At 67.4% G+C, this 57671-nt stretch carries 50 protein-coding genes and 2 tRNA genes (1 of these 52 running past the window's edge); 36 read left to right on the top strand and 16 right to left on the bottom strand.

From position 1 onward, the window contains the following. The 5 genes in view from A5752_RS06980 to A5752_RS06960 are tightly spaced (each overlapping or abutting the next) and all read left to right on the top strand, a layout consistent with a single transcriptional unit that may run on beyond the window. A protein-coding gene (locus A5752_RS06980) for an MCE family protein (protein WP_067083617.1) crosses the window boundary here: on the top strand, positions 1-522 show its 3' portion. Its footprint begins 504 nt before the window's first position; the window shows 522 of its 1026 coding nt (coding positions 505-1026); the start codon falls outside the window, past its left edge; its stop codon occupies positions 520-522. Then, positions 522-1625 (top strand): MCE family protein, encoded by a 1104-nt coding sequence (locus A5752_RS06975; protein ID WP_064414703.1) that lies wholly within the window; start codon positions 522-524, stop codon positions 1623-1625. Before A5752_RS06980 ends, A5752_RS06975 begins: the two co-directional genes overlap by 1 nt. Next, positions 1609-3105 carry an MCE family protein gene (locus A5752_RS06970; protein WP_067083615.1) on the top strand — a complete coding sequence of 499 codons (1497 nt, stop codon included), beginning with the start codon at positions 1609-1611 and terminating at the stop codon, positions 3103-3105. Before A5752_RS06975 ends, A5752_RS06970 begins: the two co-directional genes overlap by 17 nt. Next, a complete protein-coding gene (locus A5752_RS06965; RefSeq protein ID WP_067083614.1) occupies positions 3102-4436 on the top strand; it encodes an MCE family protein in 1335 nt (444 codons plus the stop codon). Before A5752_RS06970 ends, A5752_RS06965 begins: the two co-directional genes overlap by 4 nt. Further along, positions 4436-6118 carry an MCE family protein gene (locus tag A5752_RS06960; RefSeq protein ID WP_067083612.1) on the top strand — a complete coding sequence of 561 codons (1683 nt, stop codon included), beginning with the start codon at positions 4436-4438 and terminating at the stop codon, positions 6116-6118. Before A5752_RS06965 ends, A5752_RS06960 begins: the two co-directional genes overlap by 1 nt. A 46-nt stretch (positions 6119-6164) precedes the next feature. On the opposite strand, the gene A5752_RS06955 is transcribed toward A5752_RS06960, so the two are convergent. Beyond that, positions 6165-6689, bottom strand: a complete 525-nt coding sequence (locus A5752_RS06955; protein WP_231967455.1) for an Rv2253/PknI dimerization domain-containing protein — start codon at positions 6687-6689, stop codon at positions 6165-6167. Between the two features lie 93 nt (positions 6690-6782). Between A5752_RS06955 and A5752_RS06950 the strand changes: the two genes are divergently transcribed. After that, a complete protein-coding gene (locus tag A5752_RS06950; protein WP_064414715.1) occupies positions 6783-7190 on the top strand; it encodes a hypothetical protein in 408 nt (135 codons plus the stop codon). A 90-nt stretch (positions 7191-7280) separates the two neighbouring features. Here A5752_RS06950 and A5752_RS06945 read toward each other — a convergent pair whose 3' ends face one another. Then, positions 7281-8561 (bottom strand): cytochrome P450, encoded by a 1281-nt coding sequence (locus A5752_RS06945; protein ID WP_067083608.1) that lies wholly within the window; start codon positions 8559-8561, stop codon positions 7281-7283. 184 nt (positions 8562-8745) lie between these two features. Here A5752_RS06945 and A5752_RS06940 point away from each other — a divergent pair, with 184 nt between their 5' ends. Further along, positions 8746-9354, top strand: coding sequence for a TetR/AcrR family transcriptional regulator (locus A5752_RS06940; protein WP_067083606.1), 609 nt, complete (start codon positions 8746-8748; stop codon positions 9352-9354). Between the two features lie 9 nt (positions 9355-9363). On the opposite strand, the gene A5752_RS06935 is transcribed toward A5752_RS06940, so the two are convergent. The 3 genes from A5752_RS06935 to A5752_RS06925 are packed head-to-tail and all read right to left on the bottom strand — an operon-like array spanning position 9364 to position 11447. Continuing rightward, positions 9364-9810 (bottom strand): Rv2576c family protein, encoded by a 447-nt coding sequence (locus tag A5752_RS06935; protein ID WP_067083604.1) that lies wholly within the window; start codon positions 9808-9810, stop codon positions 9364-9366. A 52-nt stretch (positions 9811-9862) separates the two neighbouring features. Further along, a complete protein-coding gene (locus A5752_RS06930; RefSeq protein ID WP_067083603.1) occupies positions 9863-11008 on the bottom strand; it encodes a thiolase family protein in 1146 nt (381 codons plus the stop codon). A gap of 16 nt (positions 11009-11024) precedes the next feature. Beyond that, the gene (locus tag A5752_RS06925; RefSeq protein ID WP_067083601.1) at positions 11025-11447 is read right to left on the bottom strand and encodes a Zn-ribbon domain-containing OB-fold protein; all 423 of its coding nucleotides are present in this window, start codon (positions 11445-11447) and stop codon (positions 11025-11027) included. Between the two features lie 84 nt (positions 11448-11531). Here A5752_RS06925 and A5752_RS06920 point away from each other — a divergent pair, with 84 nt between their 5' ends. The 4 genes from A5752_RS06920 to A5752_RS06905 are packed head-to-tail and all read left to right on the top strand — an operon-like array spanning position 11532 to position 14305. After that, positions 11532-11951 (top strand): nuclear transport factor 2 family protein, encoded by a 420-nt coding sequence (locus A5752_RS06920; protein ID WP_067083599.1) that lies wholly within the window; start codon positions 11532-11534, stop codon positions 11949-11951. Beyond that, positions 11948-12754 (top strand): SDR family NAD(P)-dependent oxidoreductase, encoded by an 807-nt coding sequence (locus A5752_RS06915; RefSeq protein ID WP_082963776.1) that lies wholly within the window; start codon positions 11948-11950, stop codon positions 12752-12754. The genes A5752_RS06920 and A5752_RS06915 overlap by 4 nt, the downstream gene beginning before the upstream one ends. Before the next feature lies 1 nt (position 12755). After that, positions 12756-13778: a zinc-binding dehydrogenase gene (locus A5752_RS06910; RefSeq protein WP_197500560.1), complete on the top strand. Its 1023-nt coding sequence runs from the start codon at positions 12756-12758 to the stop codon at positions 13776-13778. Beyond that, entirely contained in the window at positions 13775-14305 is a 531-nt protein-coding gene (locus A5752_RS06905; RefSeq protein ID WP_067083597.1) for a VOC family protein, read from the top strand. Before A5752_RS06910 ends, A5752_RS06905 begins: the two co-directional genes overlap by 4 nt. Before the next feature lie 83 nt (positions 14306-14388). Here A5752_RS06905 and A5752_RS06900 read toward each other — a convergent pair whose 3' ends face one another. Then, a complete protein-coding gene (locus A5752_RS06900; RefSeq protein ID WP_067083596.1) occupies positions 14389-15105 on the bottom strand; it encodes an enoyl-CoA hydratase/isomerase family protein in 717 nt (238 codons plus the stop codon). A gap of 90 nt (positions 15106-15195) precedes the next feature. Here A5752_RS06900 and A5752_RS06895 point away from each other — a divergent pair, with 90 nt between their 5' ends. From A5752_RS06895 to A5752_RS06870, 6 genes are all read left to right on the top strand, one after another. After that, positions 15196-16776 (top strand): AMP-binding protein, encoded by a 1581-nt coding sequence (locus tag A5752_RS06895; protein ID WP_067083594.1) that lies wholly within the window; start codon positions 15196-15198, stop codon positions 16774-16776. Positions 16777-16866: 90 nt separating this feature from the next. Continuing rightward, positions 16867-18057, top strand: coding sequence for an amidohydrolase family protein (locus A5752_RS06890; protein ID WP_067083592.1), 1191 nt, complete (start codon positions 16867-16869; stop codon positions 18055-18057). Next, positions 18054-19520, top strand: a complete 1467-nt coding sequence (locus A5752_RS06885; protein WP_082963775.1) for a FadD3 family acyl-CoA ligase — start codon at positions 18054-18056, stop codon at positions 19518-19520. The genes A5752_RS06890 and A5752_RS06885 overlap by 4 nt, the downstream gene beginning before the upstream one ends. 138 nt (positions 19521-19658) lie before the next feature. Continuing rightward, positions 19659-20531 carry an Rv1363c family protein gene (locus tag A5752_RS06880; RefSeq protein WP_067083589.1) on the top strand — a complete coding sequence of 291 codons (873 nt, stop codon included), beginning with the start codon at positions 19659-19661 and terminating at the stop codon, positions 20529-20531. Next, positions 20528-21181 (top strand): Rv1363c family protein, encoded by a 654-nt coding sequence (locus A5752_RS06875; protein WP_067083588.1) that lies wholly within the window; start codon positions 20528-20530, stop codon positions 21179-21181. The genes A5752_RS06880 and A5752_RS06875 overlap by 4 nt, the downstream gene beginning before the upstream one ends. Then, positions 21181-21876, top strand: a complete 696-nt coding sequence (locus A5752_RS06870; protein ID WP_067083586.1) for a 2-C-methyl-D-erythritol 4-phosphate cytidylyltransferase — start codon at positions 21181-21183, stop codon at positions 21874-21876. Before A5752_RS06875 ends, A5752_RS06870 begins: the two co-directional genes overlap by 1 nt. Here the strand turns inward: A5752_RS06870 and A5752_RS06865 are convergent. Then, on the bottom strand, positions 21857-22585 hold the full coding sequence (locus A5752_RS06865) for an IspD/TarI family cytidylyltransferase (protein WP_231983342.1): 729 nt from the start codon (positions 22583-22585) through the stop codon (positions 21857-21859). The genes A5752_RS06870 and A5752_RS06865 overlap by 20 nt on opposite strands. A 70-nt stretch (positions 22586-22655) precedes the next feature. Between A5752_RS06865 and A5752_RS06860 the strand changes: the two genes are divergently transcribed. Continuing rightward, entirely contained in the window at positions 22656-23852 is a 1197-nt protein-coding gene (locus A5752_RS06860) for a low temperature requirement protein A (RefSeq protein ID WP_067083626.1), read from the top strand. A gap of 46 nt (positions 23853-23898) precedes the next feature. After that, complete coding sequence (locus A5752_RS06855) at positions 23899-24318, top strand: ChaB family protein (RefSeq protein WP_067083583.1); 420 nt, start codon at positions 23899-23901, stop codon at positions 24316-24318. A gap of 6 nt (positions 24319-24324) precedes the next feature. Here the strand turns inward: A5752_RS06855 and A5752_RS06850 are convergent, their stop codons facing one another. Continuing rightward, a complete protein-coding gene (locus A5752_RS06850) occupies positions 24325-25599 on the bottom strand; it encodes an MFS transporter (RefSeq protein WP_067083581.1) in 1275 nt (424 codons plus the stop codon). 323 nt (positions 25600-25922) lie between these two features. Here A5752_RS06850 and A5752_RS06845 point away from each other — a divergent pair, with 323 nt between their 5' ends. Next, positions 25923-26633: a MerR family transcriptional regulator gene (locus tag A5752_RS06845; RefSeq protein WP_067083579.1), complete on the top strand. Its 711-nt coding sequence runs from the start codon at positions 25923-25925 to the stop codon at positions 26631-26633. On the opposite strand, the gene A5752_RS06840 is transcribed toward A5752_RS06845, so the two are convergent. Next, positions 26623-27831, bottom strand: a complete 1209-nt coding sequence (locus A5752_RS06840; protein ID WP_067083577.1) for an ABC transporter substrate-binding protein — start codon at positions 27829-27831, stop codon at positions 26623-26625. The genes A5752_RS06845 and A5752_RS06840 overlap by 11 nt on opposite strands. A gap of 165 nt (positions 27832-27996) precedes the next feature. Between A5752_RS06840 and A5752_RS06835 the strand changes: the two genes are divergently transcribed. From A5752_RS06835 to A5752_RS06820, 4 genes are all read left to right on the top strand, one after another. Then, complete coding sequence (locus A5752_RS06835; protein WP_197500558.1) at positions 27997-28716, top strand: DUF1906 domain-containing protein; 720 nt, start codon at positions 27997-27999, stop codon at positions 28714-28716. Positions 28717-29230: 514 nt separating this feature from the next. After that, the gene (locus A5752_RS06830; protein ID WP_067083575.1) at positions 29231-38452 is read left to right on the top strand and encodes a type I polyketide synthase; all 9222 of its coding nucleotides are present in this window, start codon (positions 29231-29233) and stop codon (positions 38450-38452) included. 15 nt (positions 38453-38467) lie between these two features. Beyond that, on the top strand, positions 38468-38860 hold the full coding sequence (acpS, locus tag A5752_RS06825) for a holo-ACP synthase AcpS (RefSeq protein WP_067083573.1): 393 nt from the start codon (positions 38468-38470) through the stop codon (positions 38858-38860). 122 nt (positions 38861-38982) lie between these two features. Continuing rightward, complete coding sequence (locus A5752_RS06820) at positions 38983-40338, top strand: dipeptidase (protein ID WP_067083571.1); 1356 nt, start codon at positions 38983-38985, stop codon at positions 40336-40338. Here the strand turns inward: A5752_RS06820 and bcp are convergent. Then, positions 40315-40788, bottom strand: a complete 474-nt coding sequence (gene bcp / locus A5752_RS06815) for a thioredoxin-dependent thiol peroxidase (RefSeq protein WP_067083569.1) — start codon at positions 40786-40788, stop codon at positions 40315-40317. The two genes, A5752_RS06820 and bcp, sit on opposite strands and share 24 nt — an antisense overlap. 110 nt (positions 40789-40898) lie before the next feature. Between bcp and A5752_RS06810 the strand changes: the two genes are divergently transcribed. Beyond that, positions 40899-41126: a DUF3618 domain-containing protein gene (locus A5752_RS06810; RefSeq protein WP_067083622.1), complete on the top strand. Its 228-nt coding sequence runs from the start codon at positions 40899-40901 to the stop codon at positions 41124-41126. A 507-nt stretch (positions 41127-41633) separates the two neighbouring features. On the opposite strand, the gene A5752_RS06805 is transcribed toward A5752_RS06810, so the two are convergent. Next, positions 41634-41709: transfer RNA gene (locus A5752_RS06805), tRNA-Lys, on the bottom strand. Between the two features lie 155 nt (positions 41710-41864). Here A5752_RS06805 and A5752_RS06800 point away from each other — a divergent pair. Then, on the top strand, positions 41865-43082 hold the full coding sequence (locus A5752_RS06800) for a L,D-transpeptidase (RefSeq protein WP_067083567.1): 1218 nt from the start codon (positions 41865-41867) through the stop codon (positions 43080-43082). A gap of 67 nt (positions 43083-43149) precedes the next feature. Here the strand turns inward: A5752_RS06800 and A5752_RS06795 are convergent. Together A5752_RS06795 and orn are read right to left on the bottom strand one after the other, a co-directional pair. Further along, positions 43150-43222 (bottom strand) — tRNA-His (locus A5752_RS06795). A 41-nt stretch (positions 43223-43263) separates the two neighbouring features. Then, positions 43264-43911: an oligoribonuclease gene (gene orn, locus A5752_RS06790; protein WP_067083566.1), complete on the bottom strand. Its 648-nt coding sequence runs from the start codon at positions 43909-43911 to the stop codon at positions 43264-43266. A gap of 82 nt (positions 43912-43993) precedes the next feature. On the opposite strand from orn, the gene A5752_RS06785 reads away from it, so the two are divergent. Further along, on the top strand, positions 43994-45601 hold the full coding sequence (locus A5752_RS06785; RefSeq protein WP_067083564.1) for a helicase HerA-like domain-containing protein: 1608 nt from the start codon (positions 43994-43996) through the stop codon (positions 45599-45601). 81 nt (positions 45602-45682) lie between these two features. Here the strand turns inward: A5752_RS06785 and cmrA are convergent, their stop codons facing one another. After that, the gene (gene cmrA / locus A5752_RS06780) at positions 45683-46489 is read right to left on the bottom strand and encodes a mycolate reductase (protein ID WP_067083563.1); all 807 of its coding nucleotides are present in this window, start codon (positions 46487-46489) and stop codon (positions 45683-45685) included. Between the two features lie 26 nt (positions 46490-46515). On the opposite strand from cmrA, the gene A5752_RS06775 reads away from it, so the two are divergent. After that, on the top strand, positions 46516-47826 hold the full coding sequence (locus A5752_RS06775) for an MFS transporter (RefSeq protein ID WP_067083561.1): 1311 nt from the start codon (positions 46516-46518) through the stop codon (positions 47824-47826). Here A5752_RS06775 and A5752_RS06770 read toward each other — a convergent pair. Beyond that, positions 47823-48611: an MmpS family transport accessory protein gene (locus tag A5752_RS06770; protein ID WP_082963773.1), complete on the bottom strand. Its 789-nt coding sequence runs from the start codon at positions 48609-48611 to the stop codon at positions 47823-47825. The genes A5752_RS06775 and A5752_RS06770 overlap by 4 nt on opposite strands. A gap of 125 nt (positions 48612-48736) precedes the next feature. On the opposite strand from A5752_RS06770, the gene A5752_RS06765 reads away from it, so the two are divergent. The 3 genes from A5752_RS06765 (at position 48737) to A5752_RS27695 (ending at position 51067) form a co-directional block, all read left to right on the top strand. Then, entirely contained in the window at positions 48737-50578 is a 1842-nt protein-coding gene (locus A5752_RS06765) for an alpha/beta hydrolase family protein (protein ID WP_067083620.1), read from the top strand. A 90-nt stretch (positions 50579-50668) separates the two neighbouring features. Next, the gene (locus A5752_RS06760) at positions 50669-50878 is read left to right on the top strand and encodes a hypothetical protein (protein WP_067083558.1); all 210 of its coding nucleotides are present in this window, start codon (positions 50669-50671) and stop codon (positions 50876-50878) included. A 33-nt stretch (positions 50879-50911) separates the two neighbouring features. Beyond that, entirely contained in the window at positions 50912-51067 is a 156-nt protein-coding gene (locus A5752_RS27695; RefSeq protein ID WP_090274377.1) for a hypothetical protein, read from the top strand. An 18-nt stretch (positions 51068-51085) separates the two neighbouring features. Here the strand turns inward: A5752_RS27695 and A5752_RS06755 are convergent, their stop codons facing one another. Then, a complete protein-coding gene (locus A5752_RS06755) occupies positions 51086-51700 on the bottom strand; it encodes an SACE_7040 family transcriptional regulator (RefSeq protein WP_067083556.1) in 615 nt (204 codons plus the stop codon). Positions 51701-51789: 89 nt separating this feature from the next. Between A5752_RS06755 and A5752_RS06750 the strand changes: the two genes are divergently transcribed. The 5 genes from A5752_RS06750 to A5752_RS06730 all read left to right on the top strand — a co-directional run. Beyond that, positions 51790-53340 (top strand): carboxyl transferase domain-containing protein, encoded by a 1551-nt coding sequence (locus A5752_RS06750; RefSeq protein ID WP_067083554.1) that lies wholly within the window; start codon positions 51790-51792, stop codon positions 53338-53340. A 4-nt stretch (positions 53341-53344) separates the two neighbouring features. Next, positions 53345-55336: an acetyl-CoA carboxylase biotin carboxylase subunit gene (locus A5752_RS06745; RefSeq protein ID WP_067083552.1), complete on the top strand. Its 1992-nt coding sequence runs from the start codon at positions 53345-53347 to the stop codon at positions 55334-55336. Further along, entirely contained in the window at positions 55333-56496 is a 1164-nt protein-coding gene (locus tag A5752_RS06740) for an acyl-CoA dehydrogenase family protein (RefSeq protein ID WP_067083550.1), read from the top strand. Before A5752_RS06745 ends, A5752_RS06740 begins: the two co-directional genes overlap by 4 nt. Then, positions 56493-57005, top strand: coding sequence for a MaoC family dehydratase (locus A5752_RS06735; RefSeq protein ID WP_067083548.1), 513 nt, complete (start codon positions 56493-56495; stop codon positions 57003-57005). Before A5752_RS06740 ends, A5752_RS06735 begins: the two co-directional genes overlap by 4 nt. Then, positions 57005-57671 (top strand): HpcH/HpaI aldolase/citrate lyase family protein (locus A5752_RS06730; protein WP_067083546.1); only part of this gene is annotated, 667 nt, incomplete at its 3' end. The genes A5752_RS06735 and A5752_RS06730, both read left to right, overlap by 1 nt.

The raw sequence follows: 57671 nt of genomic DNA, 5'->3' as shown, positions 1-57671 counted from the left end.
GGCCAGGGCGGTACCCTGGAATCACTGCTTTCGAAGTCGTCGTCGTTCACCAATTCTCTGGCGGACAACAATCAGATCGTCGAGCAGTTGATCGACAGCCTGCGCGACACGCTCGACACCCTGTCCAAGGACGGTGACGAATTCACCGGCGCGATCGACAGGCTCAGCCAACTCATCGAGGGACTGTCCGCCGACCGTGACCCGATCGGCACCGCGATCGAATCCCTGGACAACGGAACCACCTCGCTCGCAGACCTTCTCAGCCGCGGGCGGGCACCGTTGAACAACACGGTCGACCAGTTGGCCCGGTTGGCCCCGTTCGTCAACAACGACCTGGATCGCCTCGACGCGACGATCCAGCGCCTGCCCGAGATCTACCGCAAGCTCGCGCGCGTCGGCTCGTACGGGGCGTTCTTCCCGTACTACATCTGCGGTGTCACGTTCCGGGCGAGCGACCTGGAGGGCCGCACCGTGGTGTTCCCGTGGATCCGCCAAGAAACGGGAAGGTGCGTGGACGAGTAATGCTCAAGTACCGCGGTGCGCAGCTGATGAGGGCGGGTTTCATCGGCGTTGTCCTCATCGTCCTCGTCATCACGATCGGCCTGCAGCCGGAACGGCTCATCTCCTGGGCGACCTCGCTGCGCTACGAGGCGCTGTTCACCGAGGCGGGCGGGATCACGACCGGTAACGACGTCACGGTGTCCGGTATCAAGGTGGGTTCGGTCTCGTCGGTGGAGTTGGTGAACGGCGATGCGCTGGTCGGCTTCACCATCGACGGGAAGTACGCGCTCGGTTCCGACACCACCGCCCACATCCGCACCGGGACGTTGCTCGGTGAGCGCGTGCTGGCGCTGGAGTCCGACGGAAGCGGCAACCTGGACCGCACCAAGCCGATCCCCACATCGCGAACGTCGTCGCCGTATTCGTTGACCGACGCGGTCAGCGAGCTGACCGCCAACACCGCCGACACGAACACCCAGACTCTCAACCAGTCGTTGGACACCCTTGCGGCCACCCTGGATCAGGTTGCGCCGCAATTGGGTCCGACGTTCGACGGCCTGTCACGGGTGTCCAAGTCGTTGAACAACCGCAACGAAAGCCTGGCCGAACTCCTTCGGACCGCCGGCGACGTCACCGGGATCTTCGCCGAGCGCAGTCGGCAGGTCAACGAGCTGATCCTCAACTCCAACGATCTGCTCGCCGTGCTCAACGAGCGCCGCTACGCGATCACCAGCCTGCTGCGCGCCACCTCGGCGGTGTCGCAGGAGCTGACCGGCATCGTGGCCGACAACGAGGCGGAACTCGCGCCGGCGCTGAAGGACTTGAACACGGTCATAGCGATGCTGGAGAAGAACCGAGACAACCTCGCCAAGATGTTGCCCGGCGCGGCCAAGTACTACCTCACGCAGGGCGAGATCGTCGCCAACGGCGCCTACTACAACGCGCTCGTGCCCAACCTGATCTTCGGTCAGATTCTGCAGCCGTTCCTCGATTACGCATTCGGGTTCCGGCGCGGCATGAATGCAGGCCAACCGCCGGACCAGGCCGGCCCGCGGGCCGAATTGCCGTTCCCGTTCAACGGAATTCCGCAGCCAGGAGATCTTCCCGATGATGGCAACCCGTAAGCGCCTGGTGGTCAGCACAGCGATCCTGCTGGCCATCGGTCTGATCGCCGGCGCGGCCTTCCTGGTGCGCCAGGTGTTCTTCGGGCCGACCACGATCACCGCGTACTTTCCGACCGCGACCGCCATCTACCCCGGCGACGAGGTGCGGGTGTCCGGTGTCCAGGTCGGCACCATCGAGTCGATCACACCCGAGGGCACCCAAACCAAGATGACCCTCAAAGTCGATCGTGGCGTGCCGGTTCCGGCCGACGCCAAGGCCGTGATCGTTGCGCAGAATCTGGTGGCGGCACGTTACGTGCAACTCACTCCGGCGTACCGCAACGGCGACGGGCCGACGATGAAGAACGGGGCGGTCATCCCCAGTGACCGGACCGCGGTGCCCGTGGAGTGGGACGAGGTCAAGACCCAGTTGATGCGGCTTTCCGATGAATTGGGACCGCAGACCGGTGTGTCGGATACCTCGGTGTCGCGGTTCATCGACAGCGCGGCGAACGCGATGGGCGGCAACGGCGACAAGCTGCGCCAGACGCTGGCCCAACTATCTGGTGTGGCAAGGACTTTCGCCGAAGGCAGCGGGAACATCGTCGACATCATCAAGAATCTGCAGACCTTCGTCTCAGCGCTGCGCGACAGCAAGCAGCAGATCGTGATGTTCGAGAACCGGTTGGCGACGCTTTCCAGCGTCCTCGACAACAGTAGGTCCGACCTGGATGCGGCGCTGTCGAATCTCTCGACGGCGATCGGAGAGGTGCAGCGCTTCGTCGTCGGCACCCGGGACCAGACATCCGAGCAGATTCAGCGACTCGGCAGCCTCACTCAGATCCTGGTCGACCACAAGTTGGCGTTCGAGAATGTCCTGCACATCACACCGAACGCGATCGCGAACTTCCAGAACATCTTCTATCCCAACGGCGGATCGGTCACCGGTGCATTCGCGTTGGTCAACTTCAACAACCCGGTGCAGATGATCTGCGGCATGGTCGGGGCAGTCGCGAACGTCACCGCACCCGAGACCGCGAAGCTGTGCGCGCAATACCTCGGCCCGGCGCTGCGACTGCTCAACGTCAACAACGTTCCATTGCCGATCAATGCCTACCTGCGGCCCGCGGTCACCCCGGACCGGCAGATCATCACCGATCCGAAACTCGCGCCAGGGGGCGCCGGCCCGGGTGACCCGCCAGAACCGCCCCCCACAGTGTCGGCCTACACCGGTGTGGGCGATGTACCGCCGCCTCCCGGCTGGAACCAACCGCCCGGCCCGCCGGGGTTGTACACCGGCGGTGGGCCCGATGCGCCCGCGATCCCGTCCCCCGCGCTTTTCCCCGGCGCGCCGATACCCGGGCCGCCCAACGTGTTGAGCAACCTGCCCGCGCAACCGGAACCGCCGAAGTCCGTGGAGGGCATGCTGCTTCCGCCGTCACCCGCGCCGGTCGCGCCGAACACACCCCTGTTGCCTGCAGAAGGGGCGCCGCCACGATGATCCGCCGAACCGTGAAGAGATGGTCGGTCGCCGGGTCCGCCCTGGCGCTACTGGTGACCGGCTGCTCGTTCCAAGGTGTGAATTCACTGCCGCTGCCCGGCGCGGTCGGCCGCGGCCCGGACGCCGCTACCTACCATGTCCAGGTAGCGAATGTCGCGACGCTGGAGGCGAACTCGCCGGTGCTGATCGACGACGTCGTCGTCGGCAGCGTCCGCAAAATGACGGTCGACAACTGGCATGCCGACGTCGAGATCTCGGTCAAACCCGACGTGACGGTGCCGGCCAACGCGGTCGCCACCGTCGGGCAGACAAGTCTGCTCGGCTCGATGCACCTGGCCCTCAATCCGCCGCTGGGCGAAAAGCCGGAGGGCCGGCTCGCAGCCGGTGCCACGATCCCGCTGAGCGACTCGTCGACCTATCCGTCGACCGAGCGGACACTGTCGTCGCTGGCCACCGTGGTAAACGGCGGCGGGCTCGGTCAGATCGGCGACGTCATCCACAATTTCAACACCGCGTTGAACGGGCGAGAACCGCAGATCCGCGAATTGTTGACCCGGCTCGACAATTTCGTCGGCGTGCTCGACAGTCAGCGTGACAACATCATCGCCTCGATCCAGCAACTCAACCGTGTCGCAGGCACATTCGCGGGTCAGCGGGACAAGATCGACCGCGCACTGAAAGAGATTCCGCCCGCGCTCGACGTGCTGATCAAGGAACGGCCGAACCTGACCGCCGCGCTGGAGAAGCTCGGCCAGTTCGGGGACACCGCGGCCGGCCTGGTCAACGATGCCGGCGACGACCTGGTCAAGGATCTGGAGAACCTCGGGCCCGCGCTCGGCGCGCTTGCCGACATCGGACCCGACCTGAATCTCGCACTGCTGTGGGCGACCGCGTTCCCGTACGGTCCGACCTTCGCCGATCGGATCACCCGCGGGGATTACATCAACCTCTATGCGAGCTTCGATCTCACGTACCCCCGGCTCAAGCGGACGCTTCTGCTCGGCACCCGGTGGGGCGACGAGAACGCGAGATTGATACCGGCCCCCGGGGACCCGTACTACCTCAATTACTCCTACAGCCCGATGTCGCTCGGGGTTGCCCCGCCGCCGACCGGGCCGCCTGCCGAAGGCACGCCCGCGCCCGCGGCGCCGCCTCCGGTGGCGCAACCGCTGTTGCCGGTGGCGCCGCCACCGCCGGCAGCGCCGTGGCTGTCGCAGGCGACCACCACATCGGAGGTCTTCGCGGGTCCGTACGGGGCTGAAGCCCCGACGCCACCGGTCCCAGCGGCGCCGCCCGTGCAACCCCAACCGACCCCGGGAGGGGGTGGCTGATGCTGACGCGCTTCGTACGAAACCAGTTGATCATCTTCACGATCGCGTCGATCGTGGGTGTGACGGTGATGCTGTTCGTCTACATGCAGGTGCCGACCTTGCTCGGCGTCGGCCGGTTGACGGTGAAGATGGAACTGCCCGCCGCGGGTGGCCTCTATCGCTTCGGCAACGTCACGTACCGCGGTGTGCAGATCGGCAAGGTCACCGACGTGGCCCTGACCGAAAACGGGGCCGAGGCCACGCTGTCGCTCGACACATCGCCGAAGGTTCCCGCAGATTTACAGGCCGAAGTGCGCAGTGTCTCCGCCGTCGGCGAGCAATACGTCGACCTGCGGCCGCGTACCGACTCCGGGCCTTACTTGCAGAACGGGTCGCGAATTCCTGTCGCGGACACCATCATTCCGCAAGAGATCGGCCCGGTACTGGAGGGACTCAACCGACTGATCGGAAGCATCCCGTCGGACCGGATCGCCGACCTGCTCGACGAGTCGTTCAAGGCGTTCAACGGGGCCGGCCCCGATTTCCAATCCCTGGTCGACTCTGCGGCCAAGATCAGCGCCGAGGCCAACACCGTCTCCGACCAGACCCGCGGGCTCATCGATGACAGCGGGCCGCTACTGGAATCGCAGGCCGAGACCACCGAGCAGATCCGCACCTGGGCGAAAAGCCTTGCGGGAGTGACCGGTCAGCTTCGGCAGAACGATCCGCAGATCCGGACGCTGCTTCAGCAGGGGCCCGGCTTCGCGCAGGAGGTTTCGACGCTGCTGAACCAGATCAAGCCGACGCTGCCGATCCTGCTGGCGAATCTCACCACGGTGGGCCAGACTCTGCTCACCTACAATCCGTCGCTGGAGCAATTGCTGGTCATCTTCCCGGGCATCATCGCCGCACAGCAGTCGTTCGGGCTTCCGCAGAACAACCCCACCGGCCTCCCGATGGGCGACTTCGCGCTCACCATCAGCGACCCAACGCCCTGCACCGTCGGGTTCCTGCCTCCGTCGAGTTGGCGCTCGCCGGAGGACACCACGTCCATCGACACCCCAGACGGGCTCTACTGCAAGTTGCCGCAGGATTCGCCGATCGCGGTGCGTGGTGCGCGCAACTACCCGTGCATGGAGCATCCGGGTAAACGGGCGCCGACCGTCGAATTGTGCAACGACCCCAAGGGCTATCAGCCGTTGGCCTTGCGTCAGCACACCCTCGGTGCGTACCCGATCGACCCGAATTTGATATCCCAGGGGATCCCGCCCGACGACCGGGTGGACTTCTCCGAGCGGCTTTACGCACCGGTGGAGGGCACTCCGCTGCCTCCCGGTGCGGCCCCCGCGGGAACGCCACCGGGTATGCCGCCGCCACCGCTGCCGGTGGCCGGCGGGACCCCACATGGCTCGGCGTCGGCACCCGCTGCTGCGCCGGCACCGATCCAGGATCCGGTGGCACCGCCTCCGCCGCCCGGCAACTCGATCAACGGCACACCGATCCCGGCGCCGCCTGCAGCGGGTGGGGCGACCCCCGTTGCGCCAAGTGCGCACAGCGGCAACGCTTCCGGGGGACCGTCGGTGGCCGTCGCCCACTACGATCCGGAGACGGGTCAGTACATGACACCCGATGGCTTGCTGCCGCGGCAGACGAATCTTGCCAGCAACGAGCCGAAGTCGTGGAAGGACCTGATGCCGACCTGACCGGGGGAGCGCCCCGGTCGGGAAGCTCCGTGAAGGTGGGTGGACGTCAGATTTTCTGGACCTTGACAGGCATCTCGATCACGAGGGGCTGATTGGCGCCGCACGCACCGCTCGGGCTCTTGGTCTGATCGCGGCCCATCAGGAAGGTGGCGTTATGGTTGACCCGCTGATTGATGGTGGGGTCCCAGCCCACCAGAATGAATTTCTGGTGACCAGGTGCGAAGCTGCCGTCGGGGCACGGCAACCAGTTGGGGATATCGTGGTCGACGTACCAGAGGTCGTCGAGCCGGATCGGAGCGGTCCAGCCGAGATCACTCTGCACGGTGCCGCTGCATTCGATCGGGCTGATACAACTCGTGCTGATCGTCCAGGTCTGCTCGACCGTCTGCTGCTTGATGAAGACGTCGGCGCCACCAGGTCGCATACCGCGTTTCGCCCATTGCCCGTCCGACATCACCCGAAAGGTGCCGTTGAGCGCGACTTGATAGTCGTCGGCGAAATCGTCGGCGTGCGCCGCTGTCGCGGTGCTCAGACTTCCGGCCACAGCGATTGCGACCGCTCCGGCGGCCACGCCAAATCCACGCATGAATGCAGCTTATCGCGGTCGGTAGCCGCCCTCTCCGAAAGGGAGAATTTCCTTGTGCGCGTATGGAACAATGTGCCCGTGCGTTCCCTCGCCGCAGTGTTTGCTGCCCTGGCTACCCCCGCGTTGATGCTCACGGCGCCGACCGCCGAGGCGCAGCCGCCGTTGCCGCCGCTGCCGCCGCCGGGCGCCGAATGCAACAGCCCCAACTGCACACCGGGTATCCAGCCGGGCGTCGTGCTGGGGTCCTACTGCAACAACACGACGTACTACGCGTTCGGCGTGACGTCGTGGGGCCGGCTGGTGTTCTGCGGTTCTCCGCGCCGCTACGAGCCGCGCTGGTTCCGCTCGCCGGAGATGCACGGCGTCAAGCTCGAGAACGATCTGTGCCCGTCGATGGACGGCGAGGTCGCTCAGGCACCGGACGGTCTCTTCCTCACCTGCGTCTCCAAGGACGGGCGCAGCTACTGGGAGCGCGGGGATCTGTAGAGTCTCGCGCCGACTGCCCGAGACTGCACACGGAACGCCGAAACTGCGGATCGTGTGATCGCTCCGCAGTTTCGGCGACCGTGGTGACGCTCAGCCGATCGGCTTGAACTCGATGTTGATCTCGGTGAGCCCGCGCAGGATGAATGTCGGCTCATAGACGTACCGGCGGTCGTCGATCGATCCGTGCTTCTCCTCGTCGACCGTGATGTCGCCCAACCGGTCGAGGAGTCGTTCGATCGAGACGCGGCCCTCCACACGCGCCAGCGGTGCACCAGGGCAGGAATGGATACCGCGGCTGAACGCGATGTGCTCGCGGACGTTCTTGCGGTCCAACTGGAACTCGTGGGGATTGTCGAACCGCTCGGGATCGCGGTTGGCCGCCCCGGGGCTGACCATCACAGTCGTGCCCGCCGGCACCGGGGTGTCGCCGAGTGTTGTTGTCTTGCGGGCCATCCGGAACACGCTCTTGACCGGGCTGTCCATCCGCAGGCACTCCTCGATGAACACCGGGATCAGGCTTCGGTCGTCGCGCAACTGCTGCTGGATGTCGGGCCGGTCGGACAGCACCCGCATCGCGGCGCCGAGCAGTTTCGCCGTCGTCTCCTGACCGGCGGCGAACAGGAATGTCGCGGTGCGCACCACGTCGACGACCTCGGGGGTGGAGCCGTCCGGATACTTCGCGGTGGCGAGCGAGGTGAGGACATCGTCGCGAGGGTTCTCGCGGCGCTCCTCGATGTAGTGCGCGAACTTCTCGTCGGCCCACTCGAGCGGGTTGGTGGCGATCACCTCGTGGTCGAGGCTGCCGATGTTCGTACCGGGCCGCTCGGCGCCGAACGCCTCGCGGAAGTCGTCGTGGTCTTCCTCGGGTACGCCAAGCAGATCGGCAACGACCAACAGCGAGAAGGGCTTTGCGTACGCGGCGAGGAATTCACACGTGCCGTCGGCGATGAACTCGTCGATATGGCGGTCGGCCAACCGCCACATGAAGTCCTCATTTTCCTTGAGGCGCTTGGGCGTCAGCAGTCGGGCCAGGATCGAGCGCGCGTCGGTGTGCTGCGGCGGATCCATCGTGACCATGTGCTCGAACATCGGAATCTCGGTCCGATGCTTTTCGAGTTGTTCGCAGATGTCGTCGCCCTCGGGCGTGAACGGCATCGGGGTGAACGGGCCCATGACCGCCACGCAGGACGAGAAGTTCTCGCTGTCCTTGTAGACGCTGTTGGCCGCCTCCCATCCGGTGACCGCGAGCACGCCGTTGTTGATCGGACAACAGACCGGGTCCTTCGACCGGATGTGGTCGTAGTAGGGGTGCGGGTCGGGAACCAGGGAGGGATCGGTGAAGTAGTCAACCGAATCGAAATCAGTGGTCATGGTTTTCAGCCCTTCAGGGTCGACGCTGGCCCGCGTGATGGTGAGCGGACGGCGCCGCTCGCTTGCATCTTTGACTTAATATGCTGAGCACTTGCTTAGCATGGGGTTAAGGTCGTGGTCAAGATCGGTAAGCGGGTCCCCACTACGATCGGCGTGTCGGAAGGGCGGGAAGAGAAGTGATCGGATGACGCAGGTTTCCGGGTCGGCACGACGGATAGGGGCGCCGGACGCGAAAAACCGCGGTGTGCTGCTCGACGCCGCCGAGCAGTTGCTGCTGGAAGAGGGCTACGCCGCCGTCACTTCGCGGCGGGTCGCCGAGAAGGCGGGCCTCAAACCGCAACTCGTGCACTACTACTTCCGCACCATGGAGGACTTGTTTCTCGCGGTGTTCCGCCGCATGGCCGAGTTGGGCCTCAAAGCGCTCACCGAGGCGCTCGCGTCGCCTCAGCCGCTGTGGGCGCTGTGGCGGTTCAGCACCCAGCCCGAGGCCACCCGGCTCACGATGGAGTTCATGGGCCTGGCCAATCACCGCAAGGCGTTACGGGCCGAGATCATCTACTACGCCGAACGGTTCCGCGAAGAGCAGAACAAGGCCATCGCGTCGGTCCTCGAACGCTATGGGGCCGACGCCGAGGAGGTTCCGCCGGTGGTGTGGACGGTCTTCGCGACGAGCGTGTCGCAGGCGCTGGTGGTCGAACGGGCGCTCGGCATGACCACCGGGCATGCGGAGACATTCGCCTTCTGCGAGAAGTGGATCCGTCGCCTGGAGGGCGAACCGCTCACGGCCGGCTGAGAACGGCGCTCACCAGTTCCGGATCGAGCAGAGCGCGCCCTTGGGGCCCTGGTGGGTGGCGACCACCACGCCGTCCACCGCGAGCACGCAGTGGATGTTCGGCTTCGCCTCGCCGGTCCCGCTGGTCGCCGCGACCATCGCCCACCGGTCGGGATCGGCGAGCTGGACGTCCAAGTTCCACTGCTGGTCCGGTCCGATCTGGGCCTCGGCCTTCGGGCTGAACTCGTACGGGTTGTGGCTGTAGGCGGCCCAGTTCGGGGGATCGACGTCGCGGTAGTAGATGTCGACGTAGAACGGCTGCTCGGAGAACACCGAGTACTTGACGTTGTGCAGCACCGGCGGCGGCGGATCCTGCGCCACCGCCGGCGCGCTGACCGACAGCACGCCGCCGGCGGTCACCACGGTTGCCGCCACGAGGGCCGGCAAAGCGATACGGACCGAGCGACCGGAGATCATTTCCGGATCTTAGAACGTCGTCCGCGACCCAGGTCGCGAATCGCCAACCGCATCAGACCGCGAGGATCGTCGCCGACGCGGTGCCGGGCGCGCCATACACCTGCGCCAGGCCGACTTTGGGCTCACCGGGGACCTGACGGTCGCCCGCCTCACCGCGCAGCTGCCGGACGAGTTCGTGCACCTGCCGCAGTCCCGAAGCCCCGATCGGCTCACCGTTGGCGATCAGCCCGCCGTCGGTGTTGATCGGCATCGACCCGTGGATCTCGGTGGCGCCGTCGGCGAGCAGCTTCTCCTGCTCTCCGTCGGCGCACAGGCCGGTCTCCGCCATGTGAATGACCTCGGCGCCCGCGTCGGTGTCCTGAAGCTGCGCGACGTCGACATCCTCCGGGCCCAGGCCCGCCGCCTCGTAGGCCGCCTTGGCGGCGTAGACGGTGGGGGAGGCGTCCTCGTCCAGCGGCGCCGACGTCGCATGGACCTCATAGGCGCCGAAGCGCCGGGTGCGAATCTCGGTGGCGCGCACGTACACCGGCTTCTTGGTGAAGCGGTGCGCGATGTCTCCGCGGCACATGATCACCGCCGCGGCGCCCTCGTCCGGCGCACAGAACATGTACTGCGTCAGCGGGTAGTTCAGCACCGTCGAGTTCAGGATCTCCGCTTCGGGGATCGCCTTGCGCCGGAACGCATTCGGGTTCAACGCACCGTTGCGGAAGTTCTTGGCCGCCACCTTGGCCAGCGTGGCCTGCGAGATGCCGTGCTTGTGGATGTAGTGGTTGGCCTTCATCCCGAAGAACTTCGTGGTGACGAATTGACCGTTCTCGGCATACCACTGCGGCAGAGCGAGTTTGGCCGGATCGTCGGTGAACGCACCGCGCGGATGCTTGTCCAGGCCGATCGCGATGCCGATGTCGTACTTGCCGAGCCGGATGGTGTCCGCGGTCTGCTGGATCGCACTGGCGGCGGTGGCGCACGCGTTGAAGACGTTGGTGAAGGTGATGCCCGTCAGCCCGACGAGCCGGGTCACCGCGTCGGGGTTGGACACCTCGTAGCTGCCGCCGAACCCGAACTGGATGTCCTTCCATTCCAGGCCGGCGTCGGTGAGCGCGGATTGGATGGCCTCGGCGCCCATCTCCATCGCGGTCTTGGGGAATCGGCCGAACGGGTGCAGCCCGACGCCGATGATCGCCACGTCGTTGGTCATCTCGATGCTCCTGTGTCTAGACGGGCTTGAAGGCGAAGGTGACGACCTCGTTGCCGTCGTCGTCGGTGGTGAACGGCACCATCGTCAGCTCGACCTCCATGCCGAACTCGAGCTTGGCCGGGTCGTTCTCGGTGAGCCGGCCCTCGACGCGGATGACGTCCTCGAGCTGAACCAGCCCGACGCCGAAGGGCACGAAGTCGTTCCCGGTAGGACCCTTGTACGGGGCGCCGGGCGGGAAGCCCTGCGTCGTCCACGCGACGAGGGTGCCGCGCCGGGGCAGCTTGAGCTCGGACATGTCACCGGCGCTGCACCGCGGGCAGCGCTGCTGAATCGGGAAGGCGGTGGCGCCACACGCGCCGCACCGGCTTCCGATCAGCTGCGGATTGTCGTCGGGCCAGGTCGAGATTTCGGGCGCGAGCGCCACTTGCTGTGTCGGCACGCGCCGACGATAACTGGAAATGACGTTCTCGTCTAGAGAGAACCAGGGTCGTCAACGAGTCAACGCGCTGCTAGCCTCCCCGATGTGGACGCCGACAAAGCGCAGATCGCCGAGGTCTTGATTCGCTACGCAACGGGGATCGACTTCAAGGACTGGAAGCTGTTCCGCACGTGCTGGGCCGACGAGGTCGACATCGACTACGGCGACCTGGGGACCTTCACCGATCCCGACGCCTTCACCACGTTGATGGAGCAGATCCACGGCGGCATGGGGCAGACCTACCACCGCATCTCCAACATCGTCGTCGACGTGGACGCCGACCGGGCGACTGCGCGGTCCTACGTGCGCGCGGTGCTGCAGGCGGTGCCCGATGACGGCGGAAGCTGGATCGATGCCCTCGGTCACTACGACGACGAGCTCGTCAGGACCGCGGACGGGTGGCGAATCGCCAAGCGCACCACCAACATCGCGCGGGTGATGAGCGCGGCCGGCGTCGCGCCGTGACAATCGGCGACTTCGCCGCGCGGTACGGACCGTGGGCGGCGATCGCCGGGGCCTCGGAGGGCATCGGCGCCGAGATGGCCGATCAGCTGGCGTCGCGTGGGCTCGACCTCGTGCTGATCGCACGCAATGGAGCGCTGCTCAACCAGGTCGCCGCCGCGGCGCGTGAGCGGCACGGCGTTGCGGTGCAGGCCGTCGTGCAGGACCTCACCGATCCCGACGTGGTCGCGAAGGTGGCGGCGGCGACCGACGGACTCGACGTGGGGCTGATCGTGTACAACGCGGGCGCTTCCGACCGTACGACGACGTTTCTCGAGAACGACCTCGAGTACTCGCTCAAACAGGTCGCGCTGGACTGCGTCGGGCCGATGGCCTTGGCCCGACACTTCGGACCGGCGATGGCCGAGCGCGGCCGCGGCGGCATCGTGATCGTCGCGTCGCTGGCCTGCCTGGCCGGGTCGGCCACGCTGGCGGTGTATTCCGCGGTCAAGGCGTTCCAGCACACGTTCGCCGAGGGGCTGTGGGCGGAGTTGCGTCCCCACGGCGTGGACGTGTGCTGCACTCCGCTCGGCATGACCTACACCCCGGCGCTCGCGCGGATGGGTGTCGACTACGACCCACAGACGCAGATGCGCTCCGAGGACGTCGCCGCCGAGATCATCGCGAACATCGGAAACGGACCCACCTACGTCGTCGGCGAGAACAATCGCGCCATGGCCTCGCAGGTGTGGACGGTCGACCGGCGCACACTCGTCGAGATGATCAGCGCCGCCTCAACCGATTTCGCGGCCAAGAGGAAGGTCTGACATGCGCGCGGTGGTGCTTCGCGACGGCAAGCTCGACGTCCGGGAGACGGCCGATCCGTCGCCCGGGCCGGGGGAGTTGTTGATCAGGCCGCTGTCGGCGGCGATCTGCGCATCCGACGTTCACTACATGGACCATCCCAACTCGTCGCCGCGATTTCTGTGGGATCCCGACCGCGACACCGTGATGGGCCACGAGTTCGTCGGGGAGGTCGTGGGCCACGGGCCCGACTGCTCGGGCGACTTCCCGGTCGGAACCAAGGTGACCAGCATGCCGATCCTGATCCGCGCGGGTCAGGAACCGCTGGTGATCGGACACCATCCCGACGCCCACGGCGCGTTCGGCGAGTTGATGGTGGTCTCGGAGATGATGTCGCGACGGGTGCCCGACGGCGCGCCGAACGACGCGGTCGCGCTGGTCGACGCGTTCGCGGTCGGGGAGTACTACGTCCGGTGCTCGGGCGCCGGCCCCGGTGATCTGCCGCTGGTCATCGGCGCGGGCGCCATCGGGCTGTCCACCGTCGCCGCGCTGAAGAAGCGCGGCATCGAGTCGATCGTGGTGTCCGACTACAGCGACGACAGACTCGGATACGCGGCGAAGTTCGGCGCCGACGTACTGGTCAACCCGGCGCAGCGCGACCCCTACGACGTGTGGCGGGAGACGTTTCGCGCCAAGGGTTTCCAGACCACGCAGGTGATCTTCGAGTGCGTGGGCGCCAACGGTCTGATGCAGACGATCGTCGACAACTGCGAGTTCCTCGCGCGTGTGCACGCCGCGGGAGGCTGGTACGACGCGGGCACGATCGACTGCACGGCCGCCACCCACAAGGGCATGACGATCCAGTTCGGCGGCGGGCCTCATCCGCAGGACTGGTACGGCACCCTCGACGCGGTCGTCGACGGTCGCCTCGATCCGACGCCGAGCATCGGCGCGACGATCGGTCTCGACGAGGTGCCCGAGGCCATCGATCAGGCGCGCAGGGGGTCGGGCCCGCCGCGCATCGTGGTCCATCCGGGGGCGCCGTGAAAGTCCTTCCGGGCCCCATCCGCCAGATCGGCTACGTCGTCACCGACATCGACCGGGCGATCGCGGGCTGGCTCGAGCTGGGGGTGGGGCCCTGGTTCGTCATGCGGGATCTGACGCTGGCCGCGCGCTATCGCGGCGAGCCGTGTGAGATCACCCAGTCGCTGGCGCTGAGCAACAGCGGCGACATGCAGCTCGAGCTCATCCAGCAGCAGAGCGAGGCGCCGAGCGTCTTCACCGAGTTCCTCGACGCCCACGGTGAGGGATTCCATCAGTTCGCCTACTGGGCAACCGATTTCGACGCCACCATGCGCGCGGTTGCCGAGGCGGGCTGGCCGGTCGTGTGGTCGGGCGGCGAGGACGTCGGTACCCGCTTCGCGTACGTCGAGCCGCCGGCCGGCCGGGCGCAGGTCGCGCAGATCATCGAGATCATGGAGCTCACCGAGATCACCAGCGGGATGGCGTCGTTCGTGCGCGACGCCGCGGCGAACTGGGACGGCAGCGATCCGATCCGGGTTCTGGGCGGCTGATCTTTCGCGGCGCGTGAGCGTGCGCAAAGTGCTGACAATGCGCGGCGTGTCGTGTGCAAACACGCGCGCTCGCGCGACGGGAGTTACTTGCCGCGGTTCATGGCCTTGTCGGCGGCGGCCCAGTGCTCGTCGGAGACCCACAGCCGCGCGAACGCGTTCACGGCCTCGTCGGTCGAGGCGCCCTTCATCACACGCTTGATCTCGCCGGCGGCCCGGTGGGCAAGCTTGCGGGCGACGGCGCGCCAGTCGTCGTCGAACGTCTCCCGCGCGAGCACCCGGTCGATCAGGCCGACGCGCTCGGCTTCGTCGGCCGACAGGATCGTGCCGGTACCGGCCAACAGCAACGCCCTGCTGTAGCCGACGATCTCGACCAGCCGCTCGGCGCCGCCCCACGCAGGCATGATCTCGAGCGCCACCTGGTTGAAGCCGATCTTGATGTCGGAGGCGGCCAGCCGGATATCGGCCGCGGTCGCGAACTCCGCCCCGCCGCCGAGCGCATGGCCGTTGAGCACGGCGATCGTCACGCCGGGGAACGCGACGATGCGATCGCACACCGCACGCATCCGCCGCGCCATCGCGGCCGCGTCGGCCTCGGTGCGCAGGGTCGCGAGCTGTTTGAGATCACCGCCGGAGACGAACGCCCGATCGCCGGCGCCCGTGACCACCAGCGCGGTTGCGCCCGCGGCGCGGTCGAGCGCGTCGTCGAGCTGCTCCATGGTCTCGGGCGCGATCGCGTTGCGCGCCTGCGGCCGGTCGATGGTGATGACCGCCAAGCCGTCGTCCAACTCGAGGTCTACCATCAACCGTTCTCCATTTGCGATATTGGCATTCTCGGATTCAGAGAATAGCATCGCCTCGAGTCGGAGCAGCCGCCTGAGTGTGGGGAGTCCATGCGCAACATCCCGGTCGAGCTGACCAAACGCTACGAGGAGGAAGGTTGGTGGACCCCGGACACGCTCGGTGAGCTGCTGGCCCGCCACCTGGCCCAGAACCCCGATACCGGCTTCTGGGTGCACTCCGACGTCCGGCCGTACGCGGGCACGTTCGCCGATGTCGAACTGCGGGCCCGTCGCCTCGCGGCGGGTCTGCACAAGCGAGGCGTCGGCCCTGGCGACGTCGTGGCGCTACAGCTGCCCAATTGGATGGAGGCCGCCGTTGCCTTCTGGGCTTCGGCGTTCCTTGGTGCGGTCGTGGTGCCGATCGTGCATTTCTACGGCCGCAAGGAACTCGCCCACATCTTGGCGACCGCGCGGCCGAAAGTCCTCATCACCGCGCGGGAATTCGGCCGGATGGTGTTCGCGCCGGACCTGGCCGCCGACGTCCCGATCGTGGCGCTGGTGGGGGCCGACGAGCGCTTGCGCGAGGACCATGTCCACAGCTTCGACGATCTTCTCGACGACGCCCCGATGTCGGGCACCTTGGCCACCGACCCGGCGGGCCCGGCGCTGATCGCGTTCACCTCGGGCACCACGAGTAAGCCGAAAGGTGTTGTGCACAGCCATCAGACGCTGGGCTTCGAGACTCGCCAGCTGCTGGAGAACTACCCCAAGGACCGCGGACGCCAGCTCACCGCGACGCCGATCGGTCACTTCATCGGCATGCTCGGCGCGTTCCTCATCCCGGTGCTCGAGGGCGCCCCGATCGATCTGTGCGACGTGTGGGATCCGGGCAAGGTGCTCAAACTCATGGAGTCCGAAGGCATGTCGATTGGCGGCGGGCCGCCCTACTTCGTCACCAGCCTGCTCGACCATCCCGATTGCACCGACGCACACCGCTCCCGGTTCACGACCGTCGGCCTCGGCGGATCCACCGTCCCCGCGGCGGTGACACGCCGGCTCGCCGATATGGGGTTCTTCGTGTTCCGCTCCTACGGCAGCACCGAGCACCCCTCCATCACCGGCTCGCGGCCCACCGCCCCCGAGGACAAGCGGCTCTACACCGACGGCGATGCGCGTCCCGGCGTCGAGATCAAGCTGACCGAGGACGGCGAGATCCTTTCGCGCGGACCGGATCTGTGCCTGGGTTACACCGACGACGAGATGACCAGGCGCGCGTTCGACGACGACGGCTGGTACCACACCGGTGATGTCGGGGTGCTCGACGAGGACGGCTACCTGACCATCACCGACCGCAAGGCCGACGTGATCATCCGAGGGGGAGAGAACATCTCCGCCCTCGAGGTCGAAGAGGTGCTGCTCGGCATGCCCAGCGTCGCCGAAGCCGTCGTGGTGGCAGCACCCGACGACCGGCTCGGTGAGCGTGCCGCGGCGGTGCTTCGCATCCGGGCGGGCGGCGCCATGCCGACGCTCGACGAGGTGCGTACTCACTTCAAGCGGGCCGGCGTCGCGATTCAGAAGTGGCCGGAGGAACTGCACGAGGTGCCCGAGGGGCAGGACTATCCGCGCACCGCGAGCGGGAAGGTGCAAAAGGTCGTCCTGCGTGAGCAGGTGCGGGCCAAAGCGCGGAATTGAGTCCGCCGGCGACAACCATTTGGCCGAAGGCGCATTGCGCAGCCGACACCAATGAGAATAGGATTCTCCCGAGACGAAAAGGAGTGTTCCATGGGGCAACTGTCACATCGGGTCGACATACCGTTCCCGCTGTTCGACGCGGACAACCACCTGTACGAGCCGCCGGAGGCGATGACCAAGTACCTGCCCAAGGAGTACAAGGACGTCGTCCAGTACGTCGAGGTCAACGGGCGTACCAAGATCGCCATCAAGGGTCAGATCAGTAACTACATCCCGAACCCGACGTTCTCCCACGTCGCCAAGCCGGGCGCCTGGGAGGAGTACTTCAAGTTCGGCAACCCCGAGGGCAAGAGCAAGCGCGAGCTGTTCGGTGAGCCGATGCGCTCGATCCCGGCGTTCTTCGAACCCGGACCGCGCCTGGAGCTCATGAACGAGCTCGGCGTGGACCGCTCTCTGATGTTCCCGACGCTGGCCAGCCTCATCGAGGAGCGGCTGCGCGACGATCCGGTCGCGATCCACGTCATCATCCACTCGCTGAACCAGTGGCTCGATGAGGTGTGGGGCTTCAACTACCAGAACCGCATCTTCGTCACGCCGGTCATCACGCTGCCCATCGTCGAGAAGGCGATCGAGGAGCTCGACTGGGCGGTCAAGCGCGGTGCCCGCGCCATCCTCGTCCGCCCGGCGCCGGTGCCCGGATTCCGCGGCCCGCGGTCGTTCGCGCTGCCCGAGTTCGATCCGTTCTGGGAGAAGTGCGTCGAATACGACGTGTTCGTCGGCATGCACTCCTCCGACAGCGGTTACTCCCGCTACACCTCGGAGTGGGACGGCGTCGCGCAGGAGATGCTGCCGTTCCAGACCAACGCGATGTCGATCCTCAACGAGTGGCGCCCGATCCAGGATGCGGTGGCCTCGTGGGTGATTCACGGCGCGCTGTTCCGGCACCCGAAGCTCAAGGTCGGAATCGTCGAAGCGGGTTCGAAGTGGATGTTCCCGCTGCTGGACTCCATGGCCGAGGTGTACAAGAAGGCCCCCGAGGCCTTCCTGGGCAACCCGATCGAGGAGATCAAGAACCGCATCTACGTCAGCCCCTTCTACGAGGAGGGCATCGACGACCTGATCAACCTGATCGGCGTGGAGCAGGTCCTCTACGGGTCCGACTGGCCGCATCCGGAGGGCCTGGCCGAGCCGACCCACTACGTCACCGCACTCGAGCACCTGTCGGTCGAGGATCAGGCGAAGATCATGGGCGGCAACCTGGGTCGCCTCGTCACCGTGTGACCCAGCACCCCACTTGGGAGACCATCCCCGGGATGGTCTTGAGCGCAGCGGACCGTTTCGGCGACGCGGAAGCGATCGTCGACGGTCCGTTGCGCTTGTCCTTCGCCGAGGCCGTGCAGCGGATCCGTTGCGCGGCAGGCGCATTCGCCGACCTCGGCATCGCCAAGGGCGATCGGCTCGCCATCTGGGCGCCCAACTCCGCCGATTGGATCATCGCGGCTTTCGGCCTGCTGGCCGCCGGCGGCGTGCTGGTCCCGGTCAACACCCGGTTCAAACCTGAGGAGGCGGCCGACATCATCGGTCGCAGCGGCGCGAAGGCCGTGCTGGTTCAGAAGGACTTCCTCGGCCTGGACTACTCGGTGACCACGGACGCGCCGGTGATCGACCTGGGGTCGGGCTTCCTGTCCTCCGGCAAACCGTTCGACCGCGTCGCCGAGCTGACGGGCTCCGACATCGCCGATGTCATCTTCACCTCGGGCACCACGGGCAGGCCCAAGGGCGCGATGATGAACCACCGCCAGACGCTGCGCGCGTACGAGGAGTGGGCGACCCTCGCCGATCTGCGCGAAGGCGATCGCTACCTGATGATCAACCCGTACTTCCACACGTTCGGGCTCAAGGCCGGGCTCGTCGCGTCCTTCCTGCGGGGCGCCACGATGCTTCCCGTCGCCGCTTTCGATGTCGACCTGGTTGTCGAGCTCATCGAGAGCGAACGCATCACGATGCTGCCCGGCCCGCCCACGCTGTACCACTCGTTGCTGACCGTTGCCGACAAGGACCGGCTCGCATCGCTGCGGGCGGGCGTGACGGGGGCCGCCGACATCCCGGTCGAGCTGATCCGCCGGATCCGCGATGAGTTGCCGTTCGGCAGCCTGATGACCGGCTACGGGCTCACCGAGGCCGGCAACGTGACGCTGTCCCGTCCGGGGGACAGCCCCGAGGACGTCGCGACCACGGCCGGCCTACCGTGCGAAGGCGTGGAGGTCCGCATCGCCGACGACGGCGAGGTGCTGGTGCGCGGCTACAACGTCATGCAGGGCTATCTCGACGACCCCGCTGCAACGGCCGACGCGATCGACGCCGACGGCTTCCTGCACACCGGCGACCTCGGCGAATTCACCGACTCGGGCCGCCTGAGGATTGTCGGGCGCAAGAAGGACATGTTCATCGTCGGCGGCTTCAACGCCTATCCCGCCGAGATCGAGGGTTTCCTGCTCGAGCACCCCGCGGTGGCGCAGGCGGCGGTCATCGGGGTGCCGGACGATAGATTGGGCCAGGTCGGCAAGGCGTTCATCGTGCGCACCCGGGGTCACGACGACGTCACAGGTGAGGACCTCATTTCGTGGAGCCGCGAAAGAATGGCGGGATTCAAGGTGCCCCGCTCTGTAGAGTTCCTCGACAGCCTGCCGTTGAACGCCACCGGCAAGGTGATGAAGGACCGCCTTCAGGACAATCGCCGCTGAGCTCCCGCACAGCGCGTAAATAGCATTTCCGCAGCAAGACGATGTTTGCCGGGCGGTGCCTGCACAGGTATCGTCGCGGCGATACTCAAAAATCGATAATGGCATTCTCACAAGTGGTGAAGCAGTAAGGAGGGCGCTGTGCCGTCATTCAGGCGCCGCGAGTCGGTGATCGACGCGGACCGCGTCGAAAAGCCGCCGCAGGACGACCCTGAGCAGCGGTCGGCGGACTCGGACGAGGCGCTGCGCCTCGCCGAGGAGGCAGAGGCCGAAGCGGCCGAGGCGGAGGCGATCGCCGCCGCCGCCCGTGCTCGGGCCAAGGCCATCCGGTTGCGGAAGCAGGCTGCCGAGGCCAAAGGTTCCGCACGGGCCGAAGAGGAAGTGGTCGAGGCCGAGGAGACCGCGGCCGAAGCCGATACCGAAGCCGCCGACAGTGCCGACGGTGCCGCCGATGATGGAGCGGTCGGTGACGACGCCGTCGCGACCGAGGACGCCGAGACCTCGAAGCGCCGCCGCCTGCGGATGCCGCGGATCCGGTGGAAGATCGTCGCCGCGGTCGTCGCCGTCGTCCTGATCCTCGCGTTCGGCGCCGCGAGCGGTTACATGGTCTGGCAGCACCGGCTGGCGGAACAGGACCGGCAGGAGACCGCCGAGTTCACCGCGGCCGCCCGCCAGAGTGTCGTGACGCTGATGTCGCTGGACTTCAATCGGGCCAAGGAAGACGTGCAGCGCATCATCGACAACTCCACCGGCCAGTTCAAACAGGACTTCGAGGCACAGGCCGAGGACTTCACGAACGTGGCCAAGGAGTCCAAGGTCGTCACCGAGGTCACCGTCAACACCGCCGCGCTGACGTCGAAGACAGACAACAACGCCACCGCACTGGTGTCGGCCACCTCGCGGGTCACCAACACCGCGGGCGCCAACCAGGAGCCGCGCTCCTGGCGCCTCAAGGTCGACCTGGTCCGCGAGGGTGACCAGATCAAGATGTCGAAAGTCGAGTTCGTACCGTGAGCACCGAAGCCAACACCGACGAGGCCGACGTGAAGACCACGGCCTCAGACGAACCGGAATCGACGGCCGTGGAACCGGAGTCGACGGCCGCCGAGGAACCGGACGCCACCGAGAAGGGCGACGAGGAACCCGCCGAGGACAGCAGTCCGAAAGTTCGGGGTGGCGTGCGGCGGCATCTCGGCGCCATCCTGCTGACGGTTTTGCTCGTGATCTCCGCAGGCGTGGCCGCCTGGTTGTACCTCTCCCAGTACCGACCGGACCAGCAGGTCAACGCCGACGCACAAAATGTCGCGGTGGAGGCGGCGAAGTCGGGCACCGTGGCGCTGTTGTCGTACGCCCCGGACTCGATGGAGCAGGATTTCACGAATGCGAAATCGCACCTCACCGGCGACTTCCTCAATTACTACACCCAATTCACCGAGCAGATCGTGACCCCGGCGGTCAAGGAGAAGCAGGTCAAGACCAGCGCGGCGGTCGTCGAGGCCGGTGTGGCCGAGATGCATCCCGACACCGCGACCGTGTTGGTGTTCGTCAACCAGACGACGGTCAGCAAGGAGAATCCCGACGGTGCCTTCGCCGCGAGCGCGGTCAAGGTCGGCCTGACCAAATCCGACGGGCACTGGCTGATCAACAAATTCGACCCCGTGTAGTGACGGCGCTTCCCGGCCAACGCCTCGCGGCGGTCGTGACACTGCCGGCCGACGAACGCGCGGCGGCATCGCTGCAACGAGTGGCGGGCCGATCGCCTCTGGCGCGCGTCGTGGACGACTGCCTTCAGGCGGTCCCCGATTGCACCGCGGTCGTCGTGGCGGCCGCCGAAGCCATCGCCGGCGAGGTGTACGCGTCACTCGCCCGCGACGGACTGGACGCCGTGTACGTCGAGGGGGTCGGTGGATCGGCAAGCCGGGCGCGGTGTCTCGCGGCGGCGGTCGAAAAGGTTGTCGCCGAACCGGTTTCGGCGTCACACGTGCTCGTGTACGACGTGCGGCAACCGCTGACGCCGTCGGACCTGTCGAGGCGCGTCGCCGAGGGCCTGACGCGGGGAGCGAGCGTCGTGCTGCCGGTGCAACCGGTCACCGACAGCGTGAAGGTCATCGACGAGCGCGGTGTGGTCACCGCGTCGCTGGATCGCTCGACCCTTCAAACCGTGCAATACCCGCGCGGATTCGCCGCCGGCCATCTCGGCCGATTGCTCGAGGACCCGGTCGGCGAGTTCGACGAGGCGGTGGAAGCGATCCGATCGACGGTGCCGATCGCGACCGTCGACGGTGACGCGGAGGCCGTAGCGGTCGATCTCCCGCACGACGGACCGTTCCTCGAGGCCGTCATCGCCGCTCGCCGCTGACCGTCGCCAACAGATGTTCGGCGGTCGCGATGTCGCGGGCGTAGGTCACCTTGATGTTGTGCAGCTCGCCCCGAAACGTCTGCACCGCAACGTCGGTGAACGCCTCGATGCACGACGACGTATCGGTGCCCTCGAACCCGTACCGTTCCGAGCTCCGGTATGCGGCGAGCAGTGGCGCGGCCAGAAACGCCTGCGGTGTCTGCACCCGCACGAGCGGCGATCCGCCGGCCGGCCGCTGCAGCTCGGTGGTCACCGCATCGCGCAGCGGCAACGCCGGTACCGCACCACCGGCTTCGCGTGCGACCGCGAGCGCGCGGATGAACATGTCCGCACCGGCCACCGGTCGCGCGGCGTCATGGATGAGCACGACGTCGATGCGGCCCGCCTCGATATCGGGTTCCAGGTGCCGAAGGACGTTGAGTTCGGATCCGTGCCTGCTGTCGCCGCCCTCGACGAGTTCGACGCTCGCCGCGGGAAGTTCGCGTGCCACCATGTCGCGGGCCAGATCCAGCTCCCCGCGCCGGTACACCAGCACGATGCGCCCGACGTCCGGAACCCTCGTCAGGGTGTCGAGTGACCAGGCGACCATCGGCCGACCCGCGACCGCGAGGTAGGCCTTGTTGCCGTCGGCGCCGACGCGGGTTCCCAGCCCCGCCGCGAGTACGACGGCCACGGCCGACGGCGGGGTTGAGCGTTCTGCGACGGTCACCCTCGTATCTTGACACTGCACGTCAGGAAAGGACGGCGCCGTGAGCGAGACTCCGCACGAACCGACGGCCATGCAGCACCGGGTGCATCGCATGTCCGGTCGCGATCCCCACGAGGCGCACCGCGTTGCCACGCCCCTGGAACTGCTCTTCGACCTGACCTTCGTGATCGCATTCGGCGTCGCGGCCCGCGAGTTCGCGCACATGCTCGCCGCCAACCACGTCGGTTCCGGGTTGTTCGCGTTCTCGTTCGCGACGTTCGCGGTGTGCTGGGCGTGGATCAACTTCAGCTGGTTCGCCTCGGCCTACGACACCGACGACTGGGTCTACCGCGTCATGACGATGCTGCAGATGGTCGGTGTGATCGTCATGGCGCTGGGCTTCCCTCCGTTGTTCGCCTCGATCGAACACGGCGCGCACGTCGACAACCGCGTCGTGGTCGCCGGCTATGTCGTGATGCGTATCGCGTTGGTGGGGCAGTGGGTACGCGCGGCCGCCCAGGACCCCGCGCACCGGTCGGCGTGCCTGACCTACGTCGCCGCGGTCACCTTCGCGCAAGTGCTGTGGATCGTCAGCATCTTCCTCGACACGTCGCTGCCGGTGACGATGGCGATCGTCGTCGTGCTGATCGGAATCGAAACGCTGGGGCCGCTTCTCGCGGAGCTGCGCCGCGGCGGTACGCCGTGGCACGCCCATCACATCGCCGAACGCTACGGACTGCTGACGATCATCGCGCTCGGGGAAGGTGTGGTCGGGACCGTGGCCTCACTGACCGCGGTGGTCAACGCGCAGGGTTGGACCTTCGACGCCGTCTTCGTCGTGGTGGCCGGCGTCGGCCTGACGTTCGGGTTGTGGTGGATCTACTTCCTGACCCCGCATGCCGAGCTTCTGCACGCCCGGCGTGAAAGATCTTTCTGGTTCGGCTACTTCCCGATCGTGACGCTCGGCGCGATCGTCGCCACCGGCGCCGGCCTGGACGCGGCCGCCCTCTACATCGAGCACCATTCCGAACTCTCCTCGGTCGGGACCGTGTTGTCGGTCGCGGTGCCGGTCGGGCTCTTCGTCGTCTCGGTCTATCTGCTCAACACGTTCATGGTGGGTAAGGCCTCGATCCCGCATGTCCTGCTGATCACGCTGACGATCGTTGTGCTGGCGCTTTCGGTGTGGCTGGCGGCCGCCGGAATCTCGATGGCGAACTGTCTCCTGGTCGTCACGCTGGCGCCGATGCTGACGGTCGTCGGCTACGAGATTCTCGGGCTGAACTACTGATTCGCCGATCGTTTCGGCACCTCACGGCCCGGGTACGCCTTTTTTTATGCCGAAGACAACCAAGAGTGGCAGCGCCCGAAAGAGCGAGCTGCCCAGCACCCTGAAGAAGTCATCCGCCAAGGCCCAGCGGACCTTCGCGAAGGCTCATGACGCCGCTGCCGAGGAATACGGCGAGGGCGAGCGCGCACACCGCGTCGCCTACAGCGCGCTCAAGCACAGCTACGAGAAGGTCGGCGACCACTGGGAAGCGAAGTCCGAGAAGGGCCCGTCCGACCAGCGTGCGCGCAGCGGCGGCCCGAATGCCAAGGGCGACACGGCGGAAGGCGTGGACGCCAACGCCTCCAAGAAGCACCTGATGGAAGTCGCACGGCGGCTGGACATCTCGGGTCGCTCGACGATGAACAAGGACGAGCTGGTCTCGGCGATCAAGAAGGCGAACCGCCGCACCACGGCCCGCCGTCGCTGAGTTCGCCTAGTCCTCCGCGCCGGCGCGGGTGTCCAAGCTCTCGAGCAGCATCCGCTCCTGTTCGGCCCTCATCACCTTGCGCGCCTTGCCGCGGGTGATGAGGATGCCGAGTACCGCGAACGCCCAGATCGCGTACTGCACGGTCCAGGCCACCCGGAACGAGTCGAAGGAGAAGCCGCCGGCCGCGTCGAGGATGGCCCCCATCGACTGCATCACCAGCAGCGAGGCGATGAAGCCGCCCATGTTGACCAGACCGGACGCGGTGCCGAGTGTCGCGCTCGGGTTGAAGGTCCTGGCGAAGTCGAAGCCCACCATGGAGCCGGGCCCACCCACCGAGATCACCACGATCAGCGTCACGAGCAGCCACAGCGGCGCCCTGCCGGGTAGCGCCAACACGACGGTCCACATCAACGCATTGCTCGCGATGATGCACAGCACGAGCCGCGAGCGCCGATGCGGGCGGCGCCCGGTGAAGATGCCGATCAGCACACCGGCCGAGATGGCTGCCACCACCGACACCGTCAACATCAGCCCGGCCACGCCGGCCGACAGCCCCTGCGCGTTCGTCAAGTAGGGCACACCCCACATCAGCGCGAACGCGGTGACGGAGAACTGGGTGCCCATATGGGTGAAGAACCCGAGCCTGGTGCCCGGACGCAGCCAGACCGTTTTGACGCTGGCCAGCGTCTCGCGCACCGAAACGGTCTCGATCTCCACCGCGTTGCCGTGCGGGGTGTTCTTCACCAGCGCCGCGGTCAAAACCATCGACAACACACCGATGGCCGCCACCGAGACGTAAGCCGTCGTCCATCCCATCGCGTCGAGCACGGCGAAGAAGGGGACGGCCGACAGCACCTGGCCGAGCTGTCCGCAGATACCGGTCAGCTGGGTGACCAGCGGAACCTGCCGCGGAGTGAACCAGTGCGGGACGAGGCGCAGCACCGAGATGAACGTGAAGGCATCGCCGAGGCCCAACACGGCGCGCGCCCCGATGGCGATGGGCAGTGATTCGGTGAACGCGAGCGTGAGCTGACCGCCGGACATGAGCGCGGCGCCGGCCAGGATCAGGGTCTTGGAACCGAAGCGGTCGAGCAGGACGCCGGCGGGCACCTGCGCGGCGGCGTAGACGATGACCTGCAGCACGACGAACGTCGAGAGCACGCTGGGGCTGGCATGGAACCGGTCTGCCGCATCGAGGCCGGAGACGCCCAACGTGGTGCGGTCGAGAACTGCGACGATGTATGCGAACAGCCCGGTGGCCCAGACGATCCAGGGACGCACACCGAACCTTTCCCGCTGATGAGTAATAAATCTGACTTTTCCATGTTTCCGTACGCGGGTGCGACGGCGCCAATCCCGCATCGGTGAGTTCGCTCACCGCGGTGATCCGGCGGGCGGACCGAGTTGGCTGTAATCGACGGTTCGTGCACGGTTGTCCGGACCCCGCTCGTGATCGATGCAGATAGAGGGTGGTGCGAGCGGCGGGCTGGTCGACCGCCGTCGCCGGGCCTAAAGTTCGCTCGCAAATGTTGTGGCGGGTTACAGTGATCGAATGAAGCGTCGCGCTCAGCCGTCGGCCCGCGGGGCCGTGGGAGGTCGCGACGGTGGCTGAGTATCGCCTCAACGAGTTGGCGGAGATCTCTGGCGTCAGCGCCCGCAACATCCGCGCCTACCGGGAGCGGGGGTTGCTGGACCCACCCCGGCGCGTCGGCCGCTCCGCGTTCTACGACGACTACCACCTGTCGCAGTTGCGCACCATCAACCAGTTGCACCGACGGGGTTTCAACACCGCCCACATCGCCGAGTTCTTCACCAGCCTGCGTGAGGGCACCGACCTGGCCGACATCCTCGGCATCCAGCGCGCGGTGCTGGGCCCGAGAGCGGAGTCCGGTGCCCAGGAGGCAGACGCGGTGGGCATCGGCGCCGAGAGCGACGAGGCACGGAGGCTGGTCGACTACGGGCTCGCGCAGGTGATCGACGGCGGCGTGGTGTTGACCGATCCCGCGGTGCGGCAGGTGGTTTCGCGCTCGTCGGACCATCTGGCCGCCGTCCGCGCGCTGCTGCACATCGTCGAGGCCAGCCGCGACGCGGTCGACGCGCTGGCGGCACAGTTCGTCGCGACGCTCGGCGACTGCATGGCGGCTCAATTCGGCGCGGACTACACACCGACACCGGACAACATCGACGAACTCGCGCGGGCTGCGCGCGACTACCGCGACCTGTGGACCAGCGTGGTGTCCGGGCGCCTGGACGCGGCGCTGCAGCGTCACATGCCGACAGCGGACCCGGAGCAGAGTCCGCGGCTCACCCGGTGATCTGGCGCCACCGGGCGGCCCACTCGTCGTAATCGGTGCACTCGTCACCGCCGCCGCCGACGCACCGCTTCTGAGGCGTGGTCCAGTAGTGGATCTTCGCGGCGAACCTCGCGTCGGTGGCGTGGTAGATGTCGCAGAAGTCGCGCTCGGTGGTGTGCTCGCAGGCCTTCGCGTTGGCCGGCGCCTCGCCGAAGAACTCGGCGGCCTCGGCGTTGACCTCCGGCGAGGAGATCCAGTTCATCCACTTGTACATGCAGTTGGGGTGCGCCGCCTTCGACGAGATCATCCAGGTGTCCGACCAGCCGGTGGAACCCTCCTTCGGCAGCACCGTGTTGACCGGAACCCTGTTACGCGCACCGATCGTGTTCGCAATCACCTGCCAGGTGGTGCCGATGACGGAGGCGCCGGACTCGAACGCCTCCACTTCCTTGAAGTAGTCCGACCAGTACTGGCCGACGTTCTCGCGTTGTTTCTCGAGCAGCCGCACCGCCGCGTCCAGCTGTTCGGGCGTCAGCGAATACGGGTCGTCGATGCCCAACTCGGGCTGCGTCTTGGACAGATACAGCGCCGCGTCGGCGATGTAGATGGGCGAGTCGTATGCGGTGACCCTGCCGCGGTACTTGTCGGCGTCGTCGAACACCGCCGCCCAGGAATTGGGCGCGTCCCGCACGACCTCGATGTTGTACATCAGCAGGTTGGCTCCCCATCCGTGCGGAATGCCGTACATCTGGCCGTCGACCGAGTTCCACGGCTGGTCCTTCAAGAACGGCGAGATGGAGTCGTAGTTCGGAACCAGATCGGTGTTCACGGGGGCGACGTCGCCGGCGTAGATGAGCCGAAGAGTCGCGTCGCCGGACGCCGAGACCCCGTCGTAGGCACCGCTGCGCATCAACTGCACCATCTCGTCGGAGGTGTTGCCGAGCGTCACCTCGGTCTGGCAGCCGGTCTCGCGTTCGAACGGTGTCACCCAATCGGCTTCGGCGTCGTGGGAACCGTCCTCGGCGTAGCCGGCCCAGGCGATCAGGTCGAGTCGCCCCTCGCCCTCGCCGACCGCGCCGAGGGGCTCGATCTCCGGCGGAGCCTGGCCGCCGGGGGAGCGCCGTTCGTCCGAGCAGCCGGATGTCAGCGACAGGACCAGCACGGCGCAGCTGATGACGGTCAGACCGGTTCGCACGACGGCGGACGGCCAGCGCGCCATGGGTTCTACTCCTCGTTCGATCGGCGGATCGTCGAACCGTGCTCCTGCGATGATTCCGCGTTTCGGCTTAGCTCGGCAACGCCGCGCCGATGCCATGTCCGGTGATACTGCTGTGACCAGTGACATCGGCGTGAAGATTGTGACAGTTGTCGTATCCTGTGGCTTGTGTCGATATCCCGGCGCGCCGTGCTGAAGGGCGCGCTTACCGCCCCGGCGGCCCTCGTCATCGGCGCAGGCATGCAGGCGGCGGCCGCACCCGCGGGGGCCGCGCCGCTGGGCATCCTTCTCGACTACGCGGCCGGCGTCCTCAAGGCCAGCGACATCCGTGCGGCGGGCGCCCTGGGGGCCATTCGCTACGTCTCCGACCGCCGGCCCGGCGGGGCCTGGATGCTGGGTAAGCCGATCCAACTGACCGAGGCGCGCGACCTGTACCAGGGCGGCCTGAAGATCGTGTCCTGCTACCAGTACGGCAAGAAGGACACCGCCGACTGGCTCGGCGGCCAGAACGCCGGGGTCGCGCACGCGAAGCGGGGCTGGGAACTGCACGTCGCCGCCGGCGGATCCCAGGGCGCCCCGATCTACGCGTCGATCGATGACGATCCGACCTACGAGCAGTACAAACAGCTGGTGGCGCCGTATCTGCGCGGCTGGGAGTCGGTGCTGGGCAAGCAGCGCGTCGGTGTCTATGCGAATTCGAGGACGATCGAGTGGGCGCTCCAGGACGGCATCGGCACGTACTTCTGGCAGCACAACTGGGGATCGCCGGGACGGGTCGCGCACCCCGCCGCACATCTGCACCAGGTCGAGATCGACAAGCGGTCGGTGGCCGGGATCGGCGTGGACGTCAACCACATCCTCAGGCCCCAATTTGGGCAGTGGGACTAAACCTTACCGATCAGTAAGTATCTTCAGCAAACTTTTCCGCGTGGCCGGGGCCGCTGAGAAGACAAATCACACGTGCGTGTCTCGTCTGGCCGCAGCGACGCCGCTGGTGAGACGCGTCGAAAATTTCTTTATAACGATTTGATAACAAAACTACCGTGATCAGCGCTGTTCTGCCTACTCGACCGTAACCACCTGCATGCAGGACGTTTGTCCCGAAAGCCTTCGGTCCGTGTCGAACTGCGCGTTATGCAACGGGCGGTTACCCGAGCGTAGAACTCTTCAGTAACCATTTCGGGCGCGAAATGGAGGGCTCTTCTTATGACACTCTTAGTACGGCTGGAGTGCACGGAAGGCGGTTCGAAGGCAGTCGCGAAACGACTCGGAACCGCCCGACCGAACCAGTCGGATTCGACGCCGAATCGCGTGGCGCCGCGGCAGGCAGCCGGGAGCCATTGGAGCTTCTGAGACGACAGCCGACGACGAGCATGACGCGGGACAGAGGAGAGAACAAGACGTGACGATCAACGAGCAGCACAGGGTGTCGGCCGACCGCACCGCGGGAGCCGCCCTCGCCGGCAATCAGGCCCTCGTCGATCGACTGAACTCCGGTGAGCCCTACGCCGTGGCCTTCGGTGGCCAGGGCGGCTCGTGGTTGGAGAACCTCGAGGAGCTGGTCAGCTCGGCCGGCATCGAGTCGGAGCTCAGCGAGGTCGTCGGGGAGGCCGCCCTCCTTCTCGAGCCCGTGGCGCGCGAACTCGTCGTGGTGCGCCCCATCGGCTTCGAGCCCTTGCAGTGGGTGCGTGCGCTCGCCGCCGACGAGCCGCTGCCCCCGACGAAGCAACTCATCACCGCGGCCATCTCCGGACCGGGCATCCTGCTGGCGCAGATGGCCGCGATCCGCGCCGCCATCCGCCAGGGTCTGGACCTGTACGACGCGCCGCCGGTCGCGATGGCCGGGCACTCGCAGGGCATCATCGCCTGCGAGTCGCTGCGGTCGCGGGGCGCCAAGGACGCCGAACTGTTGGCGCTGCTGCAGCTGATCGGTGCGGCCGGGTCGCTGGTCTCGCGCCGTCGCGGCATGGTCGGCCGCGGGGACAAGTCGCCGATGGTGTCCGTGACGAACGTCGATCCCGACCGCATCGCCGAACTGCTCGAAGAGTTCTCCCAAGACGTGCGGACCGTGCTGCCGCCGGTGCTGTCGATCCGCAACGGCAGGCGTTCGGTCGTCATCACCGGGACCCCCGAACAGCTCGGCCGGTTCGAGCTCTACTGCTCGAAGATCACCGAGAAGGAAGAGGCCGAGCGCAAGAACAAAATCCGCGGCGGTGCGGTGTTCAGCCCGGTCTTCCATGGCGTGCAGGTCGAGGTCGGCTTCCACACGCCGCGGCTGGCCGACGGCGTCGAGGTGGTCGACCGCTGGGCGGCCAAGTGCGGCATCGATCCCGAGCTGGCTCACGAGATGACCGAGGCGATCTTCGTGCGCCCGATCGACTGGGTCGCCGAGGTCGAGCGGCTGCACGACGCCGGTGCGAAGTGGATCGTGGACCTGGGCCCGAGCGACACCGTGACCAGGCTGACCGCCCCGATCATCCGCGGGCTGGGCGTGGGCATCGTGCCTGCCGCCACGCGGGTCGGGCAGCGCAACCTGTTCACGGTCGGCGCGGAACCCGAGGTGCCGCCCGCCTGGTCGAGTTATGCGCCCACCACCGTGCAGCTGCCGGACCGATCGGTGAAGCTGTCGACGAAGTTCACCCGGCTGACCGGGCGGTCGCCGATCCTGCTCGCGGGCATGACCCCCACGACCGTCGACGCCAAGATCGTCGCGGCCGCCGCCAACGCGGGGCACTGGGCCGAGCTCGCCGGCGGCGGGCAGGTCACCGAGGAGATCTTCGAAGACCGCATCGCCGAGCTGACCACCCTGCTCGAGCCGGGCCGCGCGGTGCAGTTCAACTCGTTGTTCCTCGACCCGTACCTGTGGAAGCTGCAGCTGGGCGGCAAGCGCCTGGTGCAGCGTGCCCGTCAGTCCGGTGCGCCGATCGACGGTGTCGTGGTGTCGGCAGGCATCCCCGAGCTCGAGGAGGCCGTCGAGCTGATCGACGAGCTCAACACCGTCGGCATCAGCCATGTCGTGTTCAAACCCGGCACGGTCGACCAGATCAAGTCCGTGATCAAGATCGCGGCCGAGGTGCCGAACAAGGACGTCATCGTCCACATCGAGGGCGGCCGCGCGGGCGGGCACCACTCCTGGGAGGACCTCGACGACCTCCTGCTGACGACCTACGGCGAACTGCGCAAGCTGCCGAACATCACCGTCTGCGTCGGTGGCGGCATCGGCACCCCCGAGCGGGCGGCGCAGTACCTGTCCGGGCGTTGGGCCACCGAGTACGGCTTCCCCGCAATGCCGGTCGACGGGATCCTCGTCGGCACCGCGGCGATGGCGACGCTCGAGGCGACCACGTCCCCGGCCGTCAAGCAGATGCTGGTCGAGACCACCGGAACCGACCACTGGATCAGCGCCGGAAAGGCAACGGGCGGCATGGCTTCCAGCCGCAGCCAGCTCGGCGCCGACATCCACGAGATCGACAACGCCGCATCGCGGTGCGGGCGGCTGCTCGACGAGGTCGCCGGCGATGCCGACGCCGTGGCGGCGCGCCGCGACGAGATCATCACCGCGATGGCCGCCACCTGCAAGCCGTACTACGGCGACATCGGCGAGATGACCTACCTGCAGTGGCTGCAGCGCTACGTCGAGTTGGCCATCGGCGACGGCGACAGCACCGCCGACACCAAACTGCCCAACAGCCCGTGGCTGGCCGACACCTGGCGCGACCGGTTCGCCGACATGCTGCACCGCGCGGAAGCCCGTCTGCACCCGCAGGATTCGGGTCCGATCCCGACGCTCTTCAACGACGTTGCGCTGCTGGATGATCCGCAGCGCGCGATCGCGACGCTGGTGTCGCGCTACCCCGAGGCCGAGACGCTGCGGCTGCATCCGGCCGACGTGCCGTGGTTCGTCACGCTGTGCAAGACGCCGGGCAAGCCGGTCAACTTCGTGCCGGTGATCGACAAGGACGTGCGGCGGTGGTGGCGCAGCGATTCGCTGTGGCAGGCCCACGACGCCCGCTACAGCGCCGATGAGGTGTGCATCATCCCCGGTACTCAGGCCGTCGCGGGCATCACCCGCGTCGACGAGCCGGTCGGTGAACTGCTCGACCGCTTCGAGCAGGCCGCGATCGACGAGGCGCTGGCCACCGACGGCGACCCCGTGCCGGTCGTGTCGCGCCGGCAGGCGCGCGCCGACGTCACCGGTCCGCTTGCGGTGGTGCTGGACTCGCCGGACGTGCTGTGGGCGGGCCGGGTCGCGATCAACCCGGTGCACCGGATCGGCGCACCCGACGAGTGGCAGGCGAACGAGAACCGTAACGCGACGCACCCGTCCACCGGCGCCCGCCTCGAGCTCAGCGGCGACCGGGTCACCTTGAGCGTGCCGTTGTCCGACATCTGGATCGACATCCCGTTCACCTTGCCCGCATGCACCGTCGACGGCGGCATGCCGGTCGTCACGGTCGAAGACGCCTCGGCCGCAATGCGTTCCGTGCTAGCCATCGCGGCGGGTGTGGATGGACCCGGCGCGTTGCCGCCGGTGCAGAACAACACCGCGACGGTCACCGCCGACTGGGATCCCGAACGCGTCGCAGACCACACCGGCGTGACCGCGACATTCGGCGCCCCGCTCGCGCCCGGCTTGTCGCTGGTGCCCGACGCGCTCGTCGGCCACTGCTGGCCCGCGGTGTTCGCCGCGATCGGTTCGGCCCTCACCGACGACGGCTTCCCGGTCGTCGAGGGCCTGCTGAGCCTGGTACACCTCGACCACGCCGCGCACCTGCTGGCTCCGATGCCCAAGCAGCGAGCCGAACTGGCCGTCACCGCAACGGTTTCCGCCGCGACCGACACCGAGTACGGCCGCGTCGTGCCGGTGTCGGTGGAGATCCGCGACGCCGACGGCACGGTGCTGGCCAGGCTCGAGGAGCGCTTCGCGATCCGCGGCCGCACCGGCGCCGCCGAACTGGCCGACCCGCCGCGCGCGGGCGGTGCGATCACTGACAACGCGACCGACACCCAGCGGCGTCGCCGCCGCGACGTCACGGTCACCGCACCCACGGACATGAGCGCGTTCGCCGTCGTGTCGGGTGATCACAATCCGATCCACACCGACCGCGCCGCCGCCCTGCTCGCCGGCCTGAAATCGCCCATCGTGCATGGCATGTGGCTTTCGGCCGCCGCCCAGCACGTCGTGGCCGCGACCGACGGCAGGGCCGCCCCGCCGGCCCGGGTGGTCGGCTGGACGTCGCGGTTCCTGGGCATGGTGCTGCCGGGCGACGACATCGACTTCCGCGTCGACCGGGTCGGAATCGACCGCGGCGCAGAGATTCTCGAGGTGAGCGCCAAAGTCGGCGGTGAACTCGTGATGTCGGCGACGGCGCAGTTGGCCGCCCCGAAGACCGTGTACGCGTTCCCCGGACAGGGGATCCAGCACAAGGGCATGGGCATGGAGGTGCGGGCCCGGTCGAAGGCCGCCCGCAAGGTGTGGGACACCGCCGACAAGTTCACCCGCGAGACGCTGGGCTTCTCGGTGCTGCACGTGGTGCGGGACAACCCGACCAGCCTGATCGCCAGCGGTGTGCACTACCACCATCCCGACGGCGTGCTGTTCCTGACGCAGTTCACCCAGGTGGCGATGGCCACCGTGGCCGCGGCGCAGGTCGCCGAGATGCGTGAGCAGGGCGCGTTCGTCGAGGGCGCGATCGCCTGTGGTCACTCCGTCGGCGAGTACACCGCGCTCGCCTGCGTCAGCGGTGTCTACGAACTGGAGGCGCTGCTCGAGGTGGTGTTCCACCGCGGCAGCAAGATGCACGACATCGTGCCGCGCGATCACCTCGGCCGCTCGAACTACCGGCTGGCCGCAATCCGCCCGTCGCAGATCGACCTCGACGACGCCGACGTCAAGCAGTTTGTCGCTGACGTCTCCCGGGATACCGGTGAATTTCTAGAGATCGTCAACTTCAACCTGCGCGGCTCGCAGTACGCGATCGCGGGCACGGTGCGGGGCCTCGAGGCGCTGGAGGAGGAGGTCGAGCGGCGTCGCGAGATCACCGGCGGTAAGCGCTCGTTCATCCTGGTGCCCGGTATCGACGTGCCGTTCCACTCGTCGGTGCTGCGGGTCGGTGTCGCCGACTTCCGCCGCTCGTTGGAGCGCGTCATGCCGCGCGACCAGGATCCCGACCTGATCATCGGGCGCTACATCCCCAACCTGGTGCCCAAGCCGTTCACGCTGGATCGCGAATTCATCCAGGAGATCCGGGATCTGGTGCCCGCCGAGCCGCTGGACGAGATCCTCGCCGACTACGACACCTGGCGTAACGAGAAGCCGCGCGAGCTGTGCCGCAAGATCGTCATCGAGCTGTTGGCGTGGCAGTTCGCCAGCCCGGTGCGGTGGATCGAGACCCAGGACCTGTTGTTCATCGAGGAGGCCGCAGGCGGTCTCGGTATCGAGCGCTTCGTCGAGATCGGGGTGAAGTCCGCGCCGACGGTGGCCGGGCTCGCAGCCAACACGCTGAAGCTGCCCGAATATTCGCACAACACAACCGAAGTGCTGAACTCCGAGCGCGATGCGGCGGTGCTGTTCGCCACCGACACCGATCCGGAGCCGGAACTCGACGACGAGCCGACGCCCGCGCCGGCATCGGAGGCCGCCGCGCCCGTCGAGGCGGCCGCGCCCGCCGCCCCGGCAGCCGCACCGGCGGCACCCGCCGGCGGGCCCCGTCCGGACGACCTGACGTTCGACGCCGCCGACGCCACCACGGCGCTGATCGCGCTGTCGGCCAAGATGCGCATCGACCAGATCGAACCGCTGGACTCCATCGAGTCGATCACCGACGGTGCATCGTCGCGGCGTAACCAGTTGCTCGTCGACCTGGGCTCCGAGCTCAACCTCGGCGCCATCGACGGTGCGGGGGAGGCCGACCTGGCCGCGCTCAAGGGTCAGGTCACCAAGCTGGCCAGGACCTACAAGCCGTTCGGCCCGGTGCTGTCCGACGCGGTGAACGACCAGTTGCGCACCGTCTTCGGGCCCTCGGGCAAGCGCCCCGCCTACATCGGCGAGCGGGTCACCAAAACCTGGGAGCTGGGTCCGGGCTGGGTCAAACACGTCACCGTCGAGGTCGCGCTGGGTACCCGCGAGGGCACCAGCGTGCGCGGTGGTGAGCTCGGCGGCCTGCACGACGGCGCACTGGCCGATGCCGCGACCGTCGACAAGGTCATCGACAGCGCGGTCGCCGCGGTGGCGGCCCGGCGCGGTGTGGCGGTGTCGTTGCCGTCCGCCGGCGGCGCGAGCGGGGGCGTGGTGAACTCCGCGGCGTTGACCGAGTTCGCCGAGCGGGTCACCGGCCGCGACGGCGTGCTCGCCTCTGCGGCACGGATGATCCTCGGACAGCTCGGCCTCGATACCCCGGTTCCCGTTCCGGAGGCCACCGACGCCGAACTCATCGACCTGGTGACCGCCGAACTCGGTTCGGACTGGCCGCGTCTGGTGGCGCCGACGTTCGACGGCCGCAAGGCGGTGCTCTTCGACGACCGTTGGGCCAGCGCGCGTGAGGACCTGGCCAAGCTGTGGCTGTACGACGAGGACGAGATCGACCGCGACTGGCAGCGACTCTCGGAACGCTTCGAGGGCGCAGGCCACGTGGTCGGCACGCAGGCCACCTGGTGGCAGGGCAAGGCGCTGGCGGCTGGTCGCAACATCCACGCCTCGCTGTACGGCCGCGCCGCTGCGGGTGCCGAGAATCCGGGGACCGGGCGCTACAGCCACGAGGTCGCCGTCGTCACCGGCGCGTCCAAGGGCTCGATCGCCGCGTCCGTGGTCGCGCAGCTGCTCGACGGCGGTGCGACCGTGATCGCGACGACGTCGCGTCTGGACGACGACCGGTTGGCGTTCTACCGCAACCTCTATCGCGACAGCGCCCGCTGGAACGCGAAGCTGTGGGTGGTGCCCGCCAACATGGCGTCCTACACCGACATCGACGCGCTGGTGCAGTGGGTCGGCACGGAGCAGACCGAAAGCCTTGGGCCGCAGTCGATCCACATCAAGGACGCCCAGACGCCGACGTTGCTGTTCCCGTTCGCCGCACCGCGGGTCGCGGGCGATCTGTCCGATGCCGGATCGCGCGCCGAGATGGAGATGAAGGTGCTGCTGTGGGCCGTGCAACGGCTGATCGGCGGGCTGTCTCACATCGGCACCGAGCGCGACATCGCCGCGCGCCTGCACGTCGTGCTGCCCGGTTCGCCGAACCGCGGCATGTTCGGCGGCGACGGCGCGTACGGCGAGGCGAAGTCGGCGCTGGACGCGTTGGTGTCCCGGTGGAGGGCCGAATCGTCGTGGGCGCAGCGGGTTTCGTTGGCGCACGCGCTGATCGGCTGGACCAAGGGCACCGGTCTGATGGGCCACAACGACGCGATCGTCGGGGCCGTCGAGGAGGCCGGTGTGCGCACGTTCACCACCGACGAGATGGCGAGCATGCTGCTGGGCCTGTGCGACATCGAGGCCAAGGTGGCCGCGGCGCATGAGCCGCTGCAGGCGGACTTCACCGGCGGGCTGGCCGACGTCGACATCGACATGGCCGAGCTGGCCGCCAAGGCCCGCGAAGAGATGGTGACCGAAAGCCACACCGAGGACAGCGATCCCGAGGGCACCGTGCGTGCCCTGCCGTCGCCGCCGCGTGGTTACAAGTCCGCACCGCCGCCCGAATGGCAGGACCTCGACCTGGACCCCGCCGACATGGTGGTCATCGTCGGTGGCGCCGAACTCGGTCCGTACGGCTCCTCGCGCACCCGCTTCGAGATGGAGGTCGAGAACGAGCTGTCGGCCGCCGGTGTGCTCGAGCTGGCGTGGACGACCGGGCTGGTCAAGTGGGAGGATGATCCCACGCCGGGCTGGTACGACACCGTGACGGGCGAGCTGGTCGACGAGGGCGAGCTGGTCGAGCGCTACCACGACGCCGTGGTCGAGCGGGTCGGCATCCGCGAGTGGGTCGACGACGGAGCGATCGACCCGGATCACGCGTCGCCGCTTCTGGTTTCGGTCTTCCTCGACAAGGACTTCACCTTCGTCGTGTCGTCGGAGGCCGAGGCCCGCGGATTCCTCAAGTTCGATCCGGAGCACACCGTGATCGCGCCCGTGCCCGACAGCGGCGACTGGCAGGTGACCCGAAAGGCGGGCACCGAGGTTCGGGTTCCGCGGAAGGTCAAGCTGTCCCGCACGGTCGGCGCGCAGATCCCCACCGGGTTCGACCCGATGGTGTACGGCGTCAGCCAAGAGATGATGAACTCCATTGACCGGCTGGCCATCTGGAATCTCGTCACCACTGTCGATGCGTTCCTGTCGGCCGGGTTCACGCCCGCGGAGCTGATGCGGTGGGTGCATCCCAGCCTGGTGGCCAGCACGCAGGGCACCGGCATGGGCGGCATGACGTCGATGCAGACGATGTACCACGGCAACCTGCTGGGCAGGAACAAGCCGAACGACATCCTGCAGGAGGTCCTGCCGAATGTCATCGCAGGCCACGTCGTCCAGAGCTATATCGGCAGTTACGGGGCGATGATCCACCCGGTCGGCGCCTGTGCGACGGCGGCCATCTCGGTCGAGGAGGGCGTCGACAAGATCAAGCTCGGCAAGGCCGAGTTCGTGGTCGCGGGCGGATACGACGACACGACCCTCGAGGCGGTCATCGGGTTCGGCGACATGGCCGCCACCGCCGACACCGCGATGATGCGAGCCCGTGGCATCAGCGACTCGAAGTTCTCCCGCGCCAACGACCGTCGCCGCCTCGGCTTCGTCGAGGGCCAGGGCGGCGGGACCATCCTGCTGGCGCGCGGCGATCTCGCGCTCCAGATGGGGTTGCCGGTGCTCGCGGTGGTGGGCTACGTGTCGTCGTTCGGCGACGGTGTGCACACCTCGATCCCGGCGCCGGGCCTCGGCGCGCTGGCCGCCGGCCGCGGGGGTCGCGCGTCGCAGTTGGCCCGCTCGCTGGCTCAGCTCGGTGTCGGACCCGACGACATCGCGGTGGTCTCCAAGCACGACACCTCGACGCTGGCCAACGACCCCAACGAGACCGAGCTGCACGAGCGGCTCGCCGACGCGCTGGGCCGCTCGGAGGGCGCGCCGTTGTTCGTGGTGTCGCAGAAGAGCCTGACCGGCCACTCGAAGGGCGGTGCGGCGGCGTTCCAGATGATGGGGCTGTGCCAGATCCTGCGCGACGGCGTCATTCCGCCGAACCGCAGCCTGGACTGTGTCGACGACGAGCTCGCCGGCTCCGCGCACATGGTGTGGCTGCGCGACACCCTGCACTTCGGAGGGTCGTTCCCGCTCAAGGCGGGGCTGATCACCAGCCTGGGCTTCGGTCACGTGTCCGGCCTGATCGCGTTGGTGCATCCGCAGGCGTTCCTCGCCGCGCTGACCCCCGAGCAGCGTGCTGATTACAAGCAGCGCGCGGACGCGCGGGTGCTGGCCGGTCAACACCGGCTCGCGTCGGCGATCGCCGGCGGCAAGCCGATGTACGAGAAGCCGGCGGACCGCCGGTTCGGCCACGAGGGACCGGAGAAGCCGCGGGAAGCCGAGATGCTTCTCGATCCGGGCTCGCGACTCGGCGACGACGACGTGTATGTGCCCGGACAGGCATGAGATAACGTTCGGCCCATGGCGATAGTCGGGGTGGGGATCGACCTGGTCTCCATTCCCGAGTTCGCCGAGCAGGTCGATCAGCCGGGCACCGTGTTCGCCGAGACGTTCACGCCGGGTGAGCGCCGCGACGCCGCAGACAAGAGTTCGTCGGCGGCGCGGCATCTCGCGGCGCGGTGGGCGGCCAAGGAGGCTGTGATCAAGGCGTGGTCGGGGTCGCGCTTCGCCAGGCGCCCGGTGCTGCCCGAGGGCATCCACCGCGACATCGAGGTCATCACCGACATGTGGGGCAGGCCGAAGGTGCGCCTGTCGGGGGCGATCGCCGAGCATCTGAAGAACGTGACGATCCATCTGTCGTTGACGCACGAGGCGGACACGGCCGCCGCCGTGGCCATCCTCGAAGAGCGCTGACCCCCGGCTCCTATTTGGCGCGAGCGTGCGTGTCTGCACACGACACGCCGCCCAATCCCGGCGGTTTGTGCACGCTCGTGGCTTCCGGGCGCGACGAAAGTGTTGCGGCTAGCCTCGATCCCATGAGCGATCTGGTGGCGCGGGTGCACGAGGTTATGCCGCAGGTGCGGCGCGATCTGGAAGATCTGGTGCGCATCGAGTCGGTGTGGGCGGACCCGGCCCGCCGCAGCGAGGTGCAGCGCAGCGCCGACGCCGTGGCGAAGCTGTTGACCGAGGCGGGCTTCAAGGATGTGCAATTGGTCAGCGAGGGCGGTGCACCCGCCGTCATCGCGCGCCATCCCGCGCCGCCCGGTGCGCCGACGGTGCTGTTGTACGCCCACCACGATGTGCAACCGGAGGGCGATCCGGCACAGTGGAATTCGCCGCCGTTCGAGCCCACCGAGCGCAACGGACGCCTCTACGGCCGCGGCACCGCCGACGACAAGGCCGGTATCGCAACGCATTTGGCGGCGTTTCGGGCACACGGCGGCAATCCGCCGGTCGGCGTCACCGTTTTCGTGGAGGGGGAGGAGGAGTCGGGTTCGCCGTCGCTGTCGCGTCTGCTGGCCGCCCATCACGACACCCTGGCCTCCGACGTCATCGTCATCGCCGACTCCGACAACTGGAGCACCGAGGTGCCCTCGCTGACGGTGTCGCTGCGTGGGCTCGTCGACTGCGTCGTCGAGGTTGCCACGCTCGACCACGGCCTGCATTCCGGCCTGTGGGGTGGCGTCGTCCCCGACGCAGTCAGCGTGCTGGTGCGACTGCTGGCCAGCCTGCACGACGACGAGGGCAACGTGGCGGTGGCGGGGCTGCACGAAGGTGAGGCCGCCGCCGTCGACTTCCCGCCCGAACGGGTCCGCGAGGAGACGGGCATGCTGCCCGGTGTGCACGAAATCGGTTCTGGCTCAGTGCCGCAACGATTGTGGGCCAAGCCGGCGATCACCATCATCGGTATCGACACGACGCCGATCGACAAGTCGTCGAACACCTTGATCCCTCGCGCGCGGGCCAAGGTCAGCATGCGCATCGCGCCCGGGGCCGACGTCGAACAGCACATGACGGCGTTGACCCGCCATCTCGAACAGCACGCCCCCTGGGGTGCGCAGGTGACGGTGACACCGGGCGACCACGGGCAGCCGTATGCGATCGACGCCAGCGGGCCGGTCTACGACGCCGCCCGCGCCGCGTTCTCCGAGGCGTGGGGCACCGAGCCCGTGCACACCGGCGTCGGCGGTTCGATCCCGTTCATCGCCGAATTCGCCGCGGCGTTTCCGTCGGCCAAGATCCTGGTGACCGGCGTGGAAGACCCTGAGACGCAAGCACACAGCGTCAACGAGAGCCTGCACCTCGGCGTGCTGGAGCGCGCCGCCGTCTCCGAGGCGCTGCTGCTGGCCGGCCTGGGCGAGCTCGGCTCAAACGGACAGGTCGCGCCGTAACTTTGCGACGTGACCCGTCGCGCGGACGTTGTACTGCGCCTCCGCGATCTTGCCCTTCTCGTCGACGACGAAGGTCGACCTGATGACGCCCTGAACGGTCTTGCCGTACATCGTCTTCTCCCCGAACGCGCCCCATTCGGTGAGCACTTTGCGGTCCGGATCCGACAGCAGGGTGAACGTCAGCTTCTCCTTGTCGCGGAACTTCGCCAACTTCTCAGGCTTGTCGGGGGAAATACCGATGACGTCGAGCCCGGCATCGTTGAGTTCGGCGAGGCTGTCGCGAAAGTCACACGCCTGTTTGGTGCACCCCGGGGTGGACGCCGCCGGATAGAAGTACACGATGACCTTGCGGCCCTTGTAATCGGAGAGCTTCACGGTGTTGCCGTCGGCATCGGGCAGGCTGAACGCGGGGGCTTTATCGCCGACCTCGAGTCGCGGAGTCTGTGGCACGCGCGGGCATCCCTTCTGTCGACCGGTGCGCTGCAGCGAGCGCGGGCTGCTCTAGGGTAGATCGGCAGGCTCTAGTGAAGAGCACCGACTTGGACGGCTTGGAGGCGCACGTGGCGGACCGCGATCCCGAGACCATCAAGCAGGACATCGACCAAGCTCGGGAGCAACTGGCGGCGACGGTGGACACCCTCGCCGAACGCGCGAATCCCAGTCGGCTGGTCGAGGACGCCAAGTCGGCCGCGATCCGCTTTGTGACGAAACCCGCCGTGGCGGTGTCGCTTGCGGGCGTGGGAGTGATCGCTCTGGTGCTCGTCGTCCGCCGGATCCGGCGGGACTGAACGGGCCGGCGTCAGCGTCGTCGCGTCGAGCGGAACCAGTCAGAGAGGGAGAAGCCCGGGGGGTTGGCGACCCGGCCGATTCGATTGCAGCTGTACACCGCGACCGGGCTTTGGGCAGTCACCTCGGCGGATGCGCCCGCACCCGCTCCGTCCGCCGCAAATGAATGGCCTGGCTGAAGCATCAGCTAAGTCCCTTTTCCCTTCCGAGATTTTGCTGATCCTGGAGATTCCGGGTGTCAGCTAACGCGACTCTAGCAGATCGATTTGTCTTATCGCAGCTTAATCAGCGGTAACTCCGATGAAGTGGCTTCTCCGCAACGCCGCGCGAACTGAGACCCACGTCTCCGTAAGCTGCGTTATGTAGCGCTCAGCACACTTCCCGCGCACGATGGCTAATTCCGCCCAGAAATTTACGTAACCGTAATAAGCGATCGCCATGGCGTCGCCGGTCGGTGCAGAAAAGAACGCGACCGTGACGGTCCGCCACGGTCGCACTCGATGTGAAGCTGGTGCGCCGTCAGGGTTTCGAACCCCGGACCCGCTGATTAAGAGTCAGCTGCTCTACCAACTGAGCTAACGGCGCGCGGGTGCGACAATAACAGGCTCTGCTGCGCAGTACGAAATCTGTACCCACAACGTTGCTTCGTCGACATCCGCCACGTAACCCGGACCTGAAAATGCCCTTAGACTGTTGCCAAGAATCATCGATCTGTCCCTGGTTGTGAGGTGGAGTGAGCAATGTGGCGAGTCCGTTCAGTGGCCCGTCCGCGTCGACGCGCATGGTTGGTGACCGTTGCGCTGATCCCCGCCCTGGCGCTCGGGTTGTCCGCTTGCGGAGGCAACTCGGCGCCGCCGCAGCCTCAGGTGATCGACGACAAGGGCACACCGTTCGGTGATCTGCTCGTCCCCAAGCTGACCGCATCGGTGACCGACGGCGCCGTGGGCGTTTCGGTGGACTCGCCGGTGACCGTCAGCGCGGAGGACGGCGTCCTCGGCGCGGTCACCATGGTTAACGAGTCCGGCAAGACCGTCGCAGGCGCCTTGAGCAAGGACGGGCTGACCTGGTCGACCACCGAGCCGCTAGGCTACAACAAGCGCTACACGCTCACCGCGGAATCGCTGGGGCTCGGCGGCGCCACCACCCGGCGGATGTCCTTTGAGACCCATTCGCCGGAAAACCTGACCATGTCGTACGTGTTGCCCAACAACGGCGAGGTGGTCGGTGTGGGACAACCGGTCGCCGTCCGGTTCGACGAGAACATCACCAACCGGCTGGCCGCACAGAAGGCCATCAAGATCAAGACCGACCCGCCCGTCGAGGGGGCGTTCTACTGGCTGAGCAACCAGGAGGTGCGCTGGCGGCCGGCGAAGTACTGGAAGCCCGGCACGAAGGTCGACGTCGCCGTGAACACCTATGGCGTCGATCTCGGTGACGGCCTGTTCGGCCAGGAGAACGTCAGCACCAGCTTCACGATCGGCGACGAAGTGATCACCACCGTCGACGACAACACCAAGACGCTGACGGTCAAGCGCAACGGCGAGGTGATCAAGACCATGCCGGTGTCGATGGGCAAGAACAGCACGCCCACCAACAACGGCGTCTACATCGTCGGAGACCGTCGCTCGCACATGGTGATGGACTCCTCGACCTACGGCGTTCCGTCCAACTCGCCCAACGGGTATCGCACCGAGGTCGACTGGGCCACGCAGATCTCCTACAGCGGCATCTACGTCCACGCCGCGCCGTGGTCGGTGGGCAGCCAGGGCTACAGCAATGTCAGCCACGGGTGCATCAACGTCAGCACGAGCAACGGGCAGTGGTTCCACGACAACTCGAAGCGCGGGGACGTCGTCGAGATCGTCAACACGGTCGGCTCGACGCTTCCGGGCACCGACGGACTCGGTGACTGGAACATCCCGTGGGAGCAGTGGAAAGCCGGCAACGCCAACGTCTGAGCCGGTCTCGCACCGGAAAAACATTGCCCCACCCGGCGATTGCGGGTGGGGCAATGTCATCAGTCGGGGTGGCTGACGGGACTCGAACCCGCGACAGCCAGGATCACAACCTGGTGCTCTACCAACTGAACTACAGCCACCATCGCCGCGAACCCGAACGGGCGAAGCGGCGACGTCGATACTAACCGCTCGAACGCTCAGCGGCCGAATCGATATCCTTCGCGTTGCCGTTCGGGGGTCCCAGTTCTGCGGCGACGGCCGCGATATCGCTGGTCGACGGCCCAGGTGGGGGTACGAACGCGGTGCGGCGGTAGTACTGCAGTTCACGGATCGACTCGTGGATGTCGGCGAGCGCCCGGTGCGCGAGGCCCTTCTCGGGCTGGCCGAAGTAGATCCGCGGATACCAGCGCCTGCACAACTCCTTGATCGAGCTAACGTCGATCATCCGGTAGTGCAGGTAGTCGTCGAGCTTGGGCATGTCGCGGGCGATGAAGCCGCGGTCGGTGGCGATCGAATTGCCCGCCAGCGGCGCCGTCTTGGCCTGTTTGACGTGGCCGCGGATGTAGTCGAGCACCTGTTCCTCAGCCTCGGCCACGGTGACGGTCGACGCTTTGACCTCGTCGATCAGGCCCGAGCGGGTGTGCATGTCGGTCACCACCGGGATCATCGACGCCAACGCTTCGTCGTCGGTGTGGATGACGACGTCGAGGCCGTCGCCGAGGATGTTGAGGTCAGCGTCTGTCACCAGCACCGCGATCTCGATGAGCCGGTCCGTCTTGAGATCCAGGCCGGTCATCTCGCAGTCGATCCACACCAGTTCGTCGCGCACGACGCTCACAGTAAGCCTTGCCACCGTCTGCGGCCCGCTGCACCCGCCCGTTCGGGCTGCGGTGGGGGTTAGGGTGCCAGCCATGGCCAGTGAGTCCGCACCCACCCCCGCACAGCAGATTGCCGCAGGTTACGCCCCCGAAGGGGCCGCGCTGGAGCTTGGCTCCGTCGTCGTCGACGGCGCCTGTGATCCGACAGCGCAGGTTCGTATACCACTGGCCACCGTCAACCGCCACGGCCTGATCGCCGGCGCCACCGGCACGGGGAAGACGAAATCGCTGCAGGTGCTTGCCGAACAGCTGTCGGCCGCGGGTGTGCCGTGCGTGATGGCCGACGTCAAGGGCGACCTCTCGGGGCTGTCGCGGCCCGGCGAGGCGAGCGAGAACGTCACCGCGCGGGCCGCCGACACCGGTGACGACTGGGTGCCGACGGCCTATCCCGTGGAGTTCCTGTCGCTGGGCACCACCAGCATCGGGGTGCCCGTGCGTGCGACGATCTCCAGTTTCGGGCCGATCCTGCTGTCGAAGGTGCTCGGGCTGAACGCCACGCAGGAGTCGACACTGGGCCTGATCTTTCACTGGGCCGACCAGCAAGGGCTCTCGCTGTTGGACCTCAAGGACCTGCGCGCGGTGATCCAGTACCTCACCAGCGACGAGGGCAAGGCCGAACTGAAGGCGATCGGCGCGGTGTCCACCACGACGGCGGGGGTGATCCTGCGGGCGCTGATCAACCTGGAGGCCGACGGCGGCGACACCTTCTTCGGTGAACCCGAACTGGAGCCCGAGGACCTGCTGCGGGTCGACGAGCAGGGCCGCGGAATCATCACTCTGCTGGAACTCGGCAGCCAGGCGGCCCGCCCCGTGATGTTCTCGACCTTCCTGATGTGGGTGCTCGCCGATCTGTTCGCGACGCTTCCGGAGGTCGGCGACCTCGACAAGCCGAAACTGGTCTTCTTCTTCGACGAGGCGCACCTGCTGTTCTCCGACGCGTCCAAGGCGTTCCTCGAACAGGTCGAGCAGACGGTCAAGCTGATCCGGTCCAAGGGCGTCGGGGTGTTCTTCTGCACCCAGCTACCGACCGACGTGCCCAACGATGTGCTGTCCCAACTGGGTGCGCGCATTCAGCACGCGCTGCGCGCGTTCACGCCCGACGACGAGAAGGCGCTGTCGAAGACGGTGCGCACGTACCCGAAAACCGATGTCTACGACCTGAAGTCGGACCTGACGTCGTTGGGCATCGGCGAGGCGATCGTCACCGTGCTGTCGGAGAAGGGCGCCCCGACGCCGGTGGCGTGGACGCGGATGCGGGCCCCACGGTCGCTGATGGACACCATCGGCCCCGAAGCGATCACCGCCGCGGCGAAAGCCAGTGCGCTGCAAGCGGAATACGGGCAGACCATCGACCGGGAGTCGGCCTACGAGCGACTCAACGCGCGGTTGGCGCCGCCGGAGGAGCCTGCCGCCGCCCCCGACGCCCTACCGCCGCCGCTGCCTCCGGCGCCGCAGGCCGGCGGGGCCAGCGCCTCGGGGCAGGTCAGATCGCGCGACACCGCCGAGCCGTCGATGGTCGAGAAGGTGGTCAGCAGCCCGGCGTTCAAGAGCGCGATGCGCTCGGCGGGCACGGTGATCGGCCGCGAGATCACCCGCAGCATCTTCGGCACCGGCCGCAGGCGCACCCGCCGTCGGCGCTGATTCACTTCGCGAAACTGTATTCCAGCAGGCCTCTACTCGCACTTTCGCTGACGGAATACAGTTTCGCGGCGTAGCGAGCCCCTAGCCGCCGCCGAGCTTCTTGTACACGGCGCCGACGATCGGCGTCACGATCGCCCGCGGCGTGTAGCCCGCCGCAACCGACATCGCCTTCGACGTCACGCCGGGGACGATACGCATCTTGTTGCGCTCCAACGCATCCAGCGACTGTTTGGCCGTGTACTGCGTCGAGATCCACAGGAAGTCCGGAATCAGCTTCTCCACCAACGACTGCTCTTCCTCGGACGGCAGCGCCTCGCGCACCGGTCCGGGGGCCAGCAGCGTCACATGCACGCCGACCTTCTTGAGCTCGCCGCGCAGTGACTCGCTGAACGTGTTGACGAATGCCTTGCTCGCGGCATAGGTCGCGTTGTTCGGAATCGGCGAATTGCCCGCTGCCGAACCGGAAATCAGGATGCCGCCGGACTTGCGCTCGACCATCCCCGGCAGGACGGCGAGCACCAGATCGTGCACACCGAGCACGTTCAGCTGAACCTGCGCCTTCTCGTCCGCCGGGTCCAGCGACGACACCGGGCCGAACGTCGCGGTGCCCGCGTTGGCGCACAGGATCGAAATGTTGCGCGTGGCCAGTTCGTCGCAGAATTTCGTGCGCTCGGTGGGATCGACCAGGTCGACGGGGCGCACCTCCACGGTCACGCCGTACTGCTGGGTGAGGCGGTCGGCCAGCGTGCGCAGCACCTCCTCGCGGCGGGCGGTGACGATCAGGTGGTGTCCACGGGCGGCGAGTTCGGTCGCCAGCGCTTCGCCGATGTTCTGCGATGCGCCCGTGACCACCGCGCGGGCGTCGGCGCTGGGTGCCGGTACTGACATGGCCGGGACTATATCGTGGGCGGACCATGACCGACCCACCCGATTCCGGCCGGGCTCCCGCGCCTCCTCGCCAGGTCATCTCGTGGGCGCTGTGGGATTTCGGTGCGACCGGGCTGAACGCCGTGGTCGTGACGTTCGTGTTCTCGATCTATCTGACGAACTCCGTCGGCGCCGACCTGCCCGGCGGCATCAGCGCCACCAGCTGGCTCGGCTGGGCGCTGGGAGGGGCCGGTGTGGTCGTGGCCGTGCTGGCGCCCGTGACCGGCGTGTGGGTCGACGCCCCGTGGCGACGGCGCCGGGTGCTGGGCGTGCTGAGCGCGCTCGCGGTGGTGCTGATCGCGGCGATGAGTTCGGTGCGTGACGACTACCGCTACCTGGCGCTCGGTCTGGTGTTGCTGGGCTGCGCGTCGGCGTGCAACGAACTGGCCACCGTGCCGTACAACGCAATGCTGCGCCAACTCTCGACGCCCCAGACGTCGGGCCAGATCTCCGGGCTCGGCCTCGGCTTGGGTTTCCTCGGCAGCGTCACCTTGCTGTTGATGGTCTACTTCGGCTTCGTCTCCGGTGACGGCGGATTGCTCGGCCTACCGCTCGACGACGGCCAAAACATCAGGGCCGCCATGGTTTTCACCGCCGTCTGGTTCGGGCTGTTCGCCCTGCCGGTCCTGGTGGCCGTGCCCAGCGTCAAACCCGACCCGCTGGAACAACGGCAGTCGGTGGGGTTCATCGGCGGCTATCGCAGGCTGTTCTCCGACATCCGCAGCGAGTGGCGGCGCGACCACCACGTCATCTACTACCTCGTGGCCAGCGCGGTGTTTCGCGACGGTCTGACGGGCATCTTCGCGTTCGGGGCGGTGCTCGGCGTGCGGGTCTACGGCGTCTCCGACGCGGACGTGCTGCTGTTCGGTGTGAGCGCGAGCACCGTCGCCGCCGTCGGCGCGGTCCTCGGCGGGCTGCTCGATGACCGGTTCGGCGCCAAACCCGTCATCGTCGTGTCGCTGAGCGCGATGATCGCGGTCGGGCTGGCGTTGCTGTCGCTCGACGGGGTGCTCGCCTTCTGGGTCTGCGGGCTGCTGCTGTGCCTGTTCATCGGCCCGACGCTGTCCGCGGCGCGGACGATGATGCTGCGCATGTCGGCCCACGGCAAGGAGGGCGTCGCGTTCGGCCTCTACACGACGACGGGCCGCGCCGTTTCGTACCTGGCGCCCACGCTGTTCTCGGCGTTCATCGCGATCTTCGGCACCGACCGCGCGGGGATGGGCGGTCTGCTCGTGGTCCTCGCCGCCGGCCTGGTCGCGATGCTGGCCGTGCGCGTTCCCCGCAGCGTGACCGCCTAACCGGTCGCGGTGCAGATCGTGAGGCCCGCTCCCGTGCGCTTCTGCACCACGGTGCCGTCGACGGAGATCGAACAGTTCACCTCGCGGCCGACGTTGATGATGCTGATGCTCGCCGACGCCGCGGCGGACTCGGACAACTCAACTTCCTTACTCCACGGCAGCATCACGTTGAACTCGGTCTGCAGCAGACCGCCGGTGTCGACGTAGGTGATGTTGATCGCCCGTCCGGAACCGCTGACGACGTAGACGACGGTCTGGGTGGCACCGGGGGTGGTGGTGCGCGGAGTGCTCGGCACGGTGGGCACCGCGGGCGGCACGGTCGGCCGCGTGGTGCGCGGGACGGTCGGGCGCAGCGTCGTCGTCGGGATCGGCGTGGTGAAGTCGGGCTCCTGCATCGGCGGTGGCGCGACGACCGTCTGCTGTTGCGAACTGTTGACCACGACGAGCGCGATCACCAGGCCCAGCACGGTCAGCACCGCGAGACCCGCGGCGACCCACAGCCAACGGGGTGAACGCGGTTCCTCTGGCGGTTGCTGGGGTGAGGGCTCACCGGATGGGTAGGGCGCCCCGTACTGGCCGGTGGCGTAGGGGTCATAGCCGTAGGTGCCGTACTGCGGCAGGCGCTGCGTCGGGGCAGGTCCCGGCGGCGGCTGATAGGTGGGGCCGTACGCCTGGCTGGCATACGCCGGATCGCTGTAACCGGAATAGCCGTAACCCTGCGGTTGCTCCCCGCGACCACCCGTGCCGGATTGCTCGTCGCGGCCGGGGCGTGGTGTATCGGTCATACCCACCTCATGCGTGCGAGGGTACCTGTGCGACCGCCCAACAGGCGCAGGTCACCGCTCGACTTGCCTGGGTAGGCAGAATTGGTCCGGTGGGAGAGCAGGTTCGCAGGGTCTACGGCGCATCCATGTCGCCGGACGCCACCGCGTTCGCACATCTGGTCGACGACGGCGGCTTCCCGCGGGCCGTGCAGCGGTTCCTGCGCGGCTGGCGGGCGAGTTCCTCGCGCGACGTCGATCTACCCGTCGAAGGGCCGGTGACGCGGGTCCTGCACTCGGCCGACGGTCACTGGCTCGCCTGCGAGGTCGCACCCGAAGGCAGCACCCGCACCCAGATCTGGGTGGTGACAACCGATCCCGACGACCGCGACGCCCGCCGCATCGACTCGTGGCAGGCCGGAGCGCCCGAGGGCACCGCCGAACTCATCAACTGGGACGGCACCTTGGTGGCGGCGATCCTCACCGGTGAGGACGGTGTCGGCAGTTCATGCCTGATCGACCCGGCCACCGGTCGCACCGCCGTGCTGGACCGCCGCTCGGGCGGCAGGCTCGTCGACGCCTGGGCCGGCGCCGCGCTGGTGCGGGTCGGGCCGCGCGGCTACCGCGACCTCATCATGCTGCGCGGGCGCACCGAAACCGCGTTGCTGCCATACGATCCAGGCTCGACCACCGACACCGGCGTCATCCTCGACGACCACTACGCACGCCGGTTGCGCGCCGGGCTGGAGGGTGAGCTCACCAAGCTGTACCAACCCGCCAGCACCTACGACGTCAACAGCACCGAAGGCTATGTGCGGGCCCTGATCCGCAGTGAGAACGGCGCCGAGCACGCGCGACTGCTCGAGGTCACGGTCACCGCCGACGGCGTGGCGTACCAGGTCGTCGCCGAGCGACCCGGCTACGAACTCGACGAGTTCACCGTCAGCGACGACGGGTCCACCGTGGCGATGCTGTGGAACATGCACGGCGCCAGCGAGTTACAGATTCTCGAGCTGCCCGACAGCTTCCTGCACGAACCGATCCCACTGCCCGGCATGGTGGCCAGCCAGCTGAGCATCAGCGCCGGCGGTTCGATGCTGGCCATGACGGTCGAGGGACCGTCCACCCCGCCGACCGTTGAACTGGTCGACCCTCGCACGCGGGAGTGGGAGCTCGTCGACCGCGAACCGAGCTCCGGACCGATGGCGCCGGACCCGACGCTGGAACGGGTCACCGCACGCGACGGCATGGAGTTCTCCGGCTGGCTGTTCCGCCCGCGCGACGGCGTCCCGACGATCGGCGCGATGCTGTTCCTGCACGGCGGTCCCGAGGGGCAGGGAAGGCCCGGGTACAACGAGTTCTTCCCGGCGCTGCTGGAGGAGGGCATCAGCGTGTTCCTGCCCAACGTCCGCGGCTCGGGCGGATTCGGCAGGACGTTCATGCACGCCGACGACAAGGAGCGACGGTTCGCCGCCATCGACGACGTCGCCGACGCGGTCGACTATCTCGTCGAGCAGGGGGTCGCACCCGTCGATCGCATCGCATGTTGCGGATGGTCCTACGGTGGCTACCTGACCCAGGCGGCGCTCACCTTCCACCCCGACCGGTTCGCCGCGGGAATCAGCATCTGCGGTATGAGCGATCTGAACACCTGGTACCGCAACACCGAACCGTGGATCGCCGCCGCCGCATATCCGAAGTACGGCCACCCGATCAGCGATCGTGAACTGCTCGAGCAGCTATCGCCGTTGCAACGCGTCGATGCGATGACGGCGCCGTTGCTGTTGGTGCACGGCGCCAACGACACCAACGTGCCCCCCGGTGAATCTCAGCAAATGTTCGAAGCGCTGCAGGAACTTAACCGAAAAGTCGAACTGCTGATGTTCGACGACGACGGCCACGAGATCGACCGACGCGAGAATCGCGCCGTGCTGGTCAAAGCCATGCGCGAGTGGCTGATTGCGGCTTTCGGCCCGCATTCCGCGTCGTAACCGAATTGACGCCGTAGCCACGTTTATCGAAATTGTCTGCCGGGTAAACGCTGCGCACGCGCCGATCGGGCGCGACAAAGGAGGCGCAGCATGCGAGGTGGCGGAATTCTCGGCGTTCTGGTGCTCGTTTGGTTGCTGATCGGCGCATTTGCCGCATACCAACGCGGCTACTTCGAGACCAGTGAAACCAATTGCGCGACAGCGGGAAGCATCGCCCTGACGGTGGTGGCCGGTCCGCTGAACTACGCAGGTGTCAACCCCAAGGTTGAAAACTGCAATCTGCCGGAACCCAGCCAGTGACAACTGGCGCTTGACAATTCGAAGGGAACACTAATGATCATCCTCGGAGCGATCCTTCTCATCCTCGGACTGATCTTCGGAATCAACATCCTCTGGACCATCGGCATCATCCTCATGGTCATCGGAGCGGTGTTCTGGATTCTGGGATCCGTCGGCCGTCCTGTCGGTGGCAGGAAAGCCTGGTACTAACGGTTTGAGGCCCAGCGCCTAAACGTCACGTGCGGCCGAGGTCAGCGCCGCGACCGTCATAGCTTTCAAGACGGATCGCGGTCTGGCCTCGGCCGTCTTCGTGGTCAGAGCGTGCGGCGTGGAGTTCAGCAGCCCGAACGTGGCGTGCGCCATCAGTCGGGCGTCGGCCTCGGCCAACGAGGTGTCGACCTTGCGCAGCACGTCCACCCAGATCTCGACGTACTGGCGTTGCGCCTTGCGCACCTGGCGTTTGGCCGACGGCGGCAGGCTGGCGAAGTCGCGATCCTGGATGCGGATGAGGTCGGACTCGCCGAGCGCGAAGTCCAGATGGAAGTCGATCAGGCCGTCCAACGCCGACGTGGCATCCGCGGCAAGGGCGACCACTTCGGTGGCGCCGGCCAGCAGCCGGGTGCTGATACCGACCAGTAACTCGACCAGCAGCGCCTCCTTGTTCGGAAAGTGCCGATAGATCGCCGGTCCGCTGACGCCGGCCGCGGCGCCGATGTCCTCCAGCCGCACCGCGAGGTAACCGCGTTCGGCCACCAGGCGTTCCGCCGCGGCGATCAGCTGGGAACGGCGATCCGATTTCGCCTTGCTGCGCCGGGTGGTCGCGGGCACCTGAGTAGGGGACACGACGCCTCCCGCCCGCTGTAGACATCTCGGTTAATCGTGACTAACATACCACGAGTTAGTCGTCATTAACTCAACGAACGGGTTCACCGATGGCATCGCGGCCTTCACATCGCGAGCAGCATCTCGCGCTGGTCGACGAACTGCGTTCCAAGCTCGCCGCGGCTGCGCTCGGCGGCCCCGAACGGGCCCGCGAGCGCCACGTCAGCCGCGGCAAACTGCTGCCGCGCGACCGGGTGGACGGCCTGCTGGATACCGGTAGCCCCTTCCTCGAACTGTCTCCGCTGGCCGCCGACGGCATGTACGACGACGAATGTCCGGGCGCGGGCATGATCACCGGCATCGGTCGCGTATCGGGCCGCGAATGCGTGATCGTCGCCAACGACGCGACCGTCAAGGGCGGCACCTACTACCCGATCACGGTCAAGAAGCACCTCCGCGCCCAGGAGGTTGCCGGCGAAAACCGGTTGCCCTGCATCTATCTCGTCGACTCCGGCGGGGCGTTCCTGCCGCGACAAGACGAGGTCTTCCCCGACCGCGACCATTTCGGGCGTATCTTCTACAACCAGGCCAACCTGTCCGCCCGGGGCATCCCGCAGATCGCCGCGGTGCTCGGATCCTGCACCGCCGGTGGCGCATACGTGCCCGCGATGAGCGACGAGGCCGTGATTGTGCGCAACCAGGGCACCATCTTCCTCGGGGGCCCACCGCTGGTGAAGGCGGCGACGGGCGAGGTCGTCACCGCCGAGGAGCTCGGCGGCGGTGACCTGCACTCGAAAACCTCCGGTGTGACAGATCATTTGGCGCACGACGACCGCGATGCGCTGCGCATCGTGCGGCGCATCGTCGCCACGCTCGGCCCCCGCGAGCCGCTGCCGTGGGACGTCCGGCCCACCGTGGACCCGGTCGCCGATCAGCACGAGCTCTACGACGTCGTGCCGGTCGACTCGCGGGTCCCCTACGACGTGCACGAGGTGGTCACGCGCATCGTCGACGGCGGTGAATTCGCCGAATTCAAGGCCGAATACGGCAGCACCCTGGTGACCGGATTCGCCCACATCCACGGCCATCCGGTGGGCATCATCGCCAACAACGGCGTGCTGTTCAGCGAATCGGCGCTCAAGGGTGCGCATTTCATCGAGCTCTGCGACAAGCGCAATACCCCGCTGCTGTTCCTGCAGAACATCTCCGGCTTCATGGTCGGGCGTGATTACGAGGCCGGTGGCATCGCCAAGCACGGCGCGAAGATGGTCACCGCGGTGGCGTGCGCGCGGGTGCCGAAGCTGACCGTGGTCATCGGCGGTTCGTACGGCGCGGGCAACTACTCGATGTGCGGGCGCGCGTATTCGCCTCGCTTCCTGTGGATGTGGCCCAACGCGAGGATCTCGGTGATGGGCGGCGAGCAGGCCGCGTCGGTGCTGGCCACCGTGCGCGGCGACATGTCGCCCGAAGAGGAGGAGAAGTTCAAGGCCCCGATCCGCCAGCAGTACGAAGACCAAGGCAATCCGTACTATTCGACGGCCCGGCTGTGGGATGACGGGGTTATCGACCCCGCCGACACCAGAACGGTTCTCGGACTGGCGCTCTCGGCGGTCGGTCAGGCACCGCTCGAGTCCATCTCCTACGGCGTGTTCCGGATGTGAGGACATGAACTTCGATACCGTCCTTGTCGCCAACCGAGGCGAGATCGCCGTCCGGGTCATCCGCACGTTGCGCGCCATGGGCATCCGGTCGGTCGCGGTGTTCAGTGACGCGGACGCGGAAGCCCGCCATGTCGCCGAGGCCGACGTCGCCGTCAACATCGGGCCGGCGGCGGCCAGGCAGAGTTACCTCGACATCGATGCCGTCGTCGCGGCGGCCAAGCGCACCGGCGCCCAGGCCGTCCATCCCGGTTACGGATTCCTCTCGGAGAACGCGCAATTCGCCGCCGCCCTGCAGGACGCAGGCATCGTGTTCATCGGCCCACCGGTCGGTGCGATCCAGACCATGGGCGACAAGATCGCGGCCAAGGCGGCGGTGTCGGCATTCGGCGTGCCGGTTGTCCCCGGGGTGTCCCGGCCGGGCCTGTCCGATGACGACCTCATCGCCGGCGCCGACGAGGTCGGCTTCCCCGTCCTGGTGAAACCCTCGGCGGGCGGCGGCGGCAAAGGCATGCGCGTCGTGCACGAGCCGGCCGAACTGGCGGCCGCGCTGGCCAGCGCACGCCGGGAGGCCGCCGCCGCGTTCGGCGACGACACCCTGTTCCTCGAACGGTTCGTGCTCAACCCGCGCCACATCGAGGTGCAGGTGCTCGCCGACGGTTACGGCAACGTCGTGCACCTCGGCGAACGCGAATGCAGCCTGCAGCGCCGACACCAGAAGGTCATCGAGGAGGCGCCGTCGCCGCTGCTGGACGCGGCGACGCGGGCGAGGATCGGCGCGGCGGCGTGCGACACCGCGCGCAGCGTCGACTACACCGGCGCGGGCACCGTCGAGTTCATCGTGTCCGCCGACCGGCCCGACGAGTTCTTCTTCATGGAGATGAACACCCGCCTGCAGGTCGAGCATCCGGTCACCGAGATGGTCACCGGCATCGACCTCGTCGAGCAACAGGTGCGGATCGCCGCGGGGGAGAAGCTGTCGATCGCGCAGGACGACATCGTCATGACCGGGCACGCGATCGAGGCCCGCGTCTACGCCGAAGATCCCGGGCGCGGCTTCCTGCCCACGGGTGGCGAGGTGTTGGACCTCGCCGAGCCGCAGGGGCCCGGCGTCCGCGTCGACTCGGGGCTGGCCCCGGGCTCGGTGATCGGCAGCGACTACGACCCGATGCTGTCGAAGGTCATCGCGCACGCCGAGGACCGGCCGGGCGCCCTTCGTGCGCTCGACCGTGCGCTGGCGCAGACCGCCGTATTGGGTGTCACCACGAACATCGAGTTCCTGCGGTTCCTTCTCGCCGAACCCGACGTCGCGGCCGGCCGCCTCGACACCGGCCTACTGGACCGCCGCAGCCCGGACTTCGCGCCGGCGGCCGCTCGGGACGTCGACCTGGTCGCCGCCGCGGCGTACAAGTGGCTGCGCGCATGGCCGGAACCCGTCGGCGACCTGTGGGCGGTCCCGTCCGGCTGGCGGATGGGCCGGCATGCGCCGACGACGTATCGACTGCAGTCGGGTGAACGCATCGACCACGTCCACCTCAGCGGGACGCCGTCGGCGGGCAACGCGGCGATCGAGGACGGGCAAGCGCGCCCACTGTCGGCGTCGTCGGCCGGCGACCGGCTGGCGGTCACATTCGACGGTGTCCGAACCGATTACGTCGTGGCGGCCGAAGACGGTCGGGTCTGGCTGGCGGACGGCGGCCGCACCCTGGCGGTCGACGAGGTGCGCGAAGCGCCGGTGCGGCCCGACGACGCGCACAGCGGCGACGCCGAGTTGACAAGCCCGATGCCGGGTTCCGTGGTGGCCGTCGGGGTCGCCGAGGGCGATCGGGTCACGGCGGGCACGGTCGTGGTCACCGTCGAGGCCATGAAGATGGAACACGCGTTGAGCGCCCCGGTCGACGGCGTGGTGGAACTCCTTGTCGCCGAAGGCGATCAAGTCAAGGTGGGTCAGTTGCTGGCGAAGGTCATCGCGGACCCCGCAGTGGAGGAACAATTATGAGCGACTTTCTGGCCACCGGCATGCTGCCGGATCACTACGAACAGCTGGCCAAAACGGTTCGCGACTTCGCCCAGAGCGTGGTGGCGCCCGTCGCCGCCAAGCACGACGAGGAACACTCGTTCCCGTACGAGGTCGTCGCGGGCATGGCCGACATGGGCCTGTTCGGCCTGCCGTTTCCCGAGGAGTACGGCGGCATGGGCGGCGATTACTTCGCGCTGTGCCTCGCGCTCGAGGAACTCGGCAAGGTCGACCAGAGCGTCGCGATCACGCTCGAAGCGGGGGTGTCGCTGGGCGCGATGCCGGTGTACCGGTTCGGTTCCGACAAGCAGAAGGAAGAGTGGCTCCCGCTGCTGGCAAGCGGTAAGGCGCTCGGCGCGTTCGGCCTGACCGAAGCCGGTGGGGGCAGCGACGCGGGCGCCACCAAGACCACGGCCCGGCTCGACGACGGCCACTGGGTCATCAACGGTTCCAAGCAGTTCATCACCAACTCGGGCACCGACATCACCAAGCTGGTGACGGTGACGGCGGTGACGGGCGAGAAACTTGATGGCAAGAAAGAGATTTCGTCGATCCTGGTGCCGGTGCCCATCGACGGCTTCACCGCCGAGCCGGCCTACAGCAAGGTCGGCTGGAACGCCTCGGACACCCACCCGCTGAGCTTCGACGATGTGCGCGTGCCCGAGGAGAATTTGCTCGGTGAGCGCGGCAGGGGATATGCGAACTTCCTCCGCATCCTCGACGAGGGCCGCATCGCGATCGCCGCGCTGTCGGTCGGGGCGGCCCAGGGGTGTGTTGACGAATCGGTCAAGTACGCCAAGGAACGCGAGGCCTTCGGCGCCGCCATCGGCAGCTATCAGGCGATCGCCTTCAAGATCGCGCGCATGGAGGCGCGGGCACACATTGCCCGCACGGCGTACTACGACGCCGCCGCGCTGATGCTGGCCGGAAAGCCGTTCAAGAAGGCGGCGTCCATCGCCAAGATGGTGGCCAGCGAGGCCGCGATGGACAACGCCCGCGACGCCACCCAGATCTTCGGCGGCTACGGCTTCATGAACGAGTACTCCGTCGCACGGCATTACCGTGACAGCAAGATCCTCGAAATCGGCGAGGGCACAACGGAAGTGCAGTTGATGCTGATCGGACGGGAGCTGGGCCTGTGAGCGGAGCGAGCGATCAGACCGACAGCGACAAGAAAATCGTCGTTCAGCGCGGGCTGTGGTACGAGGAGTTCGAAACCGGTGTGCTGTATCAGCACCGTCCGGGGCGCACGATCACCGAGGCGGACAACGTCTTGTTCACGACTCTGACGATGAACACCCAGGCGCTGCATCTGGACGCCGCGTTCTCCGACGCCCTGCCGCCGTTCAACCAGCGGCTGGTCAATTCGATGTTCACGCTGTCGACCCTCGTCGGGCTGTCGGTCACCCAGCTGACGCAGGGCACCATCGTCGGCAACCTGGGCTTCGGTGAAATCGCCTTCCCGAAACCGCTTTTCCACGGCGACACGCTCTACGCGGAGTCCGAGGTGCTCGAGAAGCGTGAGTCCAAGAGCCGCCCCGGTGAGGGCATCGTTACCTTCTCCCACGTCGGCCGCAACCAACACGGCGACATCGTGGCCACCGCTTCGCGAAAAACCATGGTGCGCAAGCGACCGGAGGGTGACGCATAGTGGCGCTCGCGACGGGACCAGCCTGGCTGTTCTGCCCCGCCGACCGCCCGGAGCGGTTCGAGAAGGCCGCCGCGGCCGCCGATGTCGTGATCCTCGACCTCGAGGACGGCGTCGCCGCCAAGGACCGGGAGGCCGCCCGTGCGGCGCTCATCGAGACCCGTCTCGACCCGGAGCGGACGGTGGTGCGCGTCAACCCGGCCGGCACGGCCGATCATCCCCTCGACCTCGAGACGCTGGCCAAGACCGACTACACCACGGTCATGCTCGCCAAGACCGAGGACCCGCAACAGGTGCGCGACCTGGCGCCGCTCGACGTCGTGGTGCTGATCGAGACCCCGCTGGGCGCGCTGGCCGTGACCGACCTGGCGCGCATGGAGAACGCGGTCGCGCTCATGTGGGGCGCCGAAGACCTGTTCGCGGTGACCGGTGGCACCGCCAACCGGTACCCAGACGGCAGCTACCGCGAGGTCGCCCGCCACGTGCGATCGCAGACGCTGCTGGCCGCCAAGGCCTACGGCCGGCTGGCGCTGGACTCGGTGTACCTCGACATCAAGGACCTCGAGGGCCTTCGAGGCGAGGTTGACGACGCCGTGGCGGTCGGCTTCGACGTCAAGGTCGCGATCCATCCGTCCCAGGTCGCGGTGATCCGGGAGGGCTATGCCCCGA

This window comes from Mycobacterium sp. 852002-51961_SCH5331710, from assembly GCF_001665535.1.
GTDB lineage: Bacteria > Actinomycetota > Actinomycetes > Mycobacteriales > Mycobacteriaceae > Mycobacterium.
Note: the sequence above shows the minus strand (reverse complement) of the source record. Positions and strands in the feature narration are given on the sequence as shown.

Coding starts and splice junctions, on each gene's coding strand:
- A5752_RS06975 (WP_064414703.1), top strand. CDS start 522: ATGCTCAAGTACCGCGGTGCGCAGCTGATGAGGGCGGGTTTCATCGGC.
- A5752_RS06970 (WP_067083615.1), top strand. CDS start 1,609: ATGATGGCAACCCGTAAGCGCCTGGTGGTCAGCACAGCGATCCTGCTG.
- A5752_RS06965 (WP_067083614.1), top strand. CDS start 3,102: ATGATCCGCCGAACCGTGAAGAGATGGTCGGTCGCCGGGTCCGCCCTG.
- A5752_RS06960 (WP_067083612.1), top strand. CDS start 4,436: ATGCTGACGCGCTTCGTACGAAACCAGTTGATCATCTTCACGATCGCG.
- A5752_RS06945 (WP_067083608.1), bottom strand. CDS start 8,561: ATGACCACTGATTTCGATTCGGTTGACTACTTCACCGATCCCTCCCTG.
- A5752_RS06940 (WP_067083606.1), top strand. CDS start 8,746: ATGACGCAGGTTTCCGGGTCGGCACGACGGATAGGGGCGCCGGACGCG.
- A5752_RS06935 (WP_067083604.1), bottom strand. CDS start 9,810: ATGATCTCCGGTCGCTCGGTCCGTATCGCTTTGCCGGCCCTCGTGGCG.
- A5752_RS06930 (WP_067083603.1), bottom strand. CDS start 11,008: ATGACCAACGACGTGGCGATCATCGGCGTCGGGCTGCACCCGTTCGGC.
- A5752_RS06910 (WP_197500560.1), top strand. CDS start 12,756: ATGCGCGCGGTGGTGCTTCGCGACGGCAAGCTCGACGTCCGGGAGACG.
- A5752_RS06900 (WP_067083596.1), bottom strand. CDS start 15,105: ATGGTAGACCTCGAGTTGGACGACGGCTTGGCGGTCATCACCATCGAC.
- A5752_RS06895 (WP_067083594.1), top strand. CDS start 15,196: ATGCGCAACATCCCGGTCGAGCTGACCAAACGCTACGAGGAGGAAGGT.
- A5752_RS06890 (WP_067083592.1), top strand. CDS start 16,867: ATGGGGCAACTGTCACATCGGGTCGACATACCGTTCCCGCTGTTCGAC.
- A5752_RS06860 (WP_067083626.1), top strand. CDS start 22,656: ATGCAGCACCGGGTGCATCGCATGTCCGGTCGCGATCCCCACGAGGCG.
- A5752_RS06855 (WP_067083583.1), top strand. CDS start 23,899: ATGCCGAAGACAACCAAGAGTGGCAGCGCCCGAAAGAGCGAGCTGCCC.
- A5752_RS06840 (WP_067083577.1), bottom strand. CDS start 27,831: ATGGCGCGCTGGCCGTCCGCCGTCGTGCGAACCGGTCTGACCGTCATC.
- acpS (WP_067083573.1), top strand. CDS start 38,468: ATGGCGATAGTCGGGGTGGGGATCGACCTGGTCTCCATTCCCGAGTTC.
- A5752_RS06820 (WP_067083571.1), top strand. CDS start 38,983: ATGAGCGATCTGGTGGCGCGGGTGCACGAGGTTATGCCGCAGGTGCGG.
- A5752_RS06800 (WP_067083567.1), top strand. CDS start 41,865: ATGTGGCGAGTCCGTTCAGTGGCCCGTCCGCGTCGACGCGCATGGTTG.
- A5752_RS06785 (WP_067083564.1), top strand. CDS start 43,994: ATGGCCAGTGAGTCCGCACCCACCCCCGCACAGCAGATTGCCGCAGGT.
- cmrA (WP_067083563.1), bottom strand. CDS start 46,489: ATGTCAGTACCGGCACCCAGCGCCGACGCCCGCGCGGTGGTCACGGGC.
- A5752_RS06775 (WP_067083561.1), top strand. CDS start 46,516: ATGACCGACCCACCCGATTCCGGCCGGGCTCCCGCGCCTCCTCGCCAG.
- A5752_RS06770 (WP_082963773.1), bottom strand. CDS start 48,611: ATGACCGATACACCACGCCCCGGCCGCGACGAGCAATCCGGCACGGGT.
- A5752_RS06765 (WP_067083620.1), top strand. CDS start 48,737: ATGTCGCCGGACGCCACCGCGTTCGCACATCTGGTCGACGACGGCGGC.
- A5752_RS06760 (WP_067083558.1), top strand. CDS start 50,669: ATGCGAGGTGGCGGAATTCTCGGCGTTCTGGTGCTCGTTTGGTTGCTG.
- A5752_RS27695 (WP_090274377.1), top strand. CDS start 50,912: ATGATCATCCTCGGAGCGATCCTTCTCATCCTCGGACTGATCTTCGGA.
- A5752_RS06750 (WP_067083554.1), top strand. CDS start 51,790: ATGGCATCGCGGCCTTCACATCGCGAGCAGCATCTCGCGCTGGTCGAC.
- A5752_RS06745 (WP_067083552.1), top strand. CDS start 53,345: ATGAACTTCGATACCGTCCTTGTCGCCAACCGAGGCGAGATCGCCGTC.
- A5752_RS06740 (WP_067083550.1), top strand. CDS start 55,333: ATGAGCGACTTTCTGGCCACCGGCATGCTGCCGGATCACTACGAACAG.